The organism is Myxococcus llanfairpwllgwyngyllgogerychwyrndrobwllllantysiliogogogochensis, assembly GCF_006636215.1.
GTDB lineage: Bacteria > Myxococcota > Myxococcia > Myxococcales > Myxococcaceae > Myxococcus > Myxococcus llanfairpwllgwyngyllgogerychwyrndrobwllllantysiliogogogochensis.
Map to the genome: position 1 here is coordinate 1 of NZ_VIFM01000041.1, position 56688 is coordinate 56688.

General features: G+C 69.3%; 49 protein-coding genes (1 of these 49 only partly in view). 26 read left to right on the forward strand and 23 right to left on the reverse strand.

What is annotated here, in order from left to right; all coding sequences use genetic code 11:
• Positions 1–227: 227 nt before the first annotated feature.
• Positions 228–1199 carry a quinone oxidoreductase family protein gene (locus FJV41_RS12900; protein WP_141642760.1) on the reverse strand — a complete coding sequence of 324 codons (972 nt, stop codon included), beginning with the start codon at positions 1197–1199 and terminating at the stop codon, positions 228–230.
• A gap of 538 nt (positions 1200–1737) precedes the next feature.
• Between FJV41_RS12900 and FJV41_RS12905 the strand changes: the two genes are divergently transcribed.
• A complete protein-coding gene (locus FJV41_RS12905; RefSeq protein ID WP_141642761.1) occupies positions 1738–2184 on the forward strand; it encodes a hypothetical protein in 447 nt (148 codons plus the stop codon).
• A gap of 4 nt (positions 2185–2188) precedes the next feature.
• Here the strand turns inward: FJV41_RS12905 and FJV41_RS12910 are convergent, their stop codons facing one another.
• Positions 2189–2389, reverse strand: a complete 201-nt coding sequence (locus tag FJV41_RS12910) for a SlyX family protein (protein ID WP_141642762.1) — start codon at positions 2387–2389, stop codon at positions 2189–2191.
• Positions 2390–2453: 64 nt separating this feature from the next.
• Here FJV41_RS12910 and FJV41_RS12915 point away from each other — a divergent pair, with 64 nt between their 5' ends.
• Complete coding sequence (locus FJV41_RS12915; RefSeq protein WP_141642763.1) at positions 2454–2753, forward strand: YfgM family protein; 300 nt, start codon at positions 2454–2456, stop codon at positions 2751–2753.
• Between the two features lie 19 nt (positions 2754–2772).
• Here the strand turns inward: FJV41_RS12915 and FJV41_RS12920 are convergent, their stop codons facing one another.
• Both FJV41_RS12920 and FJV41_RS12925 read right to left on the reverse strand, forming a co-directional pair.
• Positions 2773–3777, reverse strand: a complete 1005-nt coding sequence (locus FJV41_RS12920) for a tetratricopeptide repeat protein (protein WP_246137176.1) — start codon at positions 3775–3777, stop codon at positions 2773–2775.
• A gap of 29 nt (positions 3778–3806) precedes the next feature.
• Entirely contained in the window at positions 3807–4151 is a 345-nt protein-coding gene (locus tag FJV41_RS12925; protein WP_141642764.1) for a putative signal transducing protein, read from the reverse strand.
• Positions 4152–4416: 265 nt separating this feature from the next.
• Here FJV41_RS12925 and FJV41_RS12930 point away from each other — a divergent pair, with 265 nt between their 5' ends.
• Complete coding sequence (locus FJV41_RS12930) at positions 4417–6360, forward strand: ATP-binding protein (protein WP_181790601.1); 1944 nt, start codon at positions 4417–4419, stop codon at positions 6358–6360.
• 23 nt (positions 6361–6383) lie between these two features.
• On the opposite strand, the gene FJV41_RS12935 is transcribed toward FJV41_RS12930, so the two are convergent.
• Positions 6384–6806 (reverse strand): hypothetical protein, encoded by a 423-nt coding sequence (locus FJV41_RS12935; protein ID WP_141642766.1) that lies wholly within the window; start codon positions 6804–6806, stop codon positions 6384–6386.
• A 215-nt stretch (positions 6807–7021) separates the two neighbouring features.
• Between FJV41_RS12935 and FJV41_RS12940 the strand changes: the two genes are divergently transcribed.
• Positions 7022–7234: a hypothetical protein gene (locus FJV41_RS12940; RefSeq protein WP_141642767.1), complete on the forward strand. Its 213-nt coding sequence runs from the start codon at positions 7022–7024 to the stop codon at positions 7232–7234.
• Positions 7235–7316: 82 nt separating this feature from the next.
• Here the strand turns inward: FJV41_RS12940 and FJV41_RS12945 are convergent, their stop codons facing one another.
• Genes FJV41_RS12945 through FJV41_RS12955 form a run of 3 tightly spaced genes read right to left on the reverse strand, consistent with a single transcriptional unit; the run spans position 7317 to position 11232 of the window.
• Positions 7317–8156, reverse strand: coding sequence for a hypothetical protein (locus tag FJV41_RS12945; RefSeq protein ID WP_141642768.1), 840 nt, complete (start codon positions 8154–8156; stop codon positions 7317–7319).
• Positions 8153–8920, reverse strand: a complete 768-nt coding sequence (locus tag FJV41_RS12950; RefSeq protein WP_141642769.1) for a hypothetical protein — start codon at positions 8918–8920, stop codon at positions 8153–8155. Before FJV41_RS12950 ends, FJV41_RS12945 begins: the two co-directional genes overlap by 4 nt.
• Positions 8917–11232 (reverse strand): TonB-dependent receptor domain-containing protein, encoded by a 2316-nt coding sequence (locus tag FJV41_RS12955; protein WP_254628002.1) that lies wholly within the window; start codon positions 11230–11232, stop codon positions 8917–8919. The genes FJV41_RS12950 and FJV41_RS12955 overlap by 4 nt, the downstream gene beginning before the upstream one ends.
• A gap of 1270 nt (positions 11233–12502) precedes the next feature.
• Here FJV41_RS12955 and glpD point away from each other — a divergent pair.
• Positions 12503–14200 carry a glycerol-3-phosphate dehydrogenase gene (gene glpD / locus FJV41_RS12965; protein WP_141642771.1) on the forward strand — a complete coding sequence of 566 codons (1698 nt, stop codon included), beginning with the start codon at positions 12503–12505 and terminating at the stop codon, positions 14198–14200.
• Positions 14201–14428: 228 nt separating this feature from the next.
• A complete protein-coding gene (locus FJV41_RS12970) occupies positions 14429–16207 on the forward strand; it encodes a S8 family serine peptidase (protein WP_141642772.1) in 1779 nt (592 codons plus the stop codon).
• A gap of 10 nt (positions 16208–16217) precedes the next feature.
• Here FJV41_RS12970 and FJV41_RS12975 read toward each other — a convergent pair whose 3' ends face one another.
• Together FJV41_RS12975 and FJV41_RS12980 are read right to left on the reverse strand one after the other, a co-directional pair.
• Positions 16218–16709: an anti-sigma factor family protein gene (locus tag FJV41_RS12975; RefSeq protein ID WP_141642773.1), complete on the reverse strand. Its 492-nt coding sequence runs from the start codon at positions 16707–16709 to the stop codon at positions 16218–16220.
• Complete coding sequence (locus FJV41_RS12980) at positions 16706–17323, reverse strand: RNA polymerase sigma factor (protein WP_141642774.1); 618 nt, start codon at positions 17321–17323, stop codon at positions 16706–16708. Before FJV41_RS12980 ends, FJV41_RS12975 begins: the two co-directional genes overlap by 4 nt.
• A 148-nt stretch (positions 17324–17471) precedes the next feature.
• Here FJV41_RS12980 and FJV41_RS12985 point away from each other — a divergent pair, with 148 nt between their 5' ends.
• Positions 17472–18698, forward strand: a complete 1227-nt coding sequence (locus FJV41_RS12985; protein WP_141642775.1) for an acyltransferase family protein — start codon at positions 17472–17474, stop codon at positions 18696–18698.
• Between the two features lie 50 nt (positions 18699–18748).
• On the opposite strand, the gene FJV41_RS12990 is transcribed toward FJV41_RS12985, so the two are convergent.
• Together FJV41_RS12990 and FJV41_RS12995 are read right to left on the reverse strand one after the other, a co-directional pair.
• Positions 18749–19039, reverse strand: coding sequence for a FruA-associating protein, FapA (locus tag FJV41_RS12990; protein ID WP_141642776.1), 291 nt, complete (start codon positions 19037–19039; stop codon positions 18749–18751).
• Between the two features lie 141 nt (positions 19040–19180).
• On the reverse strand, positions 19181–20227 hold the full coding sequence (locus FJV41_RS12995; protein WP_141642777.1) for an NAD(P)-dependent alcohol dehydrogenase: 1047 nt from the start codon (positions 20225–20227) through the stop codon (positions 19181–19183).
• A gap of 102 nt (positions 20228–20329) precedes the next feature.
• Between FJV41_RS12995 and FJV41_RS13000 the strand changes: the two genes are divergently transcribed.
• Positions 20330–21265, forward strand: coding sequence for a LysR substrate-binding domain-containing protein (locus FJV41_RS13000; protein ID WP_141642778.1), 936 nt, complete (start codon positions 20330–20332; stop codon positions 21263–21265).
• Between the two features lie 14 nt (positions 21266–21279).
• Here FJV41_RS13000 and FJV41_RS13005 read toward each other — a convergent pair whose 3' ends face one another.
• The gene (locus tag FJV41_RS13005) at positions 21280–23352 is read right to left on the reverse strand and encodes an ATP-binding protein (RefSeq protein ID WP_141642779.1); all 2073 of its coding nucleotides are present in this window, start codon (positions 23350–23352) and stop codon (positions 21280–21282) included.
• A gap of 249 nt (positions 23353–23601) precedes the next feature.
• On the opposite strand from FJV41_RS13005, the gene mhpA reads away from it, so the two are divergent.
• From mhpA to FJV41_RS13035, 6 genes are all read left to right on the forward strand, one after another.
• Entirely contained in the window at positions 23602–25188 is a 1587-nt protein-coding gene (mhpA, locus tag FJV41_RS13010; protein WP_141642780.1) for a bifunctional 3-(3-hydroxy-phenyl)propionate/3-hydroxycinnamic acid hydroxylase MhpA, read from the forward strand.
• Between the two features lie 192 nt (positions 25189–25380).
• Positions 25381–26523, forward strand: coding sequence for a M4 family metallopeptidase (locus tag FJV41_RS13015; RefSeq protein ID WP_141642781.1), 1143 nt, complete (start codon positions 25381–25383; stop codon positions 26521–26523).
• Between the two features lie 3 nt (positions 26524–26526).
• Positions 26527–26868, forward strand: coding sequence for a protealysin inhibitor emfourin (locus FJV41_RS13020; RefSeq protein WP_141642782.1), 342 nt, complete (start codon positions 26527–26529; stop codon positions 26866–26868).
• A gap of 58 nt (positions 26869–26926) precedes the next feature.
• Positions 26927–27325 (forward strand): BlaI/MecI/CopY family transcriptional regulator, encoded by a 399-nt coding sequence (locus FJV41_RS13025; protein WP_141642783.1) that lies wholly within the window; start codon positions 26927–26929, stop codon positions 27323–27325.
• Positions 27322–28926, forward strand: a complete 1605-nt coding sequence (locus FJV41_RS13030; RefSeq protein WP_141642784.1) for a transglycosylase SLT domain-containing protein — start codon at positions 27322–27324, stop codon at positions 28924–28926. Before FJV41_RS13025 ends, FJV41_RS13030 begins: the two co-directional genes overlap by 4 nt.
• 188 nt (positions 28927–29114) lie before the next feature.
• The gene (locus FJV41_RS13035; protein ID WP_141642785.1) at positions 29115–30689 is read left to right on the forward strand and encodes a TPR end-of-group domain-containing protein; all 1575 of its coding nucleotides are present in this window, start codon (positions 29115–29117) and stop codon (positions 30687–30689) included.
• Between the two features lie 6 nt (positions 30690–30695).
• On the opposite strand, the gene FJV41_RS13040 is transcribed toward FJV41_RS13035, so the two are convergent.
• Positions 30696–31340: a TetR/AcrR family transcriptional regulator gene (locus tag FJV41_RS13040; RefSeq protein WP_141642786.1), complete on the reverse strand. Its 645-nt coding sequence runs from the start codon at positions 31338–31340 to the stop codon at positions 30696–30698.
• A 72-nt stretch (positions 31341–31412) separates the two neighbouring features.
• Between FJV41_RS13040 and FJV41_RS13045 the strand changes: the two genes are divergently transcribed.
• Together FJV41_RS13045 and FJV41_RS13050 are read left to right on the forward strand one after the other, a co-directional pair.
• A complete protein-coding gene (locus FJV41_RS13045; RefSeq protein WP_141642787.1) occupies positions 31413–32228 on the forward strand; it encodes an alpha/beta fold hydrolase in 816 nt (271 codons plus the stop codon).
• Positions 32229–32271: 43 nt separating this feature from the next.
• A complete protein-coding gene (locus tag FJV41_RS13050) occupies positions 32272–33282 on the forward strand; it encodes an extracellular catalytic domain type 1 short-chain-length polyhydroxyalkanoate depolymerase (RefSeq protein ID WP_246137177.1) in 1011 nt (336 codons plus the stop codon).
• A gap of 60 nt (positions 33283–33342) precedes the next feature.
• On the opposite strand, the gene FJV41_RS13055 is transcribed toward FJV41_RS13050, so the two are convergent.
• Positions 33343–34299, reverse strand: a complete 957-nt coding sequence (locus tag FJV41_RS13055; protein ID WP_141642788.1) for an MBL fold metallo-hydrolase — start codon at positions 34297–34299, stop codon at positions 33343–33345.
• 65 nt (positions 34300–34364) lie between these two features.
• Between FJV41_RS13055 and FJV41_RS13060 the strand changes: the two genes are divergently transcribed.
• Positions 34365–35255, forward strand: a complete 891-nt coding sequence (locus tag FJV41_RS13060) for a LysR family transcriptional regulator (RefSeq protein ID WP_141642789.1) — start codon at positions 34365–34367, stop codon at positions 35253–35255.
• Positions 35256–35279: 24 nt separating this feature from the next.
• Here FJV41_RS13060 and FJV41_RS13065 read toward each other — a convergent pair whose 3' ends face one another.
• Positions 35280–36260, reverse strand: a complete 981-nt coding sequence (locus tag FJV41_RS13065) for a dioxygenase family protein (protein ID WP_246137178.1) — start codon at positions 36258–36260, stop codon at positions 35280–35282.
• Positions 36261–36391: 131 nt separating this feature from the next.
• Here FJV41_RS13065 and FJV41_RS13070 point away from each other — a divergent pair, with 131 nt between their 5' ends.
• The 3 genes from FJV41_RS13070 to FJV41_RS13080 all read left to right on the forward strand — a co-directional run bounded on the left by FJV41_RS13070 (position 36392) and on the right by FJV41_RS13080 (position 42391).
• The gene (locus FJV41_RS13070) at positions 36392–37213 is read left to right on the forward strand and encodes an SDR family oxidoreductase (protein ID WP_141642790.1); all 822 of its coding nucleotides are present in this window, start codon (positions 36392–36394) and stop codon (positions 37211–37213) included.
• Positions 37214–37361: 148 nt separating this feature from the next.
• Positions 37362–38432: a virulence RhuM family protein gene (locus FJV41_RS13075; protein ID WP_141642791.1), complete on the forward strand. Its 1071-nt coding sequence runs from the start codon at positions 37362–37364 to the stop codon at positions 38430–38432.
• Positions 38433–38659: 227 nt separating this feature from the next.
• Positions 38660–42391 carry an ATP-binding protein gene (locus FJV41_RS13080; protein WP_246137179.1) on the forward strand — a complete coding sequence of 1244 codons (3732 nt, stop codon included), beginning with the start codon at positions 38660–38662 and terminating at the stop codon, positions 42389–42391.
• Between the two features lies 1 nt (position 42392).
• Here the strand turns inward: FJV41_RS13080 and FJV41_RS13085 are convergent, their stop codons facing one another.
• Entirely contained in the window at positions 42393–43355 is a 963-nt protein-coding gene (locus FJV41_RS13085; protein ID WP_141642793.1) for a lipase family protein, read from the reverse strand.
• Between the two features lie 183 nt (positions 43356–43538).
• On the opposite strand from FJV41_RS13085, the gene FJV41_RS13090 reads away from it, so the two are divergent.
• Positions 43539–44630 carry an isopenicillin N synthase family oxygenase gene (locus FJV41_RS13090; RefSeq protein ID WP_141642794.1) on the forward strand — a complete coding sequence of 364 codons (1092 nt, stop codon included), beginning with the start codon at positions 43539–43541 and terminating at the stop codon, positions 44628–44630.
• A gap of 25 nt (positions 44631–44655) precedes the next feature.
• On the opposite strand, the gene FJV41_RS13095 is transcribed toward FJV41_RS13090, so the two are convergent.
• Together FJV41_RS13095 and FJV41_RS13100 are read right to left on the reverse strand one after the other, a co-directional pair.
• The gene (locus FJV41_RS13095; RefSeq protein ID WP_141642795.1) at positions 44656–45843 is read right to left on the reverse strand and encodes a hypothetical protein; all 1188 of its coding nucleotides are present in this window, start codon (positions 45841–45843) and stop codon (positions 44656–44658) included.
• Position 45844: 1 nt separating this feature from the next.
• Entirely contained in the window at positions 45845–48475 is a 2631-nt protein-coding gene (locus tag FJV41_RS13100; RefSeq protein ID WP_181790603.1) for a TonB-dependent receptor domain-containing protein, read from the reverse strand.
• A gap of 222 nt (positions 48476–48697) precedes the next feature.
• Between FJV41_RS13100 and FJV41_RS13105 the strand changes: the two genes are divergently transcribed.
• A complete protein-coding gene (locus FJV41_RS13105) occupies positions 48698–49087 on the forward strand; it encodes an amidohydrolase family protein (protein ID WP_141642797.1) in 390 nt (129 codons plus the stop codon).
• A 140-nt stretch (positions 49088–49227) separates the two neighbouring features.
• The gene (gene mltA, locus FJV41_RS13110; RefSeq protein WP_141642798.1) at positions 49228–50439 is read left to right on the forward strand and encodes a murein transglycosylase A; all 1212 of its coding nucleotides are present in this window, start codon (positions 49228–49230) and stop codon (positions 50437–50439) included.
• 19 nt (positions 50440–50458) lie between these two features.
• On the opposite strand, the gene FJV41_RS13115 is transcribed toward mltA, so the two are convergent.
• Positions 50459–51775 carry a DsbA family protein gene (locus tag FJV41_RS13115; RefSeq protein WP_141642799.1) on the reverse strand — a complete coding sequence of 439 codons (1317 nt, stop codon included), beginning with the start codon at positions 51773–51775 and terminating at the stop codon, positions 50459–50461.
• 241 nt (positions 51776–52016) lie between these two features.
• Between FJV41_RS13115 and FJV41_RS13120 the strand changes: the two genes are divergently transcribed.
• The gene (locus FJV41_RS13120) at positions 52017–52688 is read left to right on the forward strand and encodes a hypothetical protein (RefSeq protein WP_141642800.1); all 672 of its coding nucleotides are present in this window, start codon (positions 52017–52019) and stop codon (positions 52686–52688) included.
• Between the two features lie 66 nt (positions 52689–52754).
• The gene (locus FJV41_RS13125; protein WP_141642801.1) at positions 52755–52976 is read left to right on the forward strand and encodes a hypothetical protein; all 222 of its coding nucleotides are present in this window, start codon (positions 52755–52757) and stop codon (positions 52974–52976) included.
• 7 nt (positions 52977–52983) lie between these two features.
• Here the strand turns inward: FJV41_RS13125 and FJV41_RS13130 are convergent, their stop codons facing one another.
• Positions 52984–53583 carry a CDP-alcohol phosphatidyltransferase family protein gene (locus tag FJV41_RS13130; protein ID WP_141642802.1) on the reverse strand — a complete coding sequence of 200 codons (600 nt, stop codon included), beginning with the start codon at positions 53581–53583 and terminating at the stop codon, positions 52984–52986.
• Positions 53584–53789: 206 nt separating this feature from the next.
• Here FJV41_RS13130 and FJV41_RS13135 point away from each other — a divergent pair, with 206 nt between their 5' ends.
• Positions 53790–54785: a DUF4846 domain-containing protein gene (locus FJV41_RS13135; protein ID WP_141642803.1), complete on the forward strand. Its 996-nt coding sequence runs from the start codon at positions 53790–53792 to the stop codon at positions 54783–54785.
• A gap of 103 nt (positions 54786–54888) precedes the next feature.
• Here the strand turns inward: FJV41_RS13135 and FJV41_RS13140 are convergent, their stop codons facing one another.
• Both FJV41_RS13140 and FJV41_RS13145 read right to left on the reverse strand, forming a co-directional pair.
• Entirely contained in the window at positions 54889–55956 is a 1068-nt protein-coding gene (locus FJV41_RS13140; RefSeq protein WP_141642804.1) for a fatty acid desaturase family protein, read from the reverse strand.
• A gap of 329 nt (positions 55957–56285) precedes the next feature.
• Positions 56286–56688, reverse strand: the end of a protein-coding gene (locus FJV41_RS13145; protein ID WP_141642805.1) for a cytochrome P450. Its footprint extends 899 nt past the window's final position; the window shows 403 of its 1302 coding nt (coding positions 900–1302); its start codon lies off the right edge, out of view; it ends in the stop codon at positions 56286–56288.

Sequence of the window (56688 nt, forward strand, 5' to 3'; positions counted from 1 at the left end):
AGCCCTCCAGAGCCGATGGTACTCCGCGGGAAACCGCGTGGGAGAGTAGGTCGCTGCCGGATTCTTTTTGAGAGAAGCCCTCGTCGCCTCGTGCGACGGGGGCTTTTCGCTTTTGTGCGTCTGGAGTCTCCGACGCCGCGAGGAGGCCCCGTGCCCGCTTCGGCCGCCAGGGCGTCCGCGGGCTTGGGCTTGAAGCCACTCTCGAGCGCTGACGGCCTTGCGCGGCTTCAGGGCACTCGCAGCACCACCTTGCCCACCGTCGCGCGCGACTCCAACCGCTGGTGGGCTTGCGCGGCTTCCTCCAACCCCACCACCAGCCCCAGCTTCACGCGCAGCTGCCCTCCCGCCAGTGCGCTTCCCAGCGCCTCGCGCGCCCGCCGCTGCAGCGCGGCCGGGTGTGGCGTGCGCAGCCAGTACGCGCTGACCTTCAACGACTTCGCGTACAGCGTCTCCACCTCTACCGCCGCTGGGGGCCCGCTCGCGCTCCCGTACGCCACCAGGTGCCCGAAGGCCGCCAGCGACTCCAGGCTGCTTGCCCACGTGCTGGCACCCACGGAGTCCAGCACCACCTCCACGCCAGCTCCTTGCGTGACGGTGCGCACCCACTCAGCGACTGAGGCGGTCCCTCCGTAGACAAAAACCTCATCGGCTCCGGACTCGCGCGCGAGCTTTGCCTTCTCCTCGCTGGAGACCGTTCCGAGCACTGTCGCACCTGCTTGTTTCGCGAGCTGGATGGCCAGGAGTCCAACTCCTCCCGCCGCCGCGTGAATCAACACCCGCTGGCCCTGCTGAAGCTGCGCCGACGTGTGTATCAGGTGCCAGGCCGTGAGCCCCTGGACCAGCAGCCCCGCGGCCTCCTCGAACGAGACGTGTTCAGGAAGCTCGAGCAGCTCCTCTTCGGTGGTTGTCGCGAACTCCGCGTAGCTGCGCGGCGCGAGGGCCACCACCCGGCGACCCACCCACTTCGCATCGACCCCTGGCCCCACCCCGTCCACGATGCCGGCGGCTTCGCTTCCGAGGATCCTGGGCAACGGCGAGGTCGCGTCATACAGGCCGCGACGCCGCTCCGTGTCCGCGAAGTTCACCCCCGCGGCCTCCACCCGGATGCGGACCTCGCCCGGACCCGGAGTTGGCTCGGGTACTTCGTCCAGGCGTAGCACTTCCGGCCCCCCTACCTCGTGATAGCGAATGGCTTTCATGCGAAGCCTCTAACGGCGCGCCTTGTTTCATGCCGCTGCTCTCACCGCCGGCTCGAACTCGCCGCTTCCAAGTCCCTCCTCGAACGAGACGCGGCTCGTGCTTCGTCTCCCCGGGCCCGTCTCGGGCAGCGGAGAAGAGGCTCGTGCTTCCTCCCCCCAGGCTCACCTCGGGCGGCAAGACGAGGCTCGTGCTTCCGTTTCCCCAGGCTCGCCTCGGGCGGCAAGACGAGGCTCGTGCTTCCTCTCCCCAGGCTCACCTCGGGCGGCAAGACGAGGCTCGTGCTTCCTCTCCCCAGGCTCGCCTCGGGCGGCAAGACGAGGCTCGTGCTTCCTCTCCCCAGGCCCTCATCGGGCGAAACGAGCCTCGTACTTCTTGCGAGGACCGGCTCAGGTCCGTTGAGGCTGTCGGTGTTCCGCTGTCGTTGGTGCACGCGGCGGAAAAAGAGACGGAACAGAGGAAGGAACGCCTCGTGTGGCTGGCCTCGCCCCACGTGGCTTGCTTGAGTGGTGGCCCCCTTCACGCAGAGGAGCCTCCCGCATGAAGCTGCTTCGTCCCTCGCTCGGTGTTCTGCTCGCGGCCGGATTCTTCGTCACGCCCATGAGCTCGGAAGCCGCCACGGTTCGCCTTGGGCTCGGAGCCGACTATTGGATTGATCAGAGCGCGGCCTTCAGCTTCCTGCTCGGCGTGGAAGGCCGTATCACCGGACCAATCTCCGTCGGAGCCCGCTTCGGCGCGGCACTCATCACGGATGGCAATGACGTGGGCATCCCCCTGGACCTCGTCATTCGCGCCAACATCACCAGCGCCAAGGTCTACGTAGAGGGGCTCGTGGGCCCTTGGATCGTCATGGGCCGAGGAGACGCGCTCCGAGCCCATGCGGCCTTCGGCTTCGGCCTCCAGGGCAAGGCGGCCAGCATCGGCGTCGAGGTGGGCTACCTGGAACCCGACCCCGTCATCGGTCTGCGCCTGGGCTACAAGTTCTGACCCCTCAGTAATGGGGCGGACGCTCGTGCTGCCGGGCATCCACCAGCCCGGGCTCCGCCTCCAGCTTCTTCTTCAGCATGTCCAGCTCCACTCGCAGCGCTTCGATGACTCGCTGCTGCTGATAGATCACGTCGCTCAGTTCCTGCAGCGTCTCCTGCTGCTGCATGTAGCGAATCTCCAGCTCGGCGATGCGCTTCTCGTCCATGGGGCCTACCCTTACCCCGGAGAAGCCCTCGTCGTCCCCCCTCGTCCCACGCTCCCGTCTCGCCATGAACGTCCAGGAACACCTGCAGAGGGCTCGTGAGCTCCTCGCTCGAGGACAACCCGAGCTGGCCGAGTCCGCGCTCAGCGATGCCATCGATGCCTCCGTCGCCGCGGACGACCTCATCCTGCTGACACAGGCCCGCTTCGCGCTCGGAGAGTTCCTCTTCCAGCAACAGCGCGACGACGAGGCGCTCGCCTACCTCCAGGCCGTTGTCCGAACCGAACGCGTCGATGGCGCCGTGGACCCGGAGGTCAAGGCCTCCGCCCGGATGCTTCGCCAGATTCGAGGAATCGAGCCTCGGTGAACACGGCCGGAGTCTCGGCTCAGGGAATGCTGCACGACTGTCGAATCAGCTCCATCCGCCCCGAGAAGCGTCGCTCCAGGTCCATTCGCGTCAGTCGCGCGTCCTCAATGAGCCTCGCCTGGAGCTGAAGCGCGCAGAGTGCCGCGAGTGACTTGGGGCTTCCCAGGTCCAGTCGGTCCGCCTGCCTCAACGCGTCCTGCGCGGCATCCAGCTCCCCCACGCGAACCAACGCCAGCCCCAGCTCGAACTGCGCGAGCGAGAGTCGGGGGTCTTCCTGCGTCGCCTTCCGGAACACCGCCACCGCCTCCGTGTCCTTCCCGTCCGCGCTCAGCACCAGGCCTTGCTCCACCAGCAACCGCGCCCGGGGCACCTTGCCTTGAAGGGCCGCGAGCACGGACAGCGCCTCCGAAGGCTGCTCGGCCGCGCGCAGCAGTCGCACATACCGCAAGCCAATGAGCGGATCCGCGGGCGCCTTTCCAAACGCGGCCTTCATCGCCTCGCTGGCTCCCACCACGTCTCCACTCTTCTCCTTCAGCTCCGCTCGGAGAATGTCTGGTCGCGCGTCACCAGGTGCCACCTGGACCGCTCGCTCCAGTGAGGCGCGCACACAGCGCTCCATCCGCTCCATGTCGCAGATGCGCGCGAGCAACAACTGTGTCTCCACCGCCGCCGGCTCCCGCCGCTCCGCCTCCTGGGCCAGCTCACGGGCCTCGGCGGGCGCGCCTTCGAGCAGCAACTCCGCGGCCTCCCGCAGCTCGGCGGCGGTCGCCTTCGGATGCGCTCGCAGCGGAAGCAGCAGCTTCACCCGCGCCTCCACGCCCTGCGTCACCCGGGCGATGGCCAGCTCCTGCTCGGGCATGTTCCTCGGCAACAGGAGCGGGATGAGGTGAAGCAGCACCGCCACTCCACACACAATCACCATGCCGCGCAGGCCTCGTCGGCGCCCGGGGTGGGTGACAGCCGCGTCGGCGCGCGATGAAGGCGCGTCCAGCGGCTCCTGTTGCCCTGCTTCCGTCCTTCGCACTTCCCGTCTCCCCGAGCAGGCGTCGCCGCTCACACCGCGCGAAGTCGGGTCCGCAGCCCTCGGGGCAGCTCCACCCCGCAGCTCCAGCACAACTCGAAGTTGCCGGGGTTCTCCTCCCGACAGCCCGGGCACTCCACCGTGCGCGACGCTTCCTCTTCGTCCTTCTTCAGCTCCGCCACCACTTCCCGCGCTTGCTCCACGTCGCCGGGAAGAAGCCAGAGCTCCACCCACGTCTCCCCGCTCGGAATCTCCCCGCTCAGTGGAACGAGGGCTTCGCCGCGCACCTCCACGGACATTCCCTCGGCTTCCAGCGTTCCCGCCAGCAACCGCGCCTCTCCCACCGTGCGGTGCACGGAAAACTGCACACGCGTCATGTCTCTCTCTTCACAGAACGCGGGGCGCTCGGCAACCACACCCTCCCTCCTGCTCGTGCCTTCACTCACCGCTGCCCGCTCGTCTGCTTATTGTTCATGCTTTGTCACATGTCACCTGGACCGCGCGCACCTCCTTCTCCCGTGTTTGCCTTTCACCGCGAGTCCAGGTGAAGATCCGCGCCGACGGGCTGTCGCCTCGAGAGTCTCCCTGCGCTCCTGTCATCCGGTGTGTGAAGCCTTTGTCCAGGAAGCGAGACGCCGTCCGATGCGTGCGCACGCTCTCCATTTCCGACTGGCCGCCCTCGCGCGCCCCGTGTGGGCTCGGCACGGGGTGGCCGTGCTCTGCGCGGGTTCCGCCTGGGCGCTGCCGTGGGTGCTGGGGCCTCTTCCCGCGTCCCTGGGGGTCCTCTGCTCCATCGCAGCGGTCCTCGTCGCGGCGCTCGTCGGTGGCGCGGGCCCCGCCTGGCTGGCGACGCTGTTGGGCTCGTTCGCCGTGGCCTCCAGCGCCTCCCCGAGCCCTGTCGCCACTGTCGCCTTGGAGATCGCCCTGTTCCTCGCCGTGGGGGGACTCGTTGGCCTCCTGGCGCGGCGGCGCTCCATGGGGACTGGCGCCATCGGGTCTTCCTCGCTTGAACGCGCGCCCGCTCCGTCGCACGAGGTGCTGGAGGCTCGCCTGCTGCGGAGCCTGGGCGACGCGGTCCTGGCCACGGATGCGAATGGCATCGTGCGATACCTCAATCCCGCCGCCGCGCAGCTGCTCCAGTGTCCAGAAGAAGAAGCTGTCGGAGCCCCCCTGACGAAGGTGCTGCGCTCCCGACCTGAATCCGGCTCGTTCCCCATCCGTCACCCGACGACGCCCGCGTCGTGGTCCCAGTGGCCGCGCGCCTTGAAGCGACGTGACGGCGGAGAACTCCCCATCGAGGAGTGCATCGCACCGCTCAAGGGGCGCGACGGTGAGGACCTCGGCGCGGTGTGGATGTTCCGCGATGCGACCTCACGTCGGCAGCTCGAACTCGAACGCGCGCAGTTGCTCGCGCGCGAGCATGCCGCGCTGGGCGAAGCCCAGGCTCAACGCGAGCGCATGGAGTCCCTCTTCCTCCAGGCCCCCACCGCCATCGCCGTCTTCCATGGCCCCGACCATGTCTGCGCGCTGCTGAATCCCCAGGCTCGCGCCCTGCTGGATGTCGATGGCGCCGCCATCGGCAAGCCGCTGCGTGACGTCCAGCCCTCGCTGGACCCGGGCATGCTGCGCCTCCTCGATGAGGTCTATCGCGAAGGGAGGCCCTTCTCCGGTCGCGAAGTGCCCCTGGCGTCCGCCTCGCCCTACGTCACCCCCTCGCTCTCCCGACAGCAGCGGTTCCATGACTTCACCTGGCAACCGTGGCGCGATGCTCGCGGCGTCATTCAGGGCGTCATGGCCGTGGCCGTGGAAGTCACGGGGCTGGTGGTGGCTCGGCGCGCGGCGGAGGACCTGGCTCGGGACCTGCGCGAGGCCGTCCAGGCCCGTGACGAGTTCCTCTCCATCGCCAGTCACGAGCTGCGCACACCCATCACTTCCGTCCAGCTCCAGCTCCAGTTCCTCCTTCGCGCGGCACCCGCCGTGGATGCCGAGGGCACCGTCTCACTCGTGCACCGTCGGGTCGACGCCACGCTGCGCTCCGTGGCTCAACTGCATCAGCTCGTCGCGACGTTGCTCGATGTGTCCCGCATCCGCGCGGGGCGGCTCGACCTGCATCGCGAGCCAGTGGACCTGTCCTCGCTCACGCAGGACCTGGTCTCCCGCGTCCAGGAGGATGCGGCGGGCGCGCGGTGCTCGGTGCGACTCGTCGTGGCCGAGCCCCTGGTCGGCTCCTGGGACCGCGTGCGCGTGGAGCAGGTCATCACCAACCTGCTCTCCAATGCCTTCAAGTACGGCGCGCAACGGCCCGTGGAAGTCCACGTCACCCGGGAAGGAGACTTCGCGCGGCTGAGCGTGAAGGACCAGGGGATCGGCATCGCGCTCGAGGACCAGTCGCGCATCTTCCACCGCTTCGAGCGCGCCGTGTCCCAACGTCACTACAGCGGCTTCGGCCTGGGCCTCTGGATTGTCCGGCAGATTGTCGAGGCCCTCCACGGCGACATTCGCGTGGAGAGCCGACCCAACGCCGGCGCGACCTTCATCGTCCGGCTGCCCCTGGAGAGCGTCGTCACCGCCGACGCCTCCGCGTGAGAAGGGCCGTGCTCGTGCCTCGGCTACTCTTCCTGACGAAGCTGGTGCGGTAGCACCGCGTGCGCGTGTCGTGGCGCCCTGGCGTGCAGCTCCCGCGTCAGCAGCGCATCCAGCTCACCGAGCAGGGCGTCGTAGTGCGGCCCCGCTCCGTGCGCGGGCAGTCGCTCCGTGGCCAGGCGGACCCGGGGTGACTCTTCGTCCTCGAAGGCGAGCGTCACCGCGAGGCCATCCGGCCCTCCCGCTTGGGGAACGAGCACCGCGGGCGCCGGCTGCCGAGTCGCCTCCTCCAGAAGAGGTGCCAGGCTTCGCGCCTCGTGCGGAGTGAGGTCTCGCTCCGATATCACCTCTCCCTGCTCCAGGACCCACAGGTGCTTGAGTCCTTCCACCCTCAGTGCCTGGGCCGCCGTGTTCGTCCGGCCGCTGCGCTCATAGGTCATCGTTCTCACGCCCATCACCTCCGTGGGAGGGAGGTAGGCACTCAGGCGCGCATCGCCATCCCCGCACGTGCGAACGGAGGCCCGCAACGCCGGGGACCCACCGCGCGGACGTACGCTTCATGACAGCGTGGCGAGCCCGCCGTTCGAGTGTCCCTTCGCGAGCCCCTCTCTACGGTGCGGCCCTCTCGAGCAACTGTCTGCTCGGGACTCCGGAGGACTCGTCCATGGGCAACAAGGGAAGTGGCAAGACGCCGAGCGCGAATGACCAGCGCTCCGATACGAAGAATCCCAACAACCCGTCGCAGAAGTCCGCGCAGGACAACCGCTCCAACCAGATGAACCCGAACCACGGGGGCAGCAAGAGCCCCCCGTCCACGACTCCAGGCGGCATGCCTGGCGGCAATGGGCGTCCCGACCCGTCGAAGAACAATCACTGATTGCGTGAGTCGTCCCATCTCCGGCCGGACCAGCGAACCGGAGATGGAACGACGGGGGCCACTGTGTCCCGGTGGCCTTGCTTCAGCGTGCCTTGGGCGAGCACTCGCCCTCGCCACGGAAGTGGCCCGCGGTGCGAACCAGAGCCGTGACGAAGTCGCGCAGGTTGCGCACGTTGCCCGCGCCACCCGTGCCGTACTGCTCCGCCGGCAGCTCCGTGAGGTCCACCGTCGCCAGTTCCTCCAGCGTCACCACACCGTCCGGACCCGCGATGCCCAGCCTGTCCGCCGCCGCCATCGCGTCGAAGCGCATCTTCGCGTCCGGCGACTGGAGGTCATCGAAGAAGAGGTGGTCGCCGTGGATGGTGAGCTGCACCGTCTCCTCGCCATCCTTGGGCACCGTCACGCCCGCGCCCAGTTCCGGGCTCTCGCAGCGCTCGTAGAGCGTGTTCGTCTTGAAGCCCCAGTCGAACTGCTTCGTCACGCCACCCTTCGTCGCGGTGCCCACCACGAGCAGGCTGAGGCCCTCCGTCTTCATCCGCTCCACGTCCTGCGCGTCCGCGTTGCCCGCCACGGCGCTCGCCACCGGGGCAATCGCGTAGCTGATGTCGTCCCACTCGCGCGCGTCCAGGTCCTTGAAGGACTCCACCACCACCGGTCCCGGCTTGTGCACGTCGAACACGCGGGCCTGCGTCTGCTGCGCGGCCACGTCGTCCTGCGTCTTCACCTTCACCTCGCTCAGCACCACGACGAACTTCGAGAAGCGCACCGTCCAGCCGTCGACGAAGCCCGCTTCCTCGCCCACCGCGGCGGGAATCTCCTTCTCGATGTAGTCCTCGCCGTAGGTGGTGAACGTCACGTTGCCCGTGCCGTCGCTGCACGCGACGAGTCCCAGGCACGACAACCCCAGCATCCAGTTCTTCATTGCACGGCTCCTTCTTCCCACGTCACCACGTAGGCGGTTGTGTCTTCCACGCCCCGCAGCAGCGCGTTGCGCGCCTGACTGTCGGCGGGGAAGGTGTAGACGCCATCCGCGTCCGGGTCGGTCGCGGTGGCGAAGTCGATGCGGTCCATCCACTTCCTCAGGTCCACGGAGATGCGCACCCGGCCCATCTCCGTCCCGAGGGACTTCTCGAAGCGCACTCCGGCCACCGGCTTGGGCAGGTCCGCGTCCACATCGAAACGCACCTGGCCTCCATCCGGGTTCGTCGCCGTGCCGACCACTCGCACCGCGTGGCCCTTCAGGACTCCCTGCGCGTCCGTGGGCGTCGCGAGCGTCAGCTCCAACGAGCCGTACTCGCCCGTCACCGCGCTCGCCGTGCCCATGACGCTGACACCCCCGAGCAGGTCCACCGTGTGCGTCTCCAGCAGTTCGCCCAGCGCGTCGCCCGGCACGTAGTGGCCCGGATGCGCGTGCGCCGTCCCGCCGATGAGCGAGTACCAGTCGAAGCGCGGCGTGGCGCGGCTCGACAGCAACACGCGGCCCTCGAAGAAGCGCACCGGACCCACGGAGACGTGCGCGGAGTCGAGGACGATTCGCCACCCTCGCTCGTTGGGCTCCTGTGACAGCGTCGCGGCTGTCACCTCCACGGGAAACGCGCGGCGCTCCGCCTCGCTGCCACAGCCGAACGACAGGGATGACACGGCGGCCATGGCCACCGCGCTCTTCAGCATGCGTCCGCGATTCATAGATGGACCTCCAAGGTGAGCGAGGCCATCCGAGGCGACCCCGCGGTGAAATGTCTGGCCGGCACGAGGCTGGCCGGTGCGCTCGGGTTGAAGCGCGAGCTGTAGACGAACTCGCCATCCCTCCAGCGCGAGTCGAGGAGGTTCCTCACCTCCAGCCGCAGGCCCAGCTCTCCCCGGCGCAGCCCCATCTCCGCGTCCGCGAGGAACACCGCCTGGCTGCGCTCGTCGAAGGGCAGGGGACGCGGACCGAGGAACGTCAGGCCCGTGCCGATGGAGAACAGGGTGCCCTCTCCACCCAGCCACTCCACCGGGCGCTCCCAGCCGATATCCGCCCTGGCGACGAGCGGCGCGAAGTAGGGCAGCAGCGTGTCCGTCGCCGTCACGTAGGCGTGCGCCACGGTGCCACTGAGCGCCGCGACGATGCCGGGCAAAGGACGCGCCTGGAGCGACGCCGTCACTCCCGAGCGCAGCGTCTCGCCCGTGTACACGGTGGTGCCCACCGTGTGGTCGAAGAAGAAGTCGTTCTCCACCTGCGAGCCGAAGACACTGAGCTGCGCGGCCCAGCGCTCGCCGTCCTTCCTCGCGCCCACTTCCGCGCCGTGCACGGAGACGAAGGGGGCCCGCTCACCTTCAGACAGGCTGCGCGCCTGCGGAGAACGGAAGCCATCGCCATAGCTGGCGAACAACCTCCACGCATCCGCGCCGTCGGACAGCGCGTACTCCACGCCCGCCTTCGCGCCCAGGTGCACTCCGAAGGCACTGCGTGAATAGCCCTGCCCGTCATAGAAACGCGGGTCCCGGAACGCGAGCGCGTCGAAGACCTCCACGCCCAGCGCGTCCGCTCGACCGCCCAGGCGCAGCGCCCAGCGACCGAGCGCCATCCTTCCCTCCGCCCAGCCCCAGACGTTCGTCTGCGTGAAGCGCGCGTCGATTTCGTCGGAGAAGAACGTGCCGTCCGACTCGCGATAGCGACGCTGCGATTGCTCCACGCCGTCTCGCCGCGCGCCCAGGCCCAGCTCCAATGTCACGGGGCGGCCGAACGCCGTCACGCTTCGACGGTGCTCCGCTCGTGCTCCAAGCACCGTGGCGTCGTTCGTCTGCTCCAGTCCGTCACCCCGGTCGTCCACCCGGTAGCCGGTGAAGTTGTTGCGCAGGCGCAGGTCCGAGATGATTCCGAAGAGCTCCAGCTTCGTGCGGCCCTTGCCTGCTCGGGGCAGGTCCACGCCGAGCAGCAACTGGTGGCGGGACACCGTGCCTCCCTGGCGCGGCGTGGACGCGGAGAAGAAGTCGCTGGTGCCCGTGAGCAGGTCGTCCTCGCGCACCACTCCGGGCGAGTCGAAGCGCGTGACATAGCTGCCGCCGAGCGCTCGTACCGTGAGCCCGTCTGCGAGTCGCGCCGTCGCCTGCGCGAGCAGGGATGCCCGGCCGTAGCCTCGCTGTGTGCCGTAGCCCTTGCCCTCACCGAGCTCCACCGCGGCGAAGGTTCCCGGGTCGTCTCCGGGGCGCACCGTGGCCACGAGGCGACGCTGGCGGTACTGCCCCAACGTGCCCGCGAAGTGGACGCCCTGCTCCTTCACTCCCAGGTCCATCCGCACCGAGCCGGCGACCGCGAAGTCACCCTGTGACGCGCGATAGGAGCCCTCGGTGACTTCGATGGACTGGACGACCTCGGGGATGACGAAGTTGAGGTCCGCGTAGCCCAGCGCGTGAATGTGGCTCACCTCGTTCACTGGCAGGCCCGCGACGTCCAGCTCCACGTCCTGTCCGTGCAGCGCATCGAAGCCGCGCAGGAAGAGCTGGTGGGCCTTGCCCTCGCCACTGTGCTGTGAGGCCACGAGGCCCGGGATGGCGCGCAGCAGGTCGACGGCGCTGCTGCGGGGTGCCGCGTCGAGGATGTCCCGGCCCAGGGTGACTTCTGACGCGCTTCGCGCGGTCCTGGTGCCTCGGACCACGGTGCCTGGTGCTGGCTGTGATTCGGGTGTGCCCGCGGTGGCGGTGTCCTGGCTCGCGGGGGGAGTGCTGGCTTCGTCTTGCGATGCCGTGAGGGGGCTAGGGGCCGCCTCACGCTCATCCGCGGGGAAGGTTGGCGCGGAGGTGGCGTTGCCCGACGCCTCGGACTCCTGCTTGCCGTCGGCCGTACCCCCGTCTCGGGAGGCTTCGTGCTCACGCGTGGCTTCCGTGTTCGTCACACGGAGGGGCTCGGTGGTGGACGCAGCCTCCGTGCGCACGGAGGACTCCTGCGCCATGGCGACGCAGGGCAGGCACAACGCCAGGAGTGGGGTCGACAATACGGCCAGGACACGCACGGACATGGAGACACCCACGGCTGGACGGCCACGCTCCGCGCCCTCGTGCACGCGGACCTCGCGTGACACCGCTGGCTCATCGTCGTGACAGCCCGCCGTCGTGGAGACGGGAAGCAATGTGCGAGAACGCGTGAACCACCCCGTGCTCACCTCGCGCACGACGTGCACGAGAGCACCGGGCTCACGCTCGAAGGATTCGGGTGATGATTCGCCGACCCCGGACTACGGGCCTTGTGGCATCGCCGTCGGTCGCGGCGACGCTCCGGGCGCGACAGCTGGCCCACGCGCGACTTCGGTCACCCACGAGACCCAGCGCACGGCGGGTACATGGACCATGGCCCACGTCGTCGCCACCGCGCTCAGGTGCTCCACCGAGCCTGTCAGGTGCTTGTGTCCATCCTGACCGTGACCCTCACGCCGATGACCGTCGGTCTCCCGTGGCCTCTCCGGCGACAGGGGCGACACAGCTCGGGCCCCGTGCGTGTGTGCCTTGTCGCCATGGGCGTGGACATGCGCTGCCCCTCCCAGTCCTCCCGCATGACCCACCACCGCATGCAACACCGGCGCGACGGCAAGCCCGTACACCAGGACCATCAGGCCCAGGCTCGCGAGGTCTCGTCGGTCGTGGGGATTCAGCAAGGCTCGGTCAGCGGGTGGAGAGGACGGTGGCCGCCTCCTACCCGGCTTCCTCCATGCACGCAAGGCAGCGACCGACGTGATGCCCGCCATTCAGCACAATGAATGACATGCAGGCTTGCTCGCGTGAACGAGCACCACACGCGCTGGCATCGGCAGGTCGCAGCGGTGGCCGTCGCGATGCCGATGATGACGAGGCTGGAACCCTCAGCGATGCCGCGGAGCGTGTCTCCCGCGACGACGGACCGACGTCGATGACCCGCGCGGGACGACGCTGTTTCACTGTCCTCGTCCGGGTGCGGCGGTCCCGGTGTGTGACGCGCGGTGAGATACCCATGTCGGCGTGCTATACGGACAGGGCCCGTCGTCCGGATGTCTGGCGCGGCATCGTGCGCTCACAACACCCGTGGGTGAGGGCAGGGGCCTCCGGGCCCAGGTGCGCCCGCGCGGCGTCGGCGCCACGGTCCGTGGGCTCCCTCGGCCCCGCCCCCCTCCAGGACGAGCCTTCCGCCTTCACCGCGTCAGTCCACCCAGGAGGTTGTCCACCATTCCTCCCTCGCGGATGTGGGTGCTGTGGTCCGCTTGACGCGCCGCATTGATTCCCGTGTCACCGGGGGCGGACCGTTATTACAATCCGCGTGTGCGTTCTGAATCCGCGGCGCTTCGCCAGCAGTCCACCGAAGGGGTCATCCCACCGACGAAGCCTCGCTCCGAGCGGCTGAAGTCCCTGGCCACCGAGGAGTTCGATGTCCTCGTCATCGGAGGTGGCGTCACCGGTGCCGGCACCGCGCGCGATGCCGTCCTGCGCGGCCTCAAGGTGGCGCTCGTCGAGCGCGAGGACTTCGCCAGCGGCACCTCGAGTCGCTCGTCCCGACTCATCCACGGAGGCCTGCGCTACCTCGAGCACGGCCACCTGGGCCTCGTCTTCGAGTCCAGCATCGAGCGCCAGCGCCTGCTCAAGCTCGCACCGCACCTGGTCCGCCCGCTCGCCTTCGTCTGGCCCGTCTATGCCGGCGCCCGCGTGCCTCGCTGGAAGCTCAACGCGGGCCTCATGCTCTACGACGCCCTCTCCCTCTTCCGGAACGTGAAGGGCTACAAGCGACTCAACCGCGAGCAGCTCCACGCCGCCGAGCCCGCCCTTCGCACCGACGAACTCAAGGGCGGCGCCCGCTACTACGACGCCGCCACCGACGACGCTCGTCTCACCCTGGCCAACGCCCTGGGCGCTTCCGAGTCCGGCGCCGTCGTCCTCAATCACGCCTCCGTGCAGCGTCTCACCGTCGTGGACGGCCACGCCCGAGGCGCCGTGGTGGTGGACCACCTCACGGGCCAGGAACTCACGGTGCGCGCTCGCGCCATCGTCAACGCCACCGGCCCGTGGAGCGATGAGATTCGCAAGCTCGATGCCTCCGGCGGCAACGTGCACGCGGTGCGCGGCAGCAAGGGTGTCCACATCTCCGTCCCTCGCGAGCGGCTGGGCAACCATGATGCCCTCACGCTGCTGTCCCCCAAGGACGGCCGCGTCATGTTCGTGCTGCCCGCCGACGGCTTCACCATCATCGGCACCACGGAGACGTCCACGCGCGCCCACCCGGCCGAGGTGCGCGCCAGTGAGACCGATGTCGCGTACCTCCTCGAGTCCGCGAACGCCTTCTTCCCCGAAGCCCACCTCACCCGCGCCGATGTCGTCAGCGCCTGGGCCGGCATTCGCCCCCTCTCCGCCACCGGCTACCATGGAACGCAGGCCGACCCGGGCAGCGCCAGCCGCGAGCACCACATCGACGTGAGCCCCACCGGCGTGCTCGCCATTAGCGGCGGAAAGCTCACCACCTACCGCGTCATGGCTCGCGATGTCGTGGACGCCGTGGAGCGTCAGCTCGGGCAGCCTCGTCGCAAGTCGCCCACCGAGACGCTGCCGCTGCCCGGCGGAGACATCCCCCGCATGGACGCGGAGCTCGCCGCCGCGCGGGAGACCATCGGCGACGCCGCCACCGCCACCCACCTGGTGCGCGCCTATGGCAGTCGCTGGCGCCGGGTGTGGGACCTCACCCGCGAAGACGCCTCGCTGGCCCGGCCGCTCGCCGAGGGCCTGCCGTACCGCGCCGCCGAGGCCGTCTGGGGTGTCACCCACGAGTTCGTCCACTCGCTCTCCGACCTGCTGATCCGCCGACTCAAGGTCGGCTTCGAGACGCGGGACCTGGGCCGTGGTGCCGCCCAGGTGGCGGCCGAGGTCATCGCACCTCGCCTGGGGTGGGATGCCGCGGAGACCCAGCGGCAACTCGACACGTATGCCTCCGACGCGCTGCGTATCTTCGGTGTCGACAGCGCCGAGTCCTGAGTCGGTCGAAGTCGCTCGCCCAGCGTTCGCCGGTTCACGCCTGCGTGTCTCACTCCGTGAGAGAGACGTCTATCGCCTGACAGGCCCGCGAGCGGCCGGACGGCCAGCGTGCTTAACTTGCGCCCGGGGACTGGGAAGCGATGTGCTCCCGTTCACCCCGGCCGATGCATCCACGCCGGCGCTGATGACGTACCTGTCCGCTGGCCGGGATGCGCAAGGAGAACGACGATGAAGCGTTGGGTCTGGCTCGGGTTGCTCGGTGGGGCGGTGGCGTGCACCAAGGTGCCAGAGCGTCCTCCCGTGGAGACCGAGGACGTTTGTCCCGGCACCGAGGAGATGTCGCTTCCCACGCGCTCACAGTCGTCGCTCGACGCGGAGGACGGCTCGGAGTCGGTGCTCATCACCTTCCGCCCCCGGGTGTCCGCCAGCGCCATGGCGAGCACCGACGCCTTCGCCGAGGACGCGCGACGCGTGGGGGCCCACGTCAGCCACCGCTTCCCCCGCATCAACACCATCGCCGCGAACGTGACGCCCGAGGCGCGCGCGGCGCTCGCCAACAATCCGGACGTGCTGAGGGTGGAGCCCAACCGCCCGGTGCACGCGTTTGGAATGCCGAGCCTCTCTCCCTCGCTGTGGCAGGGCGCGCTGCCCCCCAACACGCGCGGCTCCACCGGTGAATACACCGACGGCTTGAAGGCCGTGCAGGCGCCCCAGGTCTGGGATGCCAACGGCGACGGTGAGCTGGACGTCGGCGCTCCGTCGGGCACGAATATCAAGGTCTGCATCATCGACAGCGGCTGGGACAGCCGGCACCCGGAGCTCGCGGCCGCGTACATCGGCGGCAAGGACTTCCTCGACGGAGACGACGAGCCGCTGGACCAGGGCAAGGTGGACGGCGTGCTGCAGTGGGGCGGCGGTCACGGCATGCACACGGCGGCCACCATCGCCGCGCAGCTCGGCGCGGGCGCGCACGTGCGCCCCGGTGAGGAGCCCAACGGCGTGGCGGGCGTGGCGCCCACCGTGTCGCTGCTCGTCGCCCGTGTGCTGAACGTCAACGGTGACGGCAACACGGCGAACGTCATCGCCGCGATAGACTGGTGCGTGTCGCAGGGCGCGAACATCGCCTCGCTGTCGCTCGGGTCGGTTGCCGACTCGGACGCGGAGAAGCTCGCCTTCGAGAAGGCGCAGGAAGCGGGCGTGCTGGCCATCGCGGCCACGGGCAACCGAGGCACCAACGAGACGTCCTATCCGGCTGGCTACGACACGGTGATTGCCGTGGGCGCGGTGGACTCCAACAGCGCCTGGGCGCCCTTCTCGCAGTACGGCGACTTCGTGTCGCTGGTGGGGCCGGGCGTGGGCGTGCTGAGCGCGACCATCGTCGGCGGCGCGCCGTACGGTGATGTCCAGGCCGCGGGGACGCGCTACGCTTCAGAGCCGCTGGAGTACACCGCCGTCGGCGTCTACACGGGGAAGATGGTGTACTGCGGCCTGGGCGAGCGCGTGTCCTCGTGCGGTCAGGGCGCCACCTGCGACGGGTTCGTGGCGCTGGTGGACCGGGGCGGCGGCATCCTGTTCCAGGAGAAGGCGCGCAACGCCATCCGCGCGGGCGCCAAGGCCATCATCATCGGCAACAACACCACCGAGGGTGGTGGGGGCTTCACGCTCACCGACCCCGCCGAGTACTGGGTGCCGACGACGGCCGTCACGCTCGCCTCCACCAACACCCTCAAGGGACTCGCGGGTCAGGACGTGACGGTGGACGTGTCCGGCCTGGACTACCTGCGGCAGTCGGGCACGTCCATGGCCACCCCGCACGTGGCCGGCGTCGCGGCGCTGGCGTGGAGCGCGTGCCCCGCGCTCACCAACGTGCAACTGCGCGCGGTGCTTCAGGAGAGCGCGCACGATTTGGGCGACACCGGCAAGGACCAGAAGTTCGGCTACGGACTGGTGCAGGCCAAAGCCGCGGTGGACCTCGCGAAGCTGCGCTGCCCGTCGCCCGCGCCGTGAGTCGCGGGGGCTAGTCCCCGCGCAGGGCCACCATGGGTGAGGCGATGAGGCACGCGCCCACCCGAGCCTCCAGCGCGGCGGCGGCGTCCTCGCACGCCTCCACGCCGGTGGCGACGATGAGTTCGCGGCTCCACGGCTCCTCCGTCGTGCCGCCGACGCCGGTTCCGCCCCGAGGAAGGCTGAGGCCCACGAAGGCCACGGCCGCCGCGGCGGCCATCGCCATCTTCCCCCAGTGTCGCCACTGTCCCTCGCGCCGCGCGTGACGCACGGGCGCCTGGGGCTCGTGGGCGAGTCGGGCCTCCAGCGCGGCGAAGCTCAGCGCGGGCCGGGCGGGCTCGCGGCGCGCGCGCTGGGCCATCCACCCTCGCTCCAGTCGCTGCCACGCCAGCGCGTGTTTGCAGGCCGCGCAGCCTTCCGCGTGCGCGCGCACCCTCGCGGCATCCTCCGGTGCCAGCTCTCCTGCCAGCAGCGCGTCCAGCTCGCTCTCGCGGCACGTGCTCATGGGCGTCCTCCTCCGACGTGCGCCGCCAGTTGCTCGCGCAGGCGCAGGCGCGCGCGGTGGATTTCGTTCTTCACCTTCGGCAGCGACCAGCCCATCACCGAGGCAATCTCCTCATAGGCAAGCCCGTGGTCGATGCGCAGCAGCAGCGCCGCCCGCCGCTCCGCGTGCAACATCCCCAGGGCCTCCGTCAAAAGCCCCGCCAGCTCCTGGTCCAACAAGAGGTCCTCCGGCGACGGCGTGGGCAGGACCGCCTCCACCTGGTGGGCGTGCTCCTCGTCCGCCACGTCCACGTGGACCCCCCGGGTGCGACGGGACTCCAGATAGACATGCCGGGCGATGCCTAGAAGCCACGAGCCCACCCGGTCCTCGTCGCGCAGCGCGCTCAGCCGCGAATGGGCGCGCACGAAGGTCTCCTGGGTGGCCTCGTCCGCGGCGGACTCGTCGCGCAGGAGGTCTCTCAAGAAACGCCAGACGCCCGGGGAGTGCCGCTCGAAAATCGTGCGGAAGGCAGCGGGGTCTCCCGTGCGCGCCCGGCGCAGCAGGCCTCGCTCCCCATCCGTGTCGGATGGAGGCGCACCCACCAGGACCATCTTCACCGCGGAGAGAAGAGCCACGGCTCCACCGTGTCACGAGTCGCCCGGGAGTTTCAGCGGCCCTGTCGAATCTGGATTCGACAGGGTGTCACGCGTGCCCGCCTGGTCTTCTCCCGAGGGCCGGGAGCCAACCTTGTTGGGGAACTGGCGTTGTTGGTATGAGAATCCCATGTCTTCCGATTACGCCCGCCCGGACGCGGCTTCGGCGGCGCACGCTCCGCGTCTGCATGGGCATCTGCCCGTGCTCGACGGTGTGCGGGGCCTCGCGGTCCTGCTGGTCGTCTTCTTCCACACCACGCACTTGAGCGACCAGAGCGTCGCGGGGCGTGCCACCTGGTGGCTGGCCGGTGCGGGGTGGACGGGAGTGGACCTGTTCTTCGTCCTCTCCGGCTTCCTCATCACCGGCATCCTGTGGGAGGCGAAGGGGCAGACGTATTACTTCCGCAACTTCTATGCGCGCCGCGTGCTGCGCATCTTCCCGCTGTACTACGCGGCGCTGGCCGTCTCGTTCCTCGTCCTGCCGTCGCTGGCGGGGCGGCTGAACCTGGATGAGCGCATCACCACGGACGGCGCCGTCTGGTACCTGCTCTACTTCTCCAACTTCTACCAACTCTTCATCGACACCACGCACCCCATCCTGGGCGTGGTGTGGTCGCTGGCGATTGAAGAGCAGTTCTACATCGTCTGGCCCTTCCTCATCGCCGCCGTCTCCTACAAGGGCGCCATCCGCCTGTGTCTTGGCACCATCGCCATGGCGGTGGCGGTGCGCGTGGGCCTCACGCTGTACGGCGCCAGCGAGGAGAGCACCTACGTGGTGACGTTCTGCCGCGTGGACTCGCTCGCGCTGGGGGCGCTGTTGTCGCTGGCGCTGCGACATCCGGAGGGCAAGGGGCTGTCCGCCTTCCCGTGGATGCGCTGGGCGCCATGGCTGGCATTGCCCATTGTCGCGGCGGTGATTGTGTTGCCGGTGGGCCCGGCCTTCAAGACGGTGCTGCGCACCGGCGGCTACACGGCGGTGGGCATCCTCTACACGGTGCTGGTGTACCGCGTGGTGTCCGCGAAGCCGGGCACGCTCCTGCACCGCTTCTTCTCCAACCGCGTGCTCCTGATGTACGGCAAGTACAGCTATGCCATCTATCTGGTGCACTCGCCGCTGGATGCCATCCTCCGGCGCACCGTGCTGAAGACGCCGCTGAAGGAAGTGGGAGGCTCCGACTTCCCCATGCAACTGCTCTTCTACGTCGTGGCCGCGTCGCTCTCGTTGGGCATTGCCCTGGTGAGCTGGAACCTCTTCGAGAAGCACTTCCTCAAGCTCAAGGACTACTTCCCGTACAGCGAGCGTCCGGCTCCGGCCCCGACTCCGGCCCCGAGCGGCACTCCAGGCGCCGCGAGCTGAAGGGGACGCGCGCGGGAGCCATCGCGTCCCGCGCGCCGTCGTGCGCGCCGTCAGTCCGGCTGGATGAGCGCCTTGGCGACGAGCAGGGCCCACGCCTCGGCGGAGTCGAGTTCCGCGCGGGCGCCGCAATAGCGGTCCATGCTCTCGTCGGAGCTGTCTCGCAGGAAGATGGCGTCATGCAGCTCGCGCTGCGCACGGCTGAGCCAGAGGCTCGCCTGGAGGCGCAGCTTGGCCGCCGCGTGAGGGTCCTTCAGCGACTGACCAGGCGTCAGCAGCTCATGCTCTTCGGGATACAGCACCGTCATCTTGTTGTAACCGGCATGCTCAAGTGTCGTAGTCATGGTTTGAGAATGTGAACCGAGCGCCGAGCAGGCACCTGTCCGCTCGGGCAGGTGTCTGTCTTGTAGCGAGCACACCGCGCCCAGAAGCCATCCAGAGCGGAAACTTCCGGACGGTGCGAATTCTGTGCGCCGCGTCAGGCTTTACTTCAGGCTCTTCATGTCGATGACAAACCGGTATTTCACGTCACCCTTGAGAAGTCGGGTGTAGGCGTCATTCACCTGCTGGATGGGAATCACCTCCACGTCGGAGACGACGCCGTGCTCACCGCAGAAGTCGAGCATGTCCTGGGTTTCCTGGATGCCGCCGATGCTGGAGCCGGAGAAGTTGCGGCGCTGGCCGATGAGGGCGAAGGGCTGGACGGGCAGAGGCTTCTCCGGGACGCCGACGAGGACGAGGCTGCCGTCGATGCGCAAGAGGCGCAGGTACGCGTTGATGTCGTGGGGCGCGGAGACGGTGTCGAGCACGAAGTCGAGCGTGCCCTCGCGCGCCTTCATCTCCGCCTCGTTGGAGGAGACGACGACTTCATGGGCGCCCAGGCGCAGCGCGTCCTGCTTCTTCTTGTCGGTGTGGCTGAAGACGATGACGTGCGCGCCGAAGGCCCGCGCGAACTTCACGCCCATGTGTCCCAGTCCGCCCAGGCCGACGACGCCCACGCGCTGACCGGCCTTCACGTTCCAGTGCTTCAACGGAGACCAGGTGGTGATGCCCGCGCACAGGAGCGGCGCGGCGGCGGCCGGGTCCAGGTTCTCCGGGACGCGCAGGACATAGGCCTGGTCGACGACGAGCGCGCTGGAGTAGCCGCCCTGGGTGGGCTGCTGGCTTTCGCGCTCCCGCGAGTTGTACGTGTACGTCGGACCGCGCTCGCAGTACTGCTGGAGGCCCTGCTTGCAGGCATGGCAGGTGCGGCAGGTGTCGACCATGCAGCCGACGCCGACGGAGTCGCCGACCTTGAACTTCTTCACGTTGGCGCCGACGCGCGTGACACGGCCGATGATTTCGTGGCCGGGGACCATGGGGAAGATGGAGCCGCCCCACTCGTCGCGGGCCTGGTGGAGGTCGGAGTGGCAGATGCCGCAGTACTGGACGTCGAACTGGACGTCGTCGGGGCCGGGCTCGCGGCGCTCGAAGTTGAAGGGGGCCAGCGGGGACTTGGCGTCCTGGGCGGCGTATCCACGAACGGGAATCATGGGAGGTCCTTGATGGGGGTGAGCGAACGCATGGAATATGCGCGGGGGGCCCCATTCGCGAAACCAGTGGAATCAGGACACGTCATGTAGAAAAACTTCGCAATGGCCTTTACCCCGCTGAACGCGCTGAACGCATTCCTCGCGGTGGCTCGCAGGCGCAGCTTCGCGGCGGCGGCGGCGGACCTGGGCGTTTCCTCCTCCTCGCTGAGCCAGTCCGTCCGCCAGCTCGAGGCGCGACTGGGCGTGGCGCTGCTGACTCGCACCACCCGCAGCGTGGCGCTCACCGAGCCGGGGCGCCGGCTGGTGGAGAGCGCGGGCCCGTCGGTGGACCAGGCGCTGGCGGCGCTGAAGGTGGCGGCGGCCCAGCCCGGCGAGGTGACGGGGCTGGTGAAGCTCACCGTGCCGACCGTGTCCGTGAGCCACGTCGTCGCACCCGTGCTGACGCGCTTCCTGGCCCGCCATCCCCGCGTGGAGGTGGAGCTGCGCGTCGAGGACTCCATGGTGGACATCGTCTCCGAGGGCCTGGATGGCGGCATCCGCTTCTCCGAGTCCCTGGAGCGGGACATGGTGCAGGTGCGCCTGTCGGAGGGCTTCCGCTTCGTGGTGGTGGGCTCGCCCGCATACTTCAAGCGCCGCGGTGTCCCAGAGAAGCCGCGCGATTTGCTGACACATGACTGTCTTTGCATCCGCTCCGGCACCACCGGGGCGCTCTATCAATGGGAGCTGGAGCGCGGCGCGCGAAGCTGGCGGGTCCCCGTGCGGGGGCCGCTGGTCACCTCGAACCACCATGCGTTGATGGAGTTGGCCGAGTCGGGGGTGGGCTTGATGTATGCCTTCGAGCCGGAGGTGGCGGACCGGGTGAAGCGGGGCATGCTGCGCATCGCGCTGGAGCCCTATGCGGCCCACGTGGATGGCTTCTTCCTCTACTTCCCCAGCCGCTCCCACGTGTCCCCTGCGTTCCGCGCCTTCGTGGACGTGGCGCGCGAGGTGACCTCGGAGCCGCGGGCTTCCGAGTCGCGTCCCTCGCGCACCCGCTAGCCCGGCGGGGGAGCTCAGGCGCTGGGGATGCCCCGGGCGCGGGCCCTGACACGGGCGGCTTCCTCGAAGGCGCCGGCTTCCTCCAGCGCGGTGGCGGCGCGGAAGTACAGCAGCGCGGCCTCCATGTGTCGGAAGGCGGAGGCCTCCGCGTTGGCGGCGGCGACGAGGTAGGGCGCGGCGCGCTCCGGCTCCTTGCCCTCCAGCCAGTGCTGCGCGACGACGACGGGGGCGGCCTTGCGCTGCTCCAGCGCGCTGGCCAGCCTGCGATGGAGCAGGGGAATCAGCGACGGGGGAATCGTCTCCCGCACCACCTCGAAGAGCAGGTCATGGGTGAAGCGCTCTCCGCGCAGGATGTGCGCCGCCTCCAGCTCGGAGACGTGCGCGGCGAGCGTCAGCGGCGTCATCTCCAGGACTTCGACGGCCAGCTCCAGCTCGAAGGACGTCTTCGCGAGCGCCGCCAGCCGGGCGACTTGAAGCGCCTGGGGAGACAGCCGCTCCAATCGCTGTTGAATCAAGTCCCGGCCCCGGCCGGAGGGGTGGATGTGTTCGGGCCAGCCCCGCTCCAGTCCGCCCGACTCCAGCAGGTGGCGCAGCGCCTCCATGATGAACAGGGGATTGCCGCCCGTGTAACGCATCACGTTGTCCGTCAGGCCCTCCGCGCCCGCCAGCTCCAGGCTCCCCAGCAGCGAGCCCACCGCGTCCGTCTCCAGGGGCTCCAGCTCGATGACGATGGCGAGCCCCGCCTCCACCAGTTGCTGGATGCAGGCGACGGCCACTGGCGACAGCTCGCCCTTGCGGAAGGTGTCCACGAAGTGGGGGAAGGAGCCACCGGGCTGCGTGTCGTGGCGACGCGACAACATGAGCAGGGCGAACTCCGCGGTGGCCGCGTCCATGTACTGCAAGTCATCCGCGACGATGGCGTCCAGCCCGGCGCACAATTGGTAGACAACCTGACAGTTGGCTTCCAGGAAGCGGCTGCGGTCCGCCTCGTCCACCATGGGCGAAGGCAGTCCCTCCGAGCCGGCCAGGTCTGGCATCAGCCGCGCCAGCTCGCGGCGCACCCACGGCTCCAGCTTGGGGTCCGGACGCCGGGCCAGAATCTGTCGCAACAGCCGCACGTGCGTGGAGTAGGCCACGTGCATCTCCCCGGGGCGCGACTCCAGGATGAGGTGGTTGCCTCGCGAGGCGGCGAAGTCATGCGCCAGCCGCGTCTTGCCCACCCCGGGTTCGCCGCTGAGGAAGATGGTCAGCCCCGCCGCCCAGGCCTCCTCCATCCGCGCCCACTCCCGCTCGCGCCCCACCAGCACGGGCGGACGCAGCACGGACAGGGGCAGCTTCGCCGCCAGCGCGCGCGGGGCGTGGGACGCGGTGGGGCCCCGCTCGATTTCCCGCGCCAGCGCCACCGTCTGCGGCAGGGGCTGCGTGTCCAGCTCCTCGCGCAGCAGGCGACGACAGCGCTCGAAGGCGTTGAGCGCGGCCATCCGGTCTCCGGACACGTAGTGCAGCCGCATCAGCCTGCGCCACGCCTCCTCCGAATACGGGTCCATGCCCAGCAGCTTCTCCGCCAGCACGAGCGCGCCGGACAGGTCCCCCGCGCGCTCGCGGGCCTCCGACTCCGCGGACGCGGCCCGCCGGCGCAGCTTGTCCAGCCGCTCCCGCGCGCTCTCCAGCCACGCCTGGAACTCCGGGCAGTCGTCGAACTCCAGCGCGGCCAGCAGCACGCCCTCCTGCTCCAGCACACGCGCGTGGCGCCCGGCCAGGGCATGGGCCTGGAGTTGAGAGGCGTCAATGGTGATGCCTTCCACCAGCGACAGCACATCCCCGCCCTGCACCAGCTCCGCGCCCGTGGACAGACGCAGCCGGCGCAAGAGCTGTCGCATGTTGTTTCGGGCGGTGACTTCGCTGGACTCGGCCCACAACAGGCCCGCGAGACGGTACTTCGGGTGCGGGCCTTCCAATGCCAACCACGCCAGCACCGCGGCGGTGCGGCGCTCCAGGGGCAGGTGTGCGCCGTCGTGCCGCAGGCGCGCTTCGCCGAGCAGCTCCAGATGAAAGACTTGCGTCTTCACCGCGTCGTCGCCTGCCATGGCCTCCGGAGTTCCAAGAATGAGAGAGCGCGTTTCGCGTAACGTAACACGTCGCACCCGATGCTCCCTCACGGGTAGGGATGACCCCAGGCAGGGTCCGAGGTACCGCCTGCTTTCCCTCTCGAATTTCCAGGACACGGCAGCTCGCCGTCACGAACGGACGACGTTGCGAAACCTTTCGTGCGGTCACACCCTGGTCACACCTCATTCGTTATTGATTGCTCCAGACTGAATGGACCGGGGGCTCTCATGGTTTGTGACAAGCAGCAGGCCGACATGGAGGTTGATGTCATCATCAGCGGCTGCGGTCCCGTGGGAGCCCTGACATGCAATCTGCTGGGCTCCCTGGGCGTGCGGACGCTGGTGCTGGAGCAGGACCTGGCGCCGCATGGACAGCCGCGCGCCTTCTCCTGCGATGACGAGGCGTTGCGCATCTACCAGTCCACGGGCCTGGGCGCCGAACTGCAGAAGGACATGCGGGAGAACCGGTTCGCCGAATACGTGGGTGAGACGGGCAAGCGCTTCGCGGAGGTGCACACCGGCTCGGCGGATTTCGGCTTCGGCTACTCGCCGCTGTGGTTCTTCCACCAGCCGAAGGTGGAGGGGGTGCTGCGCGAGGGCATGGGGCGCTTCCCCCACGTGAAGCTCCAGGTGGGCGCGAGCGTGGAGAGTCTGGAGCAGGACGCGGCGGGCGTGACGGTGCGCTACCAGCTCTTGCAGACGGGCGAGACGCGCACGGTGCGCGGGCGTTACCTCCTGGCGTGCGACGGCGCGCGCAGCGGCGTGCGCAAGGCGCTGGGCATCAAGATGTCGGGGCGGGCCTACGGGGAGCCCTGGCTGGCGGTGTCCGGCTCGGTGGAGGGTGATGCGCCGGAGCTGTGCCGCTTCGTGTGCGACCCCAAGCGCCCCGCCTTCGTCGCGACGGGCGCGGTGGGCCAGTTCCGGTGGGAGTTCATGCTGATGCCGGGGGAGACGCGCGAGGAGATGGAGCGGCCGGAGACCATCAAGAAGCTCCTGGCGCCCTACATCGACCCCGAGCGCGTCCACGTGGAGCGCGCGCAGGTCTACACGTTCCACTGCCTCAACGCGGCGCGCTGGCGGGACGGCAACGTCTTCCTGCTGGGTGACGCGGCGCACACCATGCCGCCCTTCATGGGACAGGGGCTGGTGTCCGGCATGCGCGACGCGTCCAACCTCGCGTGGAAGATTCAGCGCGTCGTCCGGGGCCTGGCGCCGGCGTCGCTCCTGGACACCTACGAGGAGGAGCGTCGCCCGCACGTGGAGGCGGTGCAGAAGCTGTGCGTGCGAGTGGGCCATCTCTTCCTCGCTCGCAACCGCTGGGTGGCGGGTGCGCGCGACATGGTGATGCGCGCGCTGCAGCGCATCCCCCGGGTGCGCCGCTTCATCCAGGGCTTCGAGTTCAAGCAGCCGCCGATGCACGAGCGCGGCTACTACCTGGGCGGCGGGCACGCCCCGGAGTCGGCGGAGGGCACGTACTTCATCCAGCCCAAGGTGCGGTTGCAGTCCGGCAAGGAGGTGCTGCTGGACGACGCCATCGGCAACGACTTCGCGGTGTTGTGCCGGGCCAACGCTCCCTCCGCGCAGGTGGCGGCGGCGCGCGGGCTGGCGGAGGCCCTGGGTGCGCGGCTGCTCGCCGTCCAGTCGTCGGGCGCGGACGGGAGCGACGTCCCCGCGGTGGAGGACATCACCGGGAAGCTGGGCGACTGGTTCTCGCGCCATGACTCGGACGTGGTGGTGCTGCGGCCGGACCGCTTCGTCTTCGGCGCGGTGAAGGCGGAGCGCCTGCCGGAGCTGCGCGACGCGCTGGGGGTGTGACGGACCCTCGCCCGCGTGCCTCGTGGATATCCGAGGGGTGCGCGGGCCCCCCGTCCCACGGGGGCGCGGTGTGGCGCGACGCGCGTCGCAGGCAGGGCGTGGGAGCACGGGAAGACAGTCGGTGCCCGAGTGCTCGACGCGACGCCGAGGTCCCTACCTTCAGGGCTGAGACGCTCATGAGGGGGGACCTCGATGACGACGCGCGGCACGCGGCACATTCATTCCATTCATTGCATCCTGCCTCCGTATCTCCTGCGCTCCATCGCGGAGAACGGCACGCCGCAGCAGCGCGTGAAGGCCCTGCACACCGTGGCCACGGACAGCACCTTCCGGGCGCTGCGCTTCGCGGGAGGTCGGGTGGCCGCCTCCACGTCATCGGTCCGCCGGATGCCGGCGATGATGGTGGAGTCCCAGCGACAGCGGAGCATCTACGACTTGAAGGGCGAGGAGGCCTTCCCCGGGACGCTGGTGCGCTCGGAGGGGCAGGGGCCGTGTGGAGACACCGCGGCCGATGAAGCCTTCGAGGGCCTGGGCGCCACGTATGACTTCTTCTGGGAAATCCTCGGGCGCAACTCCATCGATGGGGATGGAATGCCCTTGCAGGCGTATGTCCATTACGGGCGGGACTACGACAACGCCTTCTGGGACGGGCGTCGCATGGTGTTCGGCGACGGGGATGGTGAGTTGTTCAATCGCTTCACCATCGCCCTGGATGTCATCGCGCACGAGCTCGCCCACGGCGTGACGGAGGATGAAGGGCCGCTGTGGTACTTCCGGCAGGCGGGCGCGCTGAACGAGTCGATGTCGGATGTCTTCGGCTCCCTGGTGAAGCAGCGGCTGCTCGGTCAGACGGTGGACCAGGCGGACTGGCTCATCGGAGCGGGGCTGCTGGCGGAGGAGGTGGAGGGCACGGCCCTGCGGTCCATGAAGGAGCCCGGGACGGCCTTCGACGACGACGTGCTGGGCAAGGACCCGCAGCCCGGACACATGCGCGACTACGTGAACACGTGGGAGGACAACGGCGGGGTGCACATCAACTCTGGCATCCCCAACCGAGCGTTCTGCCTGACGGCCATGAGCCTGGGAGGCAGCGCGTGGGAGCGCGCGGGACGCATCTGGTACGAGGCCATGAGGGACCCGCGCATCATGCCGGACACGAACTTCTCCGACTTCGCGCGCATCACCGTCATGGCCGCCACCCGGCTGTACGGCGCGGGCAACGAAGAGGCGGCCGTGAAGGAGGCCTGGGAAGAGGTGGGCATCCGCGTCTCGCGCGACAGGGTGTCCATCCCTCAGTGGGGGCCGGGTGGTGGTGGCGTCCAGCCGGGAGCCTGAGCCGTGTCGCGTGACAGCGTTCGCATCCAGCTCTCGCAGGAGGGAGGGCTCGCCGCCTTCCCGGGGCTCGCCCGCCCGAGGAGCGTGGAGCTGGGCGAGCTTCCCGCCGAGCAGGCGGAGGCGATTGAACAGGGGCTGCGCGACGCGCGCTTCCATGAGCTGCCGTCCGTGGTGGAGGGCTCCGGCCCGAGGGGCGCCGACCAGCGCCAGTACACCCTCACCGTGGAGGAGGGGGCGCGGCGACACTCCGTGAAGCTGGTGGAGCCCGTGGAGGACCCCCACCTGCGCGAGCTGCTGTCCCTGGTGAGGCGCGCCACGCGCCGCCGCGGTGGACACTGGAACTAAGGGCTTAGTTGACGAAGAACTAAGGTCTTAGTAGTAATGCTGGCCACGGAGGACACCCATGGCCAGACAACCCGAGCCCGAGGCGCCCCGGCCGTTGACGCCGGTGGAGCTCGAGCTGATGCACATCGTGTGGAAGCAGGGCGAGGTGAGCGTGGCGGACGTGCTGGCCGCGCTGCCGGCGGAGCGCGCGCTGGCGTACACGTCCGTCTCCACCGTGCTGCGCATCCTGGAGCAGAAGGGCGTGGTGGTGAGCCGCAAGCAGGGGCGGGGACACCTGTACTCGGCCACGCTGCCGCGCGAGACGTATGAGGCGCAGAGCCTGCGCCACCTGGTGGACACCGTCTTCGATGGAACCCCGTCCGCGCTCGTGGCGCGACTGGTGGAGGCAGTGCCGCTGGCGCCCGACGAGGTGGAGCAGATCCGCAAGCTGCTGAAGGGCAAGGCGGGCAGGTCGTGAGCGGCCTCGTGTCCTTCTATCTCGCGGTGGCGTTGCTGCTGCCGGTGGCGTTGCTGCTCGCATGGGGGGCGCTGGCGCTCCTGACGCGGCTGGGATGGCCGCTGTCCGCGAGGCAGGCGCTGCGGGTGGGGCGCGGGGCGCTGGCCCTGGTGCTCCTGCTGCCGCTCCTGGCGATGGGCGCGCGGGCACTGTCTCCCGCGGGGCCGCTGTTCACGTTCGAGCGCTCGGTGGCGCGACAGGCGGAGCGGCTTCCCTCCACGGTGTGGACGGGAGGCGCGAATGTCTCCGTACCCGTGGCTCGTGGGACTGCCTCCGTGCCGGCGTCCATTTGGATGCTGTTGTCACTGGGTTGGTTGTCTGGCGCGGGGCTCTTCATCGGGCGGGCGCTCGTGCGTCACGGGCGACTGTTGCGTCGACTGGAGGCGCTGCCTCGGGTTCGCTCGGTGGGGCGCGTGGTGGTGGTGCTCGGGGAAGAAGGGACTCCGGCGTTCTCCGCGTGGTTCCCTCGTTGGGGACAGCGTCCGTGCGCGTGGGTGGTGGTGCCTCCCGCGCTGCTGGAGGACGCGGAGTCGTTGCGGCTCACCGTGCTGCATGAGCTTCAGCACCATCGTCAGCGCGACACGCACCTGGCCCTGGGGCGACTGGTGCTCACGGGGGCCTTCTTCTGGCATCCGGCGGCGCATGGGTTGTCGGCATGGCTCGCGTCGCTCCAGGAGCTCGCCTGTGACGAGGCGTTGGTCGCGAGCGGCCGTGCCCAGGCCCAGGCCTATGCGCGCTGTCTGCTCCAGGCGGCGCTGCGTCTCCCGGGCGCTCCGCCCGTTCCCGCCGGTGCCACCGGCATGTCTCATCCCACGCAGAGGAGAATCCACATGCTGTTCCAGCCGCGTCCCCGCCGCACCCATGCCGTCCCCGCGCTGCTCGCCGCGCTGTCCCTGCTGTTGCTTCCCGTGGCCGTCCTGGCGCAAGGCGCGGCGCGTGGCCGCGCGGTGACGCAGGCCGATGCGGAGGCGCTCGCCCGGACGAGTCAGCCTCGGGGGGATTTGCCCATCGTGGTGGATGCGAAGGTGGTGGAGCACCTCAACCGCCTGGTCGGCACCGACAAGGGCCGCGCGTTCATGAAGCGGGCCCTGGAGAACCTGGGGACGCACCGCGCCGCGCTGACGGCGACGCTGCGCTCGAAGGGGCTGCCCGAGGGGCTGCTGGCGGTGGCGGTGGTGGAGTCGGCGGTGACGAACATGCCGGAGACGGATGGTCGGCCGTCACTCGCGCCCGGAATGCGTGGGGCGGGCGTGTGGATGTTCATCCCGGAGACCGCGCGTCGCTATGGGTTGGAAGTGAGCGCGGCGCGTGACGAGCGACTGGACGTGGCGCGTGAGACGCAGGCCGCGTCGGCCCTGCTGTCTGACTTGCATGCGCGCTATGGCGACTGGCGATTGGCGCTCGCGGCGTACAACCAGGGTGAGAAGAAGGTGGACCAGGCACTGACCGAGGGCGGCAGCCGCGATGTGACGGCGCTCATCGCGGGCGGCCACCTCAATGACTACGTGGCCACCGTGCAGGCCGGACTGCTCATTGTCCGCAATCCGCACCTGTTGGATTGAGGCGTCGGGCCCGCGTGTCGCGGGACCTCATGGGATTCGATATGGCGCGCTATAAGGTGCGCCCTCTCGCTGGTCCCGGGGTCCACATGCGAAGCCGCATCGTGTCTGGAGTCTGTCTCGCCACCTGGTCGTTCTGTGTATTGTCCGCCTGTGCTTCCACGTCATCTGGAGGCGCGGCTCCCAGCAGCGTGAAGCCTGAATGTGGCGAGGCGCCACGGGGGCTCGAGGCGCTGCTCAAGCCCGGTGGGCTGGTCCTCTTCGGAGAGATGCACGGCACCGAGGAGGTGCCTCGCTTCGTGGGTGACGTCGCGTGCCACGCGTCCGTCCAGGGGCTGGCGGTTCGCGTGGGGCTCGAGATTCCCTCGGAGGAGCAGGGCCCGCTTGACGCCTTCCTGGCGGCGGATGACGCCCAGAAGAGCCAGGCGGACTTGTTGCTGCGTCCGTTCTGGATGCGAGATGTCCAGGATGGGCGCAGCAGCAAGGCGATGCTCCAGTTGTTGAGCCGGCTGCGCGAGCTGCGTCGCTCCGGCGCGAAGCTCACCGTCGTCGCCTTCGACGTCGCGAAGAGCGCGGACCGGGACGGTGAGATGGCGAAGAACCTCCTTGCCGCCCTCTCGAAGGGCGCGGAGGACCTCACGCTGGTGCTCGCGGGCAACCTCCATGTGCGGCTCGAGAAGGGCACGCCGTGGGATGCGAACTACACCCCCATGGGCTGGCACCTCGCCCAGGCGAAGCTCCCGGTGACGTCGCTGAACAACAGCTACACCGGTGGCAGTGCCTGGGTCTGCATGGGCCAGAACGCCGTATGCTCGGCGTACCCGATGAAGGGGAAGGACAAGGGCGAGCGTCCGTTCGTCGAACACGCGGCCTCTGTCGAGAACGGCTATCACGGCGTCTTCCACGTGGGCGCCATCACCGCCTCCCTGCCCGCGGTGGAGTCGAAGCAGGGCGCGGGCATCAACGTCCAGGCGGTGTCGCTGCGAGCCCAGGGCGACGCGGCCTATGACTCGAAGCAGTTCGCGCAGTGCGCGAAGCACTTCGCCGATGCGGCCCGGGTGGACTCCTCGATGGCCGCGTCCGACGCCTACAACGAGGCCTGCTGCCACTCCCTGGCCAAGGACTCGGACGCGGCCATCACCGCGCTCCAGCGCGCGGCGAAGCATGGGTATTCGAACTGGCAGCATGTCCGGCGCGACGAGGACCTCACCCCGCTGCGTGCGGACGCGCGCTGGGCCCCGCTGATGGCCCAGGTGAGGGCGAACCTGATGGCCGCGGCGCCGCCCGGTACCAACGCGGAGCTGTATGGCCTCTACCTGGATGACCAGGACGACCGACAGGATGAGTCAAAGATAGACTGGGCGGTGGTCGGTCCCCGGGACGTGAAGCGCCTGGCCCGCGCTCGCCAGCTCCTGGAGGAGGGCAAGGTCCAGAGCGCGAAGGACTACTTCCACGCCGCGCTGCTCTTCCACCACGGCAAGGATGTGGCGGACTTCCAGCGCGCGCACACGCTCTTGCTCAAGGCCGTGGAGCTCGACCCGAAGGACGGACTGGCTCGCTGGCTCACCGCCGCCGCCGAGGACCGGCTGTTGACCCAGCAGTGCAAGCCGCAACGCTACGGAACCCAGCGCGAGCAGGTGAACGGGAAGTGGCGACTCGTCCCGGTCGACCCCTCGGTCTCGGACGAGGAGCGCGCGAAGTGGGGCGTGCCGCCGCTGAAGAAGTTGCAGACGGAAGTGGAGGCCGCGAACGCGACCCCTCCGTGAGTCGTCTCACCGCGCCGCGCCATCTCCCAGCATGCGCAGCGCCAGCTCCGCGTGGAGCTCCGCGAGGGTCTCCACGTCGAGCGCGCCGCCTTGCTCGTACCAGTAGGGCAGGCGCACGCCCATCGCGGAGATGGCGGCGGCGGTGACGCGGGGATGGGGCGGCGAGAAGCTCTTCTGCGCCACCCCGCGCTCGATGACCTCCGCCAAAAGCGCGGCGGACTTGTCCCGCAGCGCCACCGCCGGCGCGGCCAGCTCCGGCGTCAACGCGTACAGCTCCTCGTTCACCACCACCGCGAGCTGGGGATGCAGCGCATGCGTTCGCGTGTGCGCGCGGACCAGCGCCCGCACCTGCTGCCTCGGCTCGGGCGCTGATTCCTTCAGCGCCGTCTGGAGCGCCTCGTGGTGCGCCTCATGACCAATGCGCACCAGCTCCGCGAGCACGTGCTCCTTCGAGGCGAAGTGCGCGTACAGCGCGCTCGGCTGCAGCTCCAGCACCTTGGCCAAATCGCGGATGGACGTGTCGTGGTAGCCGCGGCTCGCGAAGAGCTGGAGCGCCGTCTCCAGGATTCGACGCCGGGTGCCGTCTGACGGAGCTGACGGCGGGAGGCTCGCCGGCTGGGCGCGGAGCCGAGAGCGAGTGGGTGTGCTCATGTGGGTTCTTGTTAAACGAACGTTCGTTCAGATAGGGTGGGCCAACGTTACTTCCGCGCCTGGAGTTCGAGGATGTCCACGTTGCAGCTCGAGGGCTTCACTCTCCACTACGAAGAGTCGGGTCAGGGCATTCCTGTGTTGCTGCTTCACGGGCTCGGCTCCTCCGGAGTCGACTGGGAGCTGGTAACGCCACGGTTGGTAAACGGTTACCGACTCGTTGTCCCGGATGCGCGGGGCCACGGTCGCAGCGGTCGCCCGGCCGGTGCCTATGGCGTGCCGCTCTTCGCCCGGGATGTGGCCGCGCTCTGCGACGCGCTCGGCCTGAAGCAGGTGCACGTCATCGGCCTGTCGATGGGCGGGATGATGGGCTTCCAGCTCGCGGTGGACCGGCCGGACCTGGTGCGCAGCCTGGTCATCGTCAACAGCGGCCCGGAGCTCGTCGCCCGCACGGTGCGCCGCAAGTTCGACTTCGCGCTGCGGCTGACGCTCCTGCGCTTCCTGGGTCCCAAGGCCCTGGCCAAGGTGCTGGCGCCCAAGCTGTTCCCCAAGCCGGAGCAGGAGGTGCTCCGTCAGCGCGCCATCGCCACGTTCTCCGCCAATGACCCGGATGCCTACCTGCGCGCGACGCGCGGGCTGTTGGGCTGGAGCGTCATGGCGCGGCTGAAGGACGTCACCTGTCCGGTGCTCGTGCTCCACTCCGAGCGCGACTACACGCCGCTGTCCGCGAAGCAGGCCTATGTGGACCTGCTGCCCCAGGCGCGGCTCCACGTGCTGGCGGACTCCGGCCATGCCGCTCCGCTGGACCAGCCCGGTCCGCTCACCGACGCCGTGGAGGACTTCCTCCGCGCCGTCGACAGCGATGCACCCGGCACCTCGCTCGGCGCCTGAGCCGAGCAGCGAACCCGAGCTCCACAACCCAGGAGGCATGACGATGTCGATGCATCGACGTGGTGTCGCACTCTCGCGGTCGCTGTTTGTACTCACGGTGTTGCTGGTGCTCTCCACGGGAGCACCCGCGTACGCCGGCTCGTGGGTCCATGGCAACTATGTGGGCGCATGGGGAGCCCGGGGCTACCAACTCTGGGTCCCCACTGGCTACCAACCGGGGACACCGCGCCCCCTGCTGGTAGCGCTACACGGCTGTCTCCAGAACCCGGACCAGTTCGCGGGACTGACGCGCCTGAACGAGAAGGCGGATGCGGAGGGCTTCCTCATCCTCTATCCGAACCAGGCGACGTTCGTGAACGCGACGCAGTGCTGGAACTTCATGCTCGGCAACAACCAGGAGCGCGGCACGGGCGAGCCGTCGCTCATCGTCGGCATGGTGGAGTTGATGAAGCAGCGCTACTCGGTGGACGCGCGCCGCGTCTACGTGGGTGGCGTGTCCGCGGGCGGCGTGCTCACGACGACGCTGATGTCCTGCTACTCGGATGTGTTCGCCGCGGGCATGGTGGGCGCGGGCGCCATGTACAAGGCGGCCACCACGGTGTCTGGCACCGCCTTCGCCATGCTCTTCGGCAGCATCTACTCGCCGGATGACAAGGGGAAGGACGCGTGGGTCTGCTCGGGCCGGCCGCGTCGCACGGTGCCGGTGCTCGTGGTGCATGGCACCGAGGACAGCGTCGTCAATCCCCTCAACGGCGAGCAGGCCGTGAAGCAGTTCCTCCAGACCAGCGACTACGGTGATGACGGCGTGGCCAACGACAGCGTCAAGGGCACGCCGACGAGCACGCGGACCTTGAGCGTCCCCGGGGGCCGCACCTACGTCGTGAAGGACTACGTCTACGGCGGTGAGTTGGTGGCCCAGAAGTACGAGATTCGTGGCATGGACCACGCGTGGCCGGGAGGCAATGCGAGCTACCCCTTCGCCGACCCGGCCGGCCCCGACGCCACCACGTTCATGTGGGACTTCTTCAAGCAGCACACGCTCGACCTGCCGTAGCCGCGCGGGACTTCCACCCACGCTCCTCGAGAGTCGATGAGGAGCGCGGGCTGTTTCACATCAGTGCTTGTGGCCGAAGCGCACCGCGACGTTCGGGTGCGCGGCGGCGAAGGCGCGCAGCTTCTTGAAGCTCTCGGTGCCGCGCGTCGCGTCGCCGGTGAAGGTGCCCGGCTCCACGTCGTGCTCCCAGCCCCAGCGGGTGTGGCTGGCGTCGCCCAGGAGCAGCACGGGGCCCTTCGTCGAACGCACCAGGTACGCGGTGCTGCCCGGCGTGTGGCCCGGCACCCAGAGCGCCCACACGGAGCCGTCCCCGAAGATGTCCACCGCGCCCTCGAAGAGGCCGCCCGTCTCGGCGACGTAGGTCCACTCGGACAGCGCGGCCTTGCCCGCGAGCGCGCGGTCCGTGTTGGGCTTGATCAGCACGTTGAGGAAGGCGCGGGTCTCCGCCTCGCCCGGGCCGGAGTAGACGGGGGTGCCCGCGGGCACGTCGGCCATGCCGGTGAGGTGGTCCAGGTGCAGGTGCGTGAGGAACACGCCGGCCAGGGGCTGGGGCTGCTTCGACAGCCACTCGCCCAGTGGCTGGTGCACCTTGAGCTTCTCCAGCTTCATGGCACTGGCGACGATGCCTTGCATGGCCGCCTTCTCCGGCGCGTCTCGCAGGGCCGTCTCGATGCCGGTGTCGACGATGAAGAGCCCCTTCGTCGGGTGGCGCAGCGCGTGGAAGAAGACCTGGATGGGCTCATCCCCGTCCTCCAGCTTCGCCGCCTTCGCGGTGGGGTGATTCAGGTTGATGAGGCCGCTGCGCGCCACGGCCCAGTCGGAGGACGCCACGGACTCCAGCTCCACGGGGCCGGGCTCGTCCAGCACCGCGAGCAGGTCATTCGCGGGCCGCGCCGCGCCGAGCGACGAGCGCTGGTGGGGGTGCGAGGTGGCCGCCACGCCGACGACTCCGAGGATGACCGCACCGAGGACGAGGACGGCGAGGACCGAGAGGGTGATGCGCTTGACGTTCTTCATGAGCGCCAAGGTATCGATGCGCTGGTGCATGGAAAATGGCCATTTTGGTATGAAGCCATCCAAATATGGATATTCCGTGGGATGACGCGCGGCTGTTCCTGGCCATCGCGGAGACGGGCAGCTTCAGCGCGGCGGCGAAGCGGCTCCGCATTGGCCAGCCGACGGTGAGTCGCAGGCTGGCGGCGCTCGAGTACGAGGTGGGGGCGAAGCTGTTCCGGCGGAGCGTGGACGGCGCGGCGCTGACGTCGGCGGGGGAGCGGCTGCTGCAGCCCGCGAGGAAGATGGCGGAGTGGGCCGGAGAGCTCCAGCGCGCCGCCGAGTCGGCGGACTCCTCGCCCCAGGGGCTGGTGCGCGTGACGGCGAGCCCCTTCGTGAGCTTCGACTTCCTGGCACCCTTCGCGGGCCACGTGGCGCGCAAGCACCCGGGGCTGCGGCTGGAGGTGCAGTCGTCGGTGAACTACGCGGACCTGGGGCGCGGGGAGGCGGACCTCGCGCTGCGCACGCGGTCCACGAGGAACGCGGACCTCACCCGTCTGTACACGCTGGAGGTGGAGACCGCCGTCCTCGTCTCCAAGTCGCTCAAGGCGACGCTGCCGAAGCGGCCGACGCTCCAGGAATTGCCCTGGGTGGCGTGGGCTCCGCCGTTCGAGGCGATGTCACCCAATCCCCAGCTTGAGTCGCTCATCCCGAACTTCGCCCCCGTCTTCACCGCGGACAACTTCCTGGTGCTGCTGGCGGCGGCGGAGGCGGGCGTGGGCGCGATTGCGCTGGGCCATGTCACGCACCGCTTCAGCCAGCAGCGGGAGCGCAACCTGGTGCCGCTCGACATCGACCTGGGGCCCTACAAGAAGAGCCAGCTCCACCTCATCTGCGCGAAGTCGGCCCTGGAGATTCCTCGCGTGCGCAAGGTGTCGGAGCTGCTGGTGGAGGAGCTGGAGCGCGCGAAGTCGCGCTGACTTCGCGCGCTCGGAGACGCGGGCTCAAGGCATGGGGGGCATGCCGCCGTCCCAACCCGGCGGAGGGCCACCGGGGCCTCCGTCGCCGCCCGGCGGAGGACCTCCCGGACCACCACCGCCTCCGCCGCCACCCGGAATCTGGCACTGCGCGGTGTCCAGTGAGGAGCGGATGATGAGCGTCTTCCACGCGAGCATGGCGCCGTCCGCCTGACGCGAGGTCTGGAAGAGGTAGTTGCCCACGGACTCGGCGGACACGACGTTGTCGTTGGCGTTCGTCGTGTCTCGCGGTCCGCGCGTGCTGTAGAGCGGCTGGTGGTTGATGACGTCGTCGTTGAGCGCGTCGTCGAAGAAGAGCTGCGACGTCACGTACTCCGCCTCGCCCACGCGAATGGTGAAGTGGATGTGGACGGTGCGGCTGCTGTACCAGCCGGGGAAGCAGGTATCGAAGTCGGCGCGGCCGTCGGCGTCCGTCACCTGCACGCCTCGGAACCACCGGGCGGACGTGGCCGTCGGGTCGTCCGAGGTGCAGAAGGTGCTGGCGTCCTCGCCCGAGTAGAGGCCCTCCGGCGCGGCGTGCCAGATGTCGACGGAGGCGCCCTGGATGGGCTCGCACGCCTCGTTCAGCACGCGGAAGGCCAGCCGCACGGGCAGGCCGTCGTGGCCCTCGCTGATGTCCTTGCGGACCAGCGTCCGCGCGTAGCAGGGGCCCAGGGTGGCCGCGCAGGTGAGGGCGCAGGGGGTGCCCGCGTCGTCGGTGAAGGGGTTGGCGTAGGTGCCCGCCATCACCGAGGTGCCGCCGGTGGCCCAGTCGGTGGCGGTGGTGCCCGCGTCGGTGTTCGTTCCGGAGTCGGTGTCTCCCCCGGTTCCCGGGGTGCCCGAGTCATCCGCGCCACAGGCGAGCACCTGCACCAGCGGTATCGCCGCCAGCGTCAGGCCCATGCCGCGCAGCACCCTTCGGCGGGACATCACCGAGGTGAGGGTGTCCTTCCTGTCCTGGTCGCTCATCGCGAGTCCTCTCCTGGGCCGGTGCGAGTGGGGTGGTCCGGTCCATGTCGCCCGTGTTCTCGGGCCCGAGAATCGCTATACCCAGGGAGTTCTTAAGCAGACCTTACGTGCCACCCACGGAGACCGGCCGCATGACGACACTCAAGGGGAAGACGCTTTTCATCACCGGGGCCAGCCGAGGAATCGGCAAGGCGATGGCCCTCCGGGCGGCGCGCGACGGCGCCAACATCGTCATCGCCGCGAAGACGACGGAGCCGCACCCCAAGCTGCCGGGCACCATCTACACGGCCGCGGAGGAAATCGAGAAGGCGGGCGGTCGGGCGCTCCCCTTCGCGGTGGACATCCGCGACGAGAAGCAGATTGCCGCGGCGGTGGCGAAGGCGGTGGAGACGTTCGGCGGCATCGACATCCTCATCAACAACGCGAGCGCCATCAGCCTCACCGGCACGGAGGACACGCCGATGAAGCGCTATGACCTGATGCATGGCATCAACACGCGCGGGACGTTCGCCTGCTCGCAGGCGTGTATTCCGCACCTCAAGCGCTCCAGCAATCCGCACATCCTCAACAACTCGCCGCCGCTGAACATGGAGGCGCGCTGGTTCTCGCCGCACGTCGCGTACACGATGGCGAAGTACGGCATGAGCATGTGTGTGCTGGGCATGGCGGACGAGCTGCGTCCGGATGGAATCGCGGTGAATGCGCTGTGGCCGCGCACGGTCATCGCGACGGCGGCGGTGCAGAACCTGCTGGGCGGTGAGGAGACGATTCGCGGCAGCCGCTCGCCGGACATCATGGCTGACGCCGCGTACGCCATCCTCACCAAGCCGAGCAAGAGCTTCACCGGCAACTTCTGCATCGACGAGGACGTCCTGCGCGCCGACGGCGTGACGAACTTCGACAAGTATCAATCCGTGCCCGGCGCGGAGTTGTTCCCCGACTACTTCCTCTGAGGGGTGGATTGGTACGGCCCATGCTTCCGGTTCGGGAGCGTGGGCCGTGCGTTGAGTATTCCGGCAAGGGCCCAAGGCGAGGAGGGTGGCGAGATGGCGTGGGAGTCCGAGCAGGGTGTGACGTCGAGTGTCGCGAGGAGCCCCCAGGATGAGCGGTGACGCCAAACAGGGAGGGCCCGGTCCGGGAGAGTTCCTGGTCTACGTGGGTGAGGATGGTGTCTCGAAGGTCCACGTGCGGCTCGTCGAGGGCACCGTCTGGCTGACCCAGAAGCAACTGGCCGAGCTTTTCGGCAAGGACGTGCGAACCGTCAACGAGCACCTCCAGAACATCTACGAGGAGGGAGAGCTCGACCCGGCGGCAACCCTCCGGAAATTCCGGATAGTTCAAATGGAGGGTACCCGGGAAGTCGCGAGGCTGGTGGAGCACTACTGCCTGCCCGCGATTCTCGCGGTCGGCTACCGGGTCCGCTCCACCCAGGGGACGCGGTTCCGGCAGTGGGCCACGTCCCTGCTGGACGAGTACCTGGTGAAGGGCTTCGTGCTCGACGATGCCCGCCTCCAGTCCGCCGCCTCGTTGGGAGAGGACTACTTCGACGAACTCCTGGAGCGAATCCGGGAGATTCGAGCGTCGGAGCGTCGGTTCTATCAGAAGCTGACCGACATCTACGCCCAGTGCAGCGTCGACTATGACGCCCAATCGGATATCACCCAGACGTTCTATGCGACGGTGCAGAACAAGCTGCACTGGGCCATTCATGGGCACACCGCCGCGGAGCTGATTCGCGAGCGCGCCGACGCGAGTCAGCCCCACATGGGACTCGCGACCTGGAAGCACGCTCCCGAAGGACCCATCCGGAAAGCGGATGTCACGGTGGCGAAGAACTACCTCACGGAGCCCGAGCTGCGAGAGCTCAGCCGTGTCGTCACGATGTATCTGGACTACGCGGAGGACCAGGCCCGCCGCCGGCGCCCCATGACGATGGAGAGCTGGGTGGCGAAGCTGGATGGCTTCCTCCAGTTCAACGAGCGGGACGTCCTGTCCCACGCGGGGCAAGTCAGTCACGAGCTGGCGACGGCCCACGCGGAATCCGAGTTCGACCGGTATCGCGAGAACCAGCGGAAGCTGGAGTCGAACCTGCCGACTTCCGACTTCGACCGGGCCGTGGAGAAGACGAAGCAGCTCGAATCCAGGACAGGGGGCCGAGGCAAGAAGCCATGAGTCGGCTGCTCCCGGGCGGCGAGCCCGCCTGCCCCGGGGGTGGGCGGACCACCGGTAAAATGTTCGGGAGAAGAGGCTCCATGCGGCAGTGATTGCGTGCTTGTGGACGCGACACTAGAAGCCCAGGTCACTTCCATTCTTCCGAACGAGCACTGATGTCCGCGCCGGACTTCCCCAAACAGCGAGCCACGGCATTCCAGGAAGGGCACCTCGGCGGAGCCGGCGAGATGGCGGAGTTGGTCCGCTCCAAGGACTGGTCCGCGACACCGCTGGGCCCCCTCTCCGGCTGGCCCACGAGCCTGAGGACGATGGTGGGCGTCGTCCTGGGCAACCGCTTCCCCATGCTCCTGTGGTGGGGACCGCAGATGCTTCAAATCTACAACGACGGCTACCGGCCCGTGCTCGGCCTGAAGCACCCTGGCTCGCTCGGCGCTCCCGCCTCCGTTGTCTGGGCTGAAATCTGGGACGTCGTCGGCCCCATGGCCCAAGGCGTGCTGAACGGTGGCCCCGCCACGTGGAGCGAACACCTCCAGCTCTTCATCAACAGCCGAGGCTTCATCGAGGAGACGTTCCACACCTTCTCGTATAGCCCCGTGTATGACGAAGCCGGCCAGGTCGGCGGCGTCCTCGTCACGGTGCAGGAAACCACCGAGCAGGTGCAGGACAACCGCCAGCTCAAGATGCTGGGCGAGCTGGCCACCAGCTCCGCCGCCGCGAAGACGGCCGAGGAGGCCTGTCAGACCGCCGCGTCCATCTTCTCCGGCTACGACCAGGACCTGCCCTTCACGCTGCTCTACCTGCTCGACGACGCCGGCACCGAGGTCCGGTGCGTGGGCTCCAGCGGCATGGAGGGCTACTCGGGCTCCGCGAAGCCCGCGCACTGCGCCTTCAACGGCGTGACGGACCCCGACGGCTGCTGGCCCTTCGTGGAAGCGGCGCGCACCGGACGGGAGGTCCTCGTCGACGACCTGGCCTCGCGCTTCAGGGACCTCCCCACGGGCCGCTGGGGAACGGCGCCGACGCGCGCGGTGGTGCTGCCGCTGGCGCGCTCCGGGCAGCCGCATCCGTATGGCTTCCTGGTGGCCGGCGTCAGCCCGCGCCGCGTCCTGGATGACCGCTACCTGGGCCTCTTCCGCCTCACCGCGGACCCGGTGGTGACGGCCATCGCCAATGCCCGCGCCTACGACGAGGAGCGTCAGCGCGCCGAGGCCCTCGCGGCCATCGACCGCTCCAAGACGGCCTTCTTCAACAACGTCAGCCACGAGTTCCGCACGCCGTTGACCCTGATGCTCGGCCCCACCGAGGACGCGCTGGCCTCGCCGTCACGCGCCCTCTCCGGCGAGCCGCTGGAGACGGTTCACCGCAACTCGCTGCGGCTCTTGAAGCTGGTCAACTCCCTGCTCGACTTCTCCCGTCTGGAGGCGGGGCGCATCCAGGCCCACTACGAGCCGGTGGACCTGCCCGCCCTCACCGCGGGACTCGCGAGCGCGTTCCGCTCCGCGATAGAGCGCGCGGGCCTGCGCTTCGACGTCGACTGCGCGCCGCTGCCCGAGGACGTCTACGTCGACCAGGACATGTGGGAGAAGATTGTCCTCAACCTCCTCTCCAACGCGCTGAAGTTCACCTTCGAGGGGACCATCCGCATCTCCCAGCGGTGGACGAATGGTCAGGTCGAGCTCCAGGTCTCCGACACGGGCATCGGCATTTCGGAGCAGGAGCTGCCCCGCGTCTTCGAGCGCTTCCACCGCGTCCAGGGCGCACGCGCGCGCACGCACGAGGGCTCCGGCATCGGCCTGGCGCTCGTACACGAGCTGGTCCGCCTCCATGGCGGCACGCTCGGCGTAACGAGCACGGAAGGCAAGGGCACCACGTTCACCCTGCGCATCCCCTCCGGCGCGGACCATCTGCCGAAGGCGCACGTCGGTGCTCGTGACTCGCGGGCCGTCACGGCGCTGGGCGCCGCGCCCTATGTGAACGAGGCCCTGCGCTGGCTGCCAGGCGGGCTGGAGGTGGAGTCGCTGGAGCTGGGGGCCGAGGTCCCCTCGGAGCAGAACGTCGCCAAGGGCGCGCGCATCCTGCTGGCGGACGACAACGCCGACATGCGCGAGTACCTGACGTCGCTGCTCTCGCGGACCTGGGAGGTGGAGGCGGTGGCGGACGGCCTCGCGGCGCTGGAGTCCGCGCGCGCCCGACCTCCGGACCTGGTGCTGACGGACGTGATGATGCCGGGGCTGGATGGCTTCGGCCTGCTGCGCGAGCTGCGCGCCGACGAGCGGACGCGCGGAGTGCCCGTCACCGTCCTCTCCGCGCGAGCGGGTGAGGAGGCTCGCATCGAGGGCCTGCGCGCCGGCGCCGACGACTACCTGGTGAAGCCCTTCTCCGCGCGCGAGTTGATGGCGCGGGTGGAGACGCAGCTCACCAAGGCGCGGTTGCGGTCCATCCAGGAGGCCCATGCCCGGCTCCTGACGCGCGTCTTCACGTACGCGCCGGTGGGCATCTGCATCCTGAAGGGGCCCGAGCACATCTTCGAGTTCGCCAACGCGGGTTACCTGCGGCTCGTCGCCAACCGCCCCGTCGTCGGCCAGCCCATCGCGAAGGCGCTGCCGGAGCTGGCGGGCCAGGGCATCTTCGAGCTGCTGGACAGGGTCATCGCCACGGGCGAGCCATACATCGGCCGTTCGCTGCGACTGATGATGGTCTCCGGTGAAGGGGGCCCTCCGCGCGAGGTGTTCTTCGACTTCGTCTACCAGCCGATGCTGGACGACGAGGGCCGGGTGGACTCCATCGTCGTCGTGGCCTTCGACGTGACGGACCTGTCCAACGCGCGCCGCGAGGCGGAGGCGGGCAGCCGCGCCAAGGACGAGTTCCTGGCGATGCTCGGCCATGAGCTGCGCAATCCGCTGGCGCCCATCCTCACCGCGCTCCAGTTGATGCGGCTGCGCGGTGGTGACGGCGCGGAGCGCGAGCGCACCGTCATCGAGCGACAGGTGCATCACCTGGTGCGACTGGTGGACGACCTGCTCGACGTGTCCCGCGTGACGCGGGGCAAGCTGGTCCTTCGCCGTGAGCGCGTGGAGCTGGCGGAGGTGGTGGCGAAGGCCATCGAGCAGTCCAGTCCGCTCCTGGAGGAACGCGGCCACCACCTGGTGGTGGAGCTGCCTCGCCATGGCCTGTTGCTGGACGCCGACGCGACGCGACTGGGGCAGGTGTTCTCCAACCTCCTGACGAACGCGGCGAAGTACACGGAGCCCGGTGGGCGCATCACCATCACCGGGACGCGAGAGGGTTCGGAGGTGGTGGCCTCCGTCCAGGACAACGGCAGCGGCATCACCCCGGAGATGCTGCCGCGCATCTTCGACCTCTTCTTCCAGGAGCGGCAGGAGCTGGACCGCTCGCAGGGCGGACTGGGACTGGGGCTCGCGATTGCCCGGAGCCTGGCGGCCCAGCACGATGGCACCATTCAGGCGAGCAGTGATGGCCGGGGACAGGGCAGCACCTTCACCGTGAGACTGCCCGCGCTGGAGGCGCTGCCCGCCGAGGCGAGCGTGGTCTCCGCGGTCGTGGCGCAGGAGGTCGCGCCGATGCCGCACCGCGTGCTGATTGTCGACGACAACCGCGACGCGGCGGACGTACTCGCCGAGGCCCTGGACATGCTGGGCTGCGAGACGCGCGTCACCTACGACGGCCCGAGCGCGCTCCAGGTGGCGCCGTCCTTCCGCCCGGAGCTGGCGCTGCTGGATATTGGCCTGCCCGTCATGGACGGCTACGAGCTGGCGCGCAACCTGCGCACCCAGCATCCGGACGGAGGCCTCCAGCTCATCGCGGTGACGGGGTATGGCCAGGAGTCGGACCGGCAGCGCTCGAAGGAGGCGGGCTTCGACGCGCACTTGGTGAAGCCCATCGACTTCGCCACCCTGGGCTCGTTGCTCAAGCGCCTGAACTCGGCCCGCTCCAATTGACTCACCCCGCCGAGCGCGCGGCCTGGCTCGGCGGCGGTGCCCAGGTGGCGTTGAGCGAGTGGATGGTGCTCACCGGGATGTCGAGCAGGAACATGTAATAGAGGGCGCGGTGCTGGTCGTTGACCTCGTCCTCGAAGGCGCCGAAGCCGCTCACCGAGTAGACGGTTCCGAGCAGCTCCGTGCCGGTCGTGGGCTGCTGGTACGTCAGCGCGTTGTCCCGGAGGGTCCTCAGCGCGGCGTCGACGGCCGCCTTGCACAGCAGGCCGCACGCGGGGCCGCCGGGGTACAGGGACAGGATGGACGTCAGCCCTTCCTCGGTCCACGCGCGCGGCACCACGTCGAGCGCGTTGTAGTAGCGCTGGGCCTCCGGGAAGGCGGCGTCGAAGGCCTCGGCGAAGGCGGGATTGCCCGCGGTGGGCGCGGCGAAGGTGAGGGGGAGCACGGACACGTTCGTCAGCGCGCCCTGGAGCCACGCGGCCAGCACGGTGGCCACCTGTCCCCCCAGGCTGTGCCCGGTGACGAGCAGCGACGTTCCCTGGGGCAGCCCCTGGAGGAACGTCAGCAGCGCGCCGCCGCCGGAGCCCACGGACGAGGACATGGCCACGACGTTCTTCCACACCTCCACGGCGCCCTTGGAGATGGCCGCATCGGCGGGAAACGACGGCGCGGTGAAGGGCAGGGGCTCCTGGGGGTTGATGTTCTTGTCCTGGAGCAGGTCCTCGATGCGGTCGAACAGGGTGCCGCGCACCACCACCGCGCAGTCGCCGCTCGTGTTGGCGGCGACGTAGACCAGGTCCTCGCCGTGCGTCGCCGGGCCCCACGTCACCTGCCAGCCCTCCGTGAGGGTGGCGGACAGGGCCTCGTTCATCAGGGTGTAGCGCTTGGAGTTCGAGTCGAACTGGCCCAGGTAGGAGACGGCGCAGAGGGTGATGCCGAGCTGGGAGGGATTGTTCGCGGAGGCCATGGTTCTTCCTTCAGGACAGGGAGCCGGAGACGCTTGCCACCATTGTGCACCGGCCGGGGCTTCGTCGCCGTCCTCGCGCGCGGGGACTCGGCTATGCTGGGGCCCTCCGCATGGCCCTGGAAGGGCACGGCGCGCGTCGCCCCCCTTCCACGCGGTCCGGGGAGAAGAGACGAGGCGTTCGGGATGAGCAGCGATGTGGCGGGAGCGAAGGACGGAGTGGTGGTTCTCGATTACGCGAAGCTGGTGGACGGCGCGGACCTGTCCGCCGACATCGAGCGCGCGTATGGGTATGACGGCATTGGCCTGCTCATCGTCCGGGGCATCCCCGGGCTGGTGGAGCTGCGGCAGGGGTTGTTGCCGCTGGGCTTCCGGTTCGCCGCGCTGCCCAATGACGTGAAGGACCGCTACGTCCACGAGCGCAGCAGCTATTCCTTCGGCTGGAGCCACGGCAAGGAAGTGCTCAAGCCCGGCCAGTTCGACGAGTTCAAGGGCTCCTATTACAACAATCCCCAGTACGACTCGCCGCAGGTGGATGCGTCGCTGGTGGAGAAGTACCCGGAGAACTACCACCCCAACGTGTGGCCGGACCCGGACTTTCCCGCGCTGCGCCCGGCCTTCCAGGCCCTGGGGCGGAAGATGGTGGACGTGGGGTTGCTCGTGGCGGCGCAGTGCGACCGGTACGTGACGGCGCGGCTGGGCGAGAGGCTCTCGCCGGATGCGCAACTGGCGCGGACCATCCGCGAGTCCCGTGCGTGCAAGGCGCGGCTGCTCTACTACTTCGCCATCAACGAGGACTCGACGCCGCGCACGCGCGACTCCTGGTGTGGCTGGCACAGTGACCACGGTTCGCTGACGGGGCTGTGTCCGGCCATGTACTTCGACGCGGAGCCTGGGGCCTCGGAGCCGACGCGGCAGGACATCGCGGTGCCGGACCCGGAGGCGGGGCTCTACGTGCGCACGCGCGGTGGTGAGGAGCGCAAGGTCGTCATCCCCAAGGACTGCCTCGCGTTCCAGATTGGCGAGAGCGCGCAAATCGTCACGGGCGGACTGCTGCGCGCGACACCGCACGCGGTGCAGGCGCTGGCGCACCCGGCGAGCCGCAACATCTCCCGCTCGACGTTCGCCGTCTTCATGCAGCCCGACAACGAGGAGCGCCTGCGTCCGCCCGAGGGCACGGACCCGGCGGAGCTGCGCGTGGGCGCCTTCCAGCCGGGCATGACGTTCGGCGACTTCGCCCGCGCCACGTTCGCGAAGTTCTACAACCCCTACGCGTGACGCGCGGCGCGCGCGGGGTGTCTCCTCAAAAGACAGACACCTCGCGCAGTTGGTGGAAGTAGCCGCGCATCGGTGGGTTGCTGGACGGTTTCGCGGTGTAGATGCGCACGCGGTCCACGAGCGGCGTGTCTTCCCGGAGGGGTGCGTCGACGTCTCGCTCGAAGGCCACCTGCGTGTTCCTGTCGTCCGTGTGGGGCGGGGTGTCGAGCGCCAGAATGAGTGTGTCCTGGCCCAGCGGCTGCCATGCGCCGCCCTCCAGCGAGCCCTCCACGTGAAGGACCTCTTCCATGAACGTGCTGTTGTGGCCTCGCACCAGCACGCGGCGGGGATGGACGGGCTCCCGCAGCCGGATGATGAGCACCTGCTCCAGCGAGCCGTACATCGGCGTCGGCACCTTGACCGACTCGAGCTTGCCGTCGGTGAAGGGACACGGGTCCACGACGCCGTCATCCGTCTCGCACGGCTGTCCTCGGCTGAAGGGGATGCGTCCCGTGAAGGGCAGCGGCACCGGGGGCGCCTCATGCACGTCCACGTATTCCAGGACGCTCAGGAACCAGTCGCGCCCGCCCTCGGCTCGGGCCTGCACGAAGGCGAGCGGTGGCGCGAAGTCCTCCAGCATCTCCGGCCCCAGCCACGCCTCGCCGGAGCGCGTCTCCTGGCTCCACACCACGCCGGACTCGCCACGCGCCTGCACGAAGTAGCCGTGCTCGGGGATGTCCGCGAGCGGCGGCACATCCACCCACGTCAGGCGTACGCCGCCCGCGTCCTCGCTCGCACGCAGCTGGCTGTCCCAGCGGCGCAGCGGCGGCAGGTCCACGTCCAGCATGAAGTGGATGGCCAGGAAGTCCCTCGCGCCGTCCAGGGGCGGCAGGTGGAGCTGGAAGGTGCTGAGGCTCGACCAGGGGGATGGGCGCTCCAGTCGGTCCGCGCCGGTGTCGCGCGCGGTCAGCTCGTGGAGGAACAGTCCTTGCGCGTCTGGAGTCACCTGGGCCCAGGGCTCGTACGCGAGCGTGAGGCGTCCATTCGGAGCTTGTCCCGGGATCGGCTGGGGTCCATCCAGCCGGCGCGGACGCATCAGCGTGAGCGGAGCGCCGCGCCAGGGTGAGCCGTCGGACTCCAGCACGGTGCCGGAGAGGAAGACGGGAGACTCGGGCTCCAGCGCGCAGCCCGCCGAGGTGATGGCGCAGGCGAGCCCCATGAGCAGGTGGCGCATGTCAGAAGGTCCCCTTGACGCCGAGCGTGGGCAGAATCACCGGGATGCCGAGGCTCTTGCGCTTCAGGCCCACGGGCTGGCCCACTTCGTCGTTGTAGCCATAGTCGCGGGTCAGCACCTCGCTGCGCGCGGTGACGTTGAAGACATCCAGGTACACGTCGAGCATGAAGTTGTCGAAGACGAGGCTGCGTGAGGCGCGGAAGTCGACGCGGAAGAACGAGGGCAAGCGGTCCACCGCGTCGCGGCTCACGGGTTTCCACTCGGGCTCGCCGTCCTCGCCCAGGCCCTCGCGCATGGTGCGGTAGCCGAACTGGCCCGTCTCGGGGCGGCCGGTGTTGAAGTGCGCCACCGCGCCCACGGTGACGAAGTCGAAGCGGTAGCTGAGCGCGGCGTTGACGGAGTGCGCCTGCTCGAAGGCATAGGGAAGGTAGTCCTCCGCCATGCCGAGTTCCTCGCCGTTCGGGCCCACCTTCGCGTAGCGCGTGAAGCGCCGGCTCTGGTTGAAGCCATACGTGAGCCAGCCGAACCAGCGTCGCCCCAGCGGCCTGCGCATCATCAGCTCCACGCCGTAGCTGTGGCCCCGGCTCTCCACGTCCTCGGCCTCGAGTCCCCGACGCCGCAGGTTGCTCAGCACATCCTCGAAGTTGAACTCCAGCGTGCGAAGGAGCGGGTTGAAGTACGCCTCCGCGGAGAGTTCCCACTCCGCGCCGGGTCGCCACTCCGAGCCGAGCGAGAATTGCGCCGCGCGCTGGAGTCCGCGCTCCAGTGCGAGCATCTCTCCGGCGGGCACGGGGAGCAGCACCGTCGCGGGCTGGTGGTACAGGCCCGCGCCCGCCTTCAGTGTGAGCGTGTCCGTGAGGGCATGCCGCACCGCGAGCCGAGGCTCCACCGCCAGCCGTGTCGTGTCCCCGAAGCCGTGGTAGCTGTCCAGCCGAAGGCCCGGCACCAGCGTCCACCGAGGGGAAGGCCGCCAGGTGAGCTGCGTGCCCACGCCCGCGAAGGTGCCCAGGATGCCAGGGCGCGAGTACGCGTCCTTCCCGTCGACGGGGCCCACGGGGCGGAACAGGCCGATGGCCACCATGCTCGCGTCGCGTCGCTCCAGGTGCCCGAAGACCTCCAGGTTCAGCTCGGAGGACAGCTCGCGTGTGTAGCCCGTGCGCAGGGCGACGCTGCCCTGGGTCAGCTCGTAGCGACCGGACGCGATGTTGCCCTTGTTGTAGGCGAGGCTCATCCGGTCATACCCGAGCGTCAGGCCCACCTCCGCCTCGCCGCTCGCGAAGGGGTGGCGCCCGCGCAAGTCGAGCCGGTGGAACAGCAGGCCCAGGCCGCCCGAGTCCTGCGTGGGGATGCGCGCCGTGAGTCCCACCGCGTCCGACGTGCCGAGCGCGAGGACTCGGAGGCTGCCCTGGCCCACGCGCTGCTCCACGCGCGTCTGGTAGTCCCAATAGTCCGCGTACAACTTGGGCTCGCCGGGCTCCGAGTACACGTTGCCGCCTATCGTGGTCGACGACGGCCCGGTGAGGCTGTTGGCGATGCGGGTGATGAGGAGGCCCGTGTAGCTGATGCGCGCGGCGGCGGTGACGGTGGTGCCCGTCTCGGGGAAGGGGACCTCGAGGAACGCGCCCGCGTGGATGAGGTCCAGGTAGGCGCTGCCGTGCAGGCCCTCCTCGCGCGGCCGGCTCACGTGCGCGTCCACCGCGCCGCCCAGCAGGCTGCCGTAGCGCGCGGAGGGCACACCGACCTGGAAGTCGAGTGACTCGACGAGGTCCGGGTACACCACCGCGTTGCCGACGAGCAGGTGGTACAGGAAGGGCACCCGCACGCCGTCCACGTAGAAGGCGCTGGCGGCGGGCTGCACTCCGCGCACCACGGGATAGGAGAGCCCCGAGGCGAGCGTCGTCACCCCTGGCATGAGCATCACCACGCGGAACGGGTCGCCCATGGTGCCGGGGACCTCGCGCAGCTCCTGCTCGTGCAGCGTGACGCGGGAGACCTCGGTGCGCGGCCGGTCCGCGCGCACCACTGTCTCGTAAGGGTTCACCGCGAGCGGCTCCAGCGAGTACAGCACCTCCAACTGCTGGCTCGCGTCGAGCGTCTCGGTGAGCATCAGCAGCCGATGCCCGGGCGCGGTGATTTTCAGCGCATGCGCGCCGGGGGGCAGCTCCAGTCGGAAGAGTCCCTGCGCGTCTGTCTCCGTTGTCGCCGCGTCGGCGCGCACGGCAGCTCCGGCGATGGGCTTGCGTGTGCCCTTGGCGCGCACCCGGCCGGTGAGCACCGCGCGGAGGGCGGCCACGGGGGGCGGCTCGAAGCGATAGGTGAAGGGCAGTCGCACCGCGACGGGTTGCCCTTGTGAGGTGGCTGGGTGGAAGCGCAAGCGGGGTGCGGCGTGCAGCGCGGCCTGGGCGAGCGCGGAGGGAGGCTCGCCCACGATGCGGGCCTCGACGACGTCACCGGCCTCGTCGACGGTCAGCTCCAGTTCGACGGTGACAGGCGCGTCCAGGTGGAGGCCTTGAGGCAGCCGCGCGGGAGCGTCCTCGGCCAGGGTGGGTGGAAGGAGCGCGGAGGCCGAGAGCGCGGAGGGCGGCGAGGACTCGGTGCCGGGCCGCGGAGTGGCCTGGGCTCGAAGGGGCACGACGGCGCTCAGGGCAAGGGCGAGAAGAGACGGTCCGAGTCGCGTCATCGTGTGGGGGCGGGGGTGTGGGCGCTGAAAAACCTCCTATACGTGACCACAATGGAAGTCAGGTTGTCTCGGCCCGTGTGGAAATGAGGTTCATCTGGCAATGAGATTCATCTCAGGTGGACGGTTTGCCCGAGACTCCTGGCGCAATACCTATCCACGGCCACGGCACCCAGGATGAAGGCGGCGGCCGCGGCGATGTTCCCCTTGCGAGGGCGCTGTTGGAGCGCGGGCCCCAGGCTCGCGAAGGGCTCGGACATGTACCTCGCGGTGCCGGGGCTGACGCGTGGCGAGTCCACGGTGCGCGCGCTCAGTGCCTACGGCGAGGCAGGAGTCCCTCCCGTGGACGTGCTGCGTGCGATGACCGCGAACGCGGCGGAGCTGCTGCGCATGCAGGACCGGGTGGGCACGCTCGAAGCGGGAAGGCTCGCGGACCTGATTGCCGTGAAGGGCGACCCATTGAAGGACCTCAAGGCGCTGCGTCAGGTGCGCTTCGTGATGAAGGACGGCAAGGTGGTGGTGGACGCCCAGGGAGCGCTGTCCCCGGTGGCGACGCCCGCGCGCTGAGAGCTGGCGGAGGGCTCCTCGACGCCACGCGGGGAGGCACGTCGATGGCGCCGCGCTCATGCGTTTCGCGAAGCCTCCGTCCTCCGGCACGCTCCTCGGAAGTGTCGCGAGGGCTCCGGCTGGAGTAGTTACCAGGGGCCATGCTCTCCCGGTCCGCTCGACGCGTCTCGCTCACGGTGCTCCTCCTCGTCTGCGCCTCCTGTGCGCGTGTGCCGCGTCCAGCGGTCACCCGTCCCCAGGAAGCACTGGTGGAGTTCTCCGACACGGTGAAGCTCGTGGACGACGGCGAGTCGGCGTCCCTGCGCATCGCGCTGGACCAGAGCCTCATCTGGCTGCGCACGCGGCCGGTGGAGCAGCGCTTCGTCTACGGCCCGCGCGAGGTCACGGCCGGAGAATTGGTATCCGCCCTGGAGCGGCTGCGCGCGCGCCTCACCGACGGCATGTCCTCGCTGGAGGTGTCGAAGGCGGTGATGGAGGACTTCGACCTGCTCGAGTCCGCTGGAGGCGAGGACGGCACGGTGCTCTTCACGGGCTATTACGAGCCCGTGCTCGAAGCGAGCCTGTCGCGAACCGACGAGTACCGCGTCCCCGTGCTGTCCGCGCCCGATGACCTCATCGAGGTGCCGCTGGAGCCCTTCGCGGAGCGCTTCGCGTCAGAGCGCGTCTTCGGGCGACTGGAGGGCAAGCGACTGGTGCCCTACTGGAACCGCGCCGAGATTCGCGGCGGCAGGCTGAGCCCGCGCAAGCTGGAACTGGCCTGGGTGAAGGACCCGGTGTCGCTCTTCTTCATGGAGGTGCAGGGCAGCGGCACCCTGCGGCTGAATGACGGCGGCGAGCGTCGCGTGGGCTACGCCGCGTCGAACGGCCGTCCGTACCGGAGCATCGGCGCCCTGCTCATCCAGGAGGGAGTGATTCCCCGAGAGCAGATGTCCATGCAGGCGCTGCGAGCGTGGCTGGCGGCGAACCCCACCGAGCGCGACCGCGTGCTCGACTACAACGAGTCCTATGTCTTCTTCCGCTTCCTGCCCGGCGCGGCGGTGGGCTCGCTGGGCAGGGAGGTGACACCGGGCCGCTCCATCGCCACGGACGCGCGGCTGTTCCCCAAGGGCGGCCTGGCCTTCATCCTCACGGACCACCCGGTGAAGATGGCGGATGGTTCGGTGCAGTGGAGGCCGCTGGCGCGCTTCGTGTTCAACCAGGACACGGGCGGAGCCATCCGGGGCGCGGGTCGCGTGGATGTCTTCTGGGGCCGAGGCCCCGAGGCGGAGCTGGCCGCGGGCATGATGAAGCAGAAGGGGCGGCTGCTCTTCCTGGTGCCCAGGCCCCGCGTCCCGGTGGTGGAAGCCCGGTGACGCGAGGCCCGGAGGTGGCTCAGCGCTGGGCCACGCCGGCCTTCTTCAGCTCCTCGTCGATGATGCGACGGAAGTGGTCGATGGGCATCGCGCCGACGATGGGGCGGCCGTTGACGAAGAACGTGGGCGTCCCCCCGGCGCCCACCCGCGTGCCCTCGGCCGAGTCCAGGTCGATGCGCGCGTCGAACTTCCTGGCGTCGAGCGCGTTCTTGAAGCGCGTCACATCCAATCCGACCTGCTTCGCGTAGCCCTCCATCGCCGCCCGGTCGAGCTGCCGCTGGTTGGCGAAGAGGAGGTCGTGGAACTCCCAGAACTTCCCCTGCTCATGCGCCGCCATGGACGCGGACGCGGCGAGCTTCGCGTTGGGATGGTTGGGCAGCGGCTGGTGCTTGAAGGCCACGCGCAGCTTGCCCTCGTACTCCTTCTCCAGCGCCTTCAGCGTGGGCACCGCGCGAGAGCAGAAGGGGCACTCGAAGTCGGACCACGCCACCAGCGTGACGGGCGCGTTGGCGGGGCCGCGCGAGGGCGCCTCACCCACCTCCACCTGCTGCCGGGGCAGCTCCGCCGGAGCGGGAGGCGCGGGCGGGCGCTCCACGCCGCGCTCGATGATGCGCGCGTAGACGTCCGCCTTGGGCACGCCACCCTTCACCAGCGCCTCCGCCTTGTTCAGCTCCTCGTCCACCACGCCGGTGAAGACCGTCAGTGGCTGGGCGCCGTTGATGAAGCGGCCGTTGACGAAGAAGCCCGGCGTCCCGGTGGCGCCGAGCTGAATCGCCATCGCCTCATCCCGGCGGATGCGCTCGGCGAGCTTCGGCTCCGCCAGGTCCTGCTTCCAGCGCGCGACGTCCAGCCCCAGCTCCTTCGCGTAGCGCTCCAGGTCCGCGTCGGACTGGGCCCTCGGGTTGGCGAAGAGGACGTCATGGTACTGCCAGAACTTCCCCTGCTCTCCGGCGGCCAGCGCCGCGACCGCCGCGGGCCGGGCGCGCGGGTGCATGTCCAGCGGGTGGTGCTTCATCACCACGCGCAGCTTGTCGCCATAACGCTGCTGCAACTGCTTCACCGTGGCGTGGCCGCGAGCACAGAAGGGGCACTCGTAGTCGGAGAACTCCACGAGCGTGACGAGCGCGCTCTCCTCGCCGTGGATGAGCGAGCCATCCACCGGCACCTTGTAGACGACGGGAGAGATGGGAGGGCGCTGGCGGTCAGAGGGTTGGGCCACGGCGGCTGGCGTGGGAGTGGTGCCCTTGGGGGCAGCTGCGGGCGCCGACGTGCGGCCTCCCACGAATCCCAACACGAGCCCCACCACGAGGCTCACCCATACGGATGGCTTGCTCACGACACGACTCCTGGAAAAGTGACGCCACGGAGTGCGCCGAGCGCGCCGAAAGTTTCAGCGCTCTTTTTCGAGGACCTGGGTGCGAGTCAGGCCGACCTGTCGGCCGGAGCACCTGGCTTCAGGGGAGAGGGCCATCCAGCGCTGCCCTGGTGGCCTGCTCTCGGGGCGCTTGCCCGCCATTTCGGCGGTTGTCCATGAGCGGGCAGGCCCCACCTTTGTGGAGGAAGGGAGGCCGTGACTCATGCGAGGGAAGGTTGCCTGGATGGCGGTCGTGGTCGCGAGCCTGTCGCTCATGCTGTGCGCGGGGGGCTGTACGGCGGAGGCGCAGCCAGCGTCCGAGGAGGCACGGCCGCCGGCCGCCCCCTCGGTAGTGAAGCCGGTGCCTCCGTCAGGACAGACGCCGACACCCGCCGAGGTGTCCGAGCTGTGGAACAGCATGTCGGGGCTGCGCGCGGAGGTCCGCCAGCTCCGCCAGGAAGTCTCGAAGCTGCGCACGCAGGTCGGCGCCCAGGCGCAGGGCACGGGCGGCTCGGGCACACAGGCGCGGGCGGGTTCCGAGCCGGATACCCAGGCGAGCGGCACGGGGGGCGCTGGCACCGCGCCACGACAGGTGGAGAACGACGTGCCGCCCGCTGGCTCCAACGTGCCGGCGCCGACGGGGACGGCGGTGGTGATGGCCACCTTCACGGGGGCGGTGCGCTCGGTGGCTCCTCCCGATGTCGTCATCGCGCAGGACAGTGGAGAGCCGCTGACGCTGGAGGTGACTCCGCGGACGCGGGTGCTGCGCAACGGAAAGAGCGTGGGCTTGCGAGACCTGGACCCGGGAGATCGCGTCAGCGCGGTGGTGGACATGGTGGGTGAACACGAGACGGTGGAAATCTCGGTGCTCCGGAAGGAGGACCCGGACAATTGAGACGCGGGAGCGACCCGTCAGTCGCTCGCGTTCAGGTTCGTCGTCGCTCGCAGGGAGGTTCCCGTCATGACGGCCTTTGACCGATACCGCGCACTGCTGCGCAAGTTCGAGAGTGTGCGTGCGCGAAATCCACAGGGTGGTTCGCCCGAGGAGGATGCCTTGTTGGACGACCTGGACGATGTCTGGTCGGAGATGAGTGAAGGCGAGCGCGCCGCCGCATCCCCCGAGCGCGACCGGGCCCTGGGGCTCTCGGATTCGCAAGACTCCGCGTCTCCACCTCCGGGCTGAGGCGCTTCTATTTACGGGCCGTGGGGAGAGGCGTTCCCCGCGGCCCGTGTTCGTCGGAGCGCGGGACAGGTGAAGCCCTCCGAGCCCTCATCCGGGAGCGCAGCACCGCGCGCGTGTAGTCCACCACCGAGGCGAGCGACAGCACGGCGATGAGCGCGACGAGCGGGCGCACGGCGGGGGGAAACAGCAGCACGCACAAGAGCGTCACCAGTTGCAGCGAGGTGACCACCTTGCCGAGCATCCGCGCCTTGAGCTCCACCCGTCGCAGCTTCGGCACCAGTCGGGTGACGATGAAGCCCACCGCGGTGCCGATGTCCCGTACGAGCAACAACAGGACCTCCGGCAGGGCGATGAGGCCGTCGAGGTAGCAGACGAGGATGGCCGTCACCATGAAGGCGCGGTCGGCCACCGGGTCGATGAGCGCGCCCAGTCGCGTGGCCAGGCCCTTGTGTCGCGCAATCCAGCCGTCGAGGAAGTCGGAGAAGGCCGCCAGCACGACGAGCGCCGCGCGCACCTTCGCGTCGGACTCGACGATGAAGGCCACCGCCATGGGGAGACGGGACAGGGACAGGATGTTGAGCAGCACGAGGCTCGCCTGGCGGCGCATCTTCGTTCAAAGGTAGTGCACGAGCGTCATCACGCACCTGCCGGGGAGGAGGAGGTGTCGTCGAGTCGTCGGTCATCGCCCGGCGGAGAGCAGGCGACCTCACGCGCGTGCGCATTCCACGAAACGCGAGGCTGCGAGGGAACCTTCGAGCGGCGAGAATCCTCCCATCCGGAGCGCCGCTCCCCACCTGCCTGGAGTCTCCCGTCGTGACCGCATCCGAGTGTCCGCCCCTCTCCCCGTCCTCTCCACTTCGCACCGGGGCGGCGTGGCTCGCCCGGGCCTGTCTGGTGGCGCTGTTGTGGCCAGCAGCCTCGGGGGCCAGCCCGCTGGCGCCGCGCCTGCGGGGCACGGTGCTCGCGACGGCGGCTTCACGGGCCCCCGAGCAGTCCACCGCCTCCGCCGAGCCCCGCGTCCCCACGCGCGAGGAGCTGGCGCGCTACGGCTGGCTGGCGAAGGACGCCCAGGTCCGTCCACTGGAGCTCGCCATCCCCGCGCCGGAGGGCTACACGCGCGTGACGTTGGAGACGGGCTCGTTCGGCGCGTGGCTGCGCGGCCTGCCCCTGCGCGCGCGGGGCACGCCGGTGCTGCACTTCCGGGGCGGAGAGGTGTTGCCCGGCGACGATGCTCGACTGGCGGCGGTGGCGGAGCTGGACATCGGCTCGGCCAATCTCCAGCAGTGCGCGGACTCCATCATCCGGCTGCATGCGGAGTGGCAGTGGTCCAGTCAGCAACGGGAGCGCATCGCCTATCGCTTCACCAGCGGACACCTGGCCTCGTGGCCGAAGTACGCGGCGGGAGACCGGGCGCGCATCGCGGGCTCCAAGGTGACGTGGGCGAGGAGCGCGGCGGCGGACAGCTCTCGCGCGGCGTTCCGTTCCTACCTGGACCTGGTCTTCACCTACGCGGGCACGCTGTCACTGGAGAGCGCCAAGGGGCGTCCCGTGCGAGACGAGCTGCGTGGCGGGGACTTCTTCGTGCTGGGCGGCAGCCCGGGGCACACGGTGCTGGTGCTGGACGTGGCGGCCGACGCGGGGGGCCGCCGCGTGGCGCTCCTGGGGCAAGGGTTCATGCCCGCTCAGGACTTCCATGTCCTCTCCTCGGGAAATGACTCCGTGGGGCCCTGGTTCCCGCTCGATGCCGACGCGGTGAGCACGCCCTTCTGGAAGCCCTTCCCGTGGACGTCGCTGCGTCGCTTCCCGTGAGGCGTGTCGTCGACCTGTCGTTCTCCGCGGGGCCCCCATCCCGACGGTGACTGACAGCGGCCAACGCCTCGCTCGCCAGGGCGATGCGTGCGTCGTCACGAGGCTACGAGTGCAGCGGCATCCTCACACCCGAAGCCGGAGTCGGCGTCGGCGTGGCGGCGGGCAGGGCCTCCGCGACGGTGGCGGGCTTGCGCGTCAGGTACTTCACCAGGCTGTTGTGCTTGCCCAGGTACGTGTCGAAGCGGTTCACCCCGTCCTCGAGCATGCCCGCCTTGTCCAACTCCTCGTGCATGACGGGCAGGTTGTAGAAGGGCACGGACGGGAAGGCGTGGTGCGTGAGGTGGTAGTTGCAGTTGAGCGGCGCCACGAAGAAGTTCTCCAGCAGCGTGCCCTTCACGTCGCGCGTCTCGCGCGTCTCGTCGCCCTTGATTTCGGCGTCCAGCGGGTGCTCGCCCAGCGCACGCATCCGGAAGAAGGCCATCATCACCGTCGTCGTCGGCAGCACCCACAACAGCAGCCAGTGCAGCCACGCGCCCGTCATCACCAGCGTGGTGAGCAGCGCGGCGACGTAGATGACGTAGCGCACGTGCTCGGCGGCGGAGACCTTGGGCTTCGCGCCGCCCAGGAGCCGGCCCCAGTACGTCCACGGCAACACCACCTTGAGGTGGTTGGGCGCGTACAGGCCCAGCGCGTCGCCCATGAACACCGCCGCGGCGCGCATCGGCGTGCGCGGGAAGTGCCAGGACGGGTCCTGCTGCATGGAGGCCCAGTACGGGTCCTTCGCCGTGTTGACGTGGCGGTGGTGCTCCATGTGCTGGTGCCGGTAGCCCGCCGTCGTCATGTTCAGCGGGAAGGCGCACAGGAAGTCCGCCACCACGTCACCCACCTTCCGGTTCGACAGGAAGTGGTAGTGCGCCGCCTCGTGCATCAGCGCGAGCATCGCGTGCTGACGCGTGGCGATGACCAGGGCCGCGATGGGCCAGGCCCACCACCGGTCCACCCACACAACCGCGGCAAACGCCGCGACAATGACGAGCCATTGCGTGCCGAGCGCCCACAGCGCCCTCACGTTGCTCACACGGGACATCTCCCGGGTCATTTTCGCCAGCGCCTGCCGATCGACGCGCCGCGCGAACTGCACATCCGCTTCGTCTATGACCTCGGCGTACATGGGGGGCTCCTTCGTCTTTACGAGCAAGCAGGGTATTCCAGGACTCTTTCTCGCAAGAACGGCCAGTATGGCAAGAAATTTCTCTCTGTAACGTACGCACGCCCGTTTCAAACAGCCAAGTGAAGTCCGCCGAAACCCCATGAGGGTCGACAGTGACTCCGACTCTGGCCGGAAGCCGGGTGCGAGTGGACCGCTTGTGGGAGGCACGGGTCCACTGAAGTCAGAGCCCAGACATGCGCCGGGCCCTGGAGACCGATGAAGGTCCGCAGGGCCCGGCTCATGACATGGATGGGGAGGCGCGGGAAGCGCCGATTTCCCGAGGGCGGTGGCTACGGGACAGCCGCGGACGGCGTCCACTCCACCTTCAGGTGCCGCATCTGGCGCAGGACGATGCTCTGCCAGGTGCCGTGGTCCTGGTTGGGGACCATGCGTGGGTCTTCCAGTGCGTCCAGGAGGACGTTGGTGGTGATTTGCGCCTGGAGCCGGGCCAGGGGCGCGCCCAGGCAGAAGTGCGTGCCACGGCCGTAGGTGAGGTGCTGGGGCGGCTTCTCGCGGTCCACGTCGAGTTTGTTCGAGTGGGGGCAGAGCGATTCGTCCCGGCTGGCGGCGGCGTACAGCATGAGGAGCCGTGAGCCCTTGGGCAGTTGGACGCCGCCGACCTCCACGTCCTCCAGGGCGGTGCGAATCATCGCGTGCTGGACGGAGTCGTAGCGGCAGCCCTCCTCGATGAAC

Excerpts from the sequence above, each read along its gene's own strand:
- FJV41_RS12940 (WP_141642767.1), top strand. The coding sequence starts at position 7,022 with ATGGGCAACAAGGGAAGTGGCAAGACGCCGAGCGCGAATGACCAGCGC.
- FJV41_RS13055 (WP_141642788.1), bottom strand. The coding sequence starts at position 34,299 with ATGAAGAACGTCAAGCGCATCACCCTCTCGGTCCTCGCCGTCCTCGTC.
- FJV41_RS13105 (WP_141642797.1), top strand. The coding sequence starts at position 48,698 with ATGAAGGCGGCGGCCGCGGCGATGTTCCCCTTGCGAGGGCGCTGTTGG.
- FJV41_RS12985 (WP_141642775.1), top strand. The coding sequence starts at position 17,472 with ATGTCTTCCGATTACGCCCGCCCGGACGCGGCTTCGGCGGCGCACGCT.
- FJV41_RS13025 (WP_141642783.1), top strand. The coding sequence starts at position 26,927 with ATGGCCAGACAACCCGAGCCCGAGGCGCCCCGGCCGTTGACGCCGGTG.
- FJV41_RS12990 (WP_141642776.1), bottom strand. The coding sequence starts at position 19,039 with ATGACTACGACACTTGAGCATGCCGGTTACAACAAGATGACGGTGCTG.
- FJV41_RS13050 (WP_246137177.1), top strand. The coding sequence starts at position 32,272 with ATGTCGATGCATCGACGTGGTGTCGCACTCTCGCGGTCGCTGTTTGTA.
- mhpA (WP_141642780.1), top strand. The coding sequence starts at position 23,602 with ATGGTTTGTGACAAGCAGCAGGCCGACATGGAGGTTGATGTCATCATC.
- FJV41_RS12975 (WP_141642773.1), bottom strand. The coding sequence starts at position 16,709 with ATGAGCACGTGCCGCGAGAGCGAGCTGGACGCGCTGCTGGCAGGAGAG.
- FJV41_RS13090 (WP_141642794.1), top strand. The coding sequence starts at position 43,539 with ATGAGCAGCGATGTGGCGGGAGCGAAGGACGGAGTGGTGGTTCTCGAT.
- FJV41_RS13080 (WP_246137179.1), top strand. The coding sequence starts at position 38,660 with ATGGCGGAGTTGGTCCGCTCCAAGGACTGGTCCGCGACACCGCTGGGC.
- FJV41_RS13045 (WP_141642787.1), top strand. The coding sequence starts at position 31,413 with ATGTCCACGTTGCAGCTCGAGGGCTTCACTCTCCACTACGAAGAGTCG.
- FJV41_RS12925 (WP_141642764.1), bottom strand. The coding sequence starts at position 4,151 with ATGACGCGTGTGCAGTTTTCCGTGCACCGCACGGTGGGAGAGGCGCGG.
- FJV41_RS13015 (WP_141642781.1), top strand. The coding sequence starts at position 25,381 with ATGACGACGCGCGGCACGCGGCACATTCATTCCATTCATTGCATCCTG.
- FJV41_RS12955 (WP_254628002.1), bottom strand. The coding sequence starts at position 11,232 with ATGTCCGTGCGTGTCCTGGCCGTATTGTCGACCCCACTCCTGGCGTTG.
- FJV41_RS12900 (WP_141642760.1), bottom strand. The coding sequence starts at position 1,199 with ATGAAAGCCATTCGCTATCACGAGGTAGGGGGGCCGGAAGTGCTACGC.
- FJV41_RS12995 (WP_141642777.1), bottom strand. The coding sequence starts at position 20,227 with ATGATTCCCGTTCGTGGATACGCCGCCCAGGACGCCAAGTCCCCGCTG.
- FJV41_RS13065 (WP_246137178.1), bottom strand. The coding sequence starts at position 36,260 with ATGAGCGACCAGGACAGGAAGGACACCCTCACCTCGGTGATGTCCCGC.
- FJV41_RS13125 (WP_141642801.1), top strand. The coding sequence starts at position 52,755 with ATGACGGCCTTTGACCGATACCGCGCACTGCTGCGCAAGTTCGAGAGT.
- FJV41_RS12915 (WP_141642763.1), top strand. The coding sequence starts at position 2,454 with ATGAACGTCCAGGAACACCTGCAGAGGGCTCGTGAGCTCCTCGCTCGA.
- FJV41_RS12910 (WP_141642762.1), bottom strand. The coding sequence starts at position 2,389 with ATGGACGAGAAGCGCATCGCCGAGCTGGAGATTCGCTACATGCAGCAG.
- FJV41_RS12970 (WP_141642772.1), top strand. The coding sequence starts at position 14,429 with ATGAAGCGTTGGGTCTGGCTCGGGTTGCTCGGTGGGGCGGTGGCGTGC.
- FJV41_RS12905 (WP_141642761.1), top strand. The coding sequence starts at position 1,738 with ATGAAGCTGCTTCGTCCCTCGCTCGGTGTTCTGCTCGCGGCCGGATTC.
- mltA (WP_141642798.1), top strand. The coding sequence starts at position 49,228 with ATGCTCTCCCGGTCCGCTCGACGCGTCTCGCTCACGGTGCTCCTCCTC.
- FJV41_RS13000 (WP_141642778.1), top strand. The coding sequence starts at position 20,330 with ATGGCCTTTACCCCGCTGAACGCGCTGAACGCATTCCTCGCGGTGGCT.
- FJV41_RS13085 (WP_141642793.1), bottom strand. The coding sequence starts at position 43,355 with ATGGCCTCCGCGAACAATCCCTCCCAGCTCGGCATCACCCTCTGCGCC.
- FJV41_RS12950 (WP_141642769.1), bottom strand. The coding sequence starts at position 8,920 with ATGAATCGCGGACGCATGCTGAAGAGCGCGGTGGCCATGGCCGCCGTG.
- FJV41_RS12930 (WP_181790601.1), top strand. The coding sequence starts at position 4,417 with ATGCGTGCGCACGCTCTCCATTTCCGACTGGCCGCCCTCGCGCGCCCC.
- FJV41_RS13060 (WP_141642789.1), top strand. The coding sequence starts at position 34,365 with ATGGATATTCCGTGGGATGACGCGCGGCTGTTCCTGGCCATCGCGGAG.
- FJV41_RS13120 (WP_141642800.1), top strand. The coding sequence starts at position 52,017 with ATGCGAGGGAAGGTTGCCTGGATGGCGGTCGTGGTCGCGAGCCTGTCG.
- FJV41_RS12945 (WP_141642768.1), bottom strand. The coding sequence starts at position 8,156 with ATGAAGAACTGGATGCTGGGGTTGTCGTGCCTGGGACTCGTCGCGTGC.
- FJV41_RS13075 (WP_141642791.1), top strand. The coding sequence starts at position 37,362 with ATGAGCGGTGACGCCAAACAGGGAGGGCCCGGTCCGGGAGAGTTCCTG.
- FJV41_RS13140 (WP_141642804.1), bottom strand. The coding sequence starts at position 55,956 with ATGTACGCCGAGGTCATAGACGAAGCGGATGTGCAGTTCGCGCGGCGC.
- FJV41_RS13040 (WP_141642786.1), bottom strand. The coding sequence starts at position 31,340 with ATGAGCACACCCACTCGCTCTCGGCTCCGCGCCCAGCCGGCGAGCCTC.
- FJV41_RS13005 (WP_141642779.1), bottom strand. The coding sequence starts at position 23,352 with ATGGCAGGCGACGACGCGGTGAAGACGCAAGTCTTTCATCTGGAGCTG.
- FJV41_RS13095 (WP_141642795.1), bottom strand. The coding sequence starts at position 45,843 with ATGCGCCACCTGCTCATGGGGCTCGCCTGCGCCATCACCTCGGCGGGC.
- FJV41_RS13070 (WP_141642790.1), top strand. The coding sequence starts at position 36,392 with ATGACGACACTCAAGGGGAAGACGCTTTTCATCACCGGGGCCAGCCGA.
- FJV41_RS13130 (WP_141642802.1), bottom strand. The coding sequence starts at position 53,583 with ATGCGCCGCCAGGCGAGCCTCGTGCTGCTCAACATCCTGTCCCTGTCC.